Raw genomic sequence first — 57,671 nt, forward strand, 5'->3', positions numbered from 1 at the left:
TTTCTCTTATTTGATTGATGAAGTCCCATTTGATTTCGCTGGCTTTATAGCCGCCAACTTTGGTTCTTGCATGCACGGTGAGTTCGTCAGCTTTGGCTTGTTCGATGGCATCGACGATTTCAAAGCACTCTTCCGGATGCTCCCAACCTAATCGAATCTTTGCGGACACAGGAATGTGTGCCGGTACCGCTTCTCGACAGGCGTTCACCACTTGATAGATGAGCTCTGGCTCTTTTAGCAATGAAGCGCCACCATTACTTTTGTTGACCGCTTTTGCTGGGCAACCAAAATTAAGATCGATCCCTTTCGCGCCTAAGCTAGCAGCTTGAAAAGCATTCTCGGCCATCCAATTTGGGTGTTGCCCTAGAAGTTGGAGATGGATTGGCACACCAGCCATGGTCTGAGAGCCTTGATGTAGCTCAGGGCAAATACGGTGGAACACATGCGGGGGAAGAAGTTGATCTACGACGCGCACAAACTCTGTCACACAGAGATCGTAATCATTAATCTCTGTGAGAATTTCACGCATTAGGTGGTCTAGAACGCCCTCCATAGGGCCAAGTATTACGCGCATGTTGCTTTACCAAAACTGAATGAACCGAAAAATTCGAGGCGTGATTGTACGGTGTGCTTACAGAATTGTCACTATGAGTGTGGTGCATGTCTTAATGATGGTTTCGTCTCTTAATAGCGACATCTTTGGGAGGATGGCGTTATAATATCGAAAATGCCCAATATCCAGAGCTTTCATGACATATCAATTATTAAGCCTACCAGAATCAATCACTGACATTACTCCGCAGTTTATGGAAGGTGCAATCCTTGCCTCTAACTTAGCGACCAAACCACTCGATCCAGAAGAGTGGCTGGTTATCGTTGCGCCTGAAGCGGGTAAAGAGCTGGTAAAAACGGTGACAGAACAGATTAATCGCCAGCACAACCTGATTCAGCGTAATGAATACCTATTAACAGACGTACTGGCTGAAGGTGACTTTAACGAACAGTTCGCTGATTTTTCTGAAGGCTTCATGATGGTTTGGCCAACAGTGGAAGAGCAGTGGCAGAACGTGACAGTCGCGGATGGTACTCTGCGCATGTTGCAAGCGCTCTTAACCACCTTGATGCTTGCGATTGATGAAGAGCAAACTCAACAACAAATGATCGCTGCAGGGCTTACTAACCCACCATCGCTTGCCGATTTAGTGGGTCAAGTCGATCTGATGATCTCAGAAGTGGCAATGGCAGCGGATGAAGCTATGTTGGGCAATAAGTCCCAGAGCGTGAACCCGTTTAAAGACATTGGTCGAAACGACCTTTGCCCTTGTGAAAGCGGCAAGAAGTTTAAACAATGCTGCGGTAAAAGCAGCTAATCACGGCTTGTTGAGCAACTTAGTTTGTGTGAATAACAGACTCTCTTAATATGTTCAAAAGCTTAAGTAATAAAAAAGTCGACCTCGTGGTCGACTTTTTTGTTGTCCAAGTGTCAACGGCTTACTGCAAGTCCTTTTTCGACTTCACAAATTGAGAAATAACCACAATACCGAAAGCAACCAAGTTACCTGCAAAGATAATTACTAGCCACTGAGGCATAGAAAGATCGAAGAACTGCCACACAACCTTGCTGCAATCGCCGTAAGCCTCAAACATCCACGGAGCCCATTGGTTTAAAGGCGCCCAGCTAGGGAAGGTTACGAATAAGTCGCAGGTTGCGAAAGGGGACGGATTGAACTGGTAATCGACGTGCTCTAAAGCAAGCATCAAACCTTTGTATGCGCCAAATCCCCAGCTAGCAAGGCCTAACCAGCGTGATATTGGGTTATTCGGGGCAATCGCACCAATCATGGCGGCAACACCGATAGCGAGCATAGCAACGCGCTCATAGATACACATCACGCAAGGACCAAGCATCATCACGTGTTGGAAGAAGAGAGCGCACGCTTCAAAAAAGACAATAAAAGCCAGCAGTAAAAGCCAAGATAAACGTCCCTTAGAGAAGTCTTTGATCATTGCTAAAAAGTTCACGAATTGAATCCTGTCTATAAAATAAAAAAGCCCTGATTACTCAGAGCTTTTTATCTTGGATAAGTTTCCTAATCAACTAATATTTTTGATTAGTTAGTTATAGTTATTGTGGTTTGCGACACAGTGTTTAGCTTAGTGACCACCAGAGATAACTGGAGCGACGACTTCACCAGTGCGTTGAATGATCCAACCAGCATCGTAGAACCATGCTGTCATTGGCTCTACGATGAACACAATGCCTGCTAGGCCAACCAGTGCCAATACGATGGTGTATGGCAACGCCATGATAACCATGCGACCGTAAGACAATCTAATTAACGGAGCAAGTGCTGATGTTAATAGGAATAGGAATGCAGCCTGGCCGTTTGGCGTTGCAACAGAAGGTAGGTTAGTACCAGTGTTGATAGCAACAGCAAGTAGGTCGAACTGATCACGAGTGATGATGCCTTCAACCAGTGCAGTTTTCACTTCGTTAATGTAAACCGTACCGACGAACACGTTATCTGAAACCATCGATAAAATACCGTTGGCAATATAGAAGAGTGCGAGCTGTGCGCCTTTATCTTCAACGTGAAGTACTGCATCGATGACTGGCTTAAATAGAGCTTGGTCGATGATCACAGCAACAACAGCGAAGAAAACGGCAAGAAGTGCAGTAAATGGCAGCGCTTCTTCAAAGGCTTTACCCATAGAGTGTTCTTCAATAACACCCGTAAATGCTGTAGCTAAGATGATCACAGACAGGCCAATCAAACCTACTTCAGCAACGTGAAGTGCAAGGCCGACGATAAGCCAAACTGCGATTGCACTTTGAACCCATAGTTTTGCTACGTCTTGCTTTGTGCGGTTTGCACGTTCTTTGTTGTCAAACTCAACTAAGATTTGGCGAACATTCATTGGTAGTTGAGCACCGTAACCAAACACTTTGAATTTTTCGACAAGTGCACAAGTTAAAATACCGCAGAAGAAAACAGGTAGTGTTACTGGCAGCATACGGATGATAAATTCACCGAACTCCCAACCTGCTTGCTTAGCAATTACCAAGTTTTGTGGTTCACCTACCATGGTCATTACACCACCCAGTGCTGTACCCACACCAGCGTGCATTAGCAGTGAACGTAGGAAAGCACGGTAGTTTTCTAGGTCATCACGAGTTAGCTCTGAGATCTCTTCATCATGAGTATGATCGTGCGAAGACGTTGTGCCCTTGCCTGATGCAACCTTGTGGTAGATAGAGTAGAAGCCGACCGCAACGCTAATAACTACGGCGATTACTGTTAGTGCATCTAGGAATGCTGATAAGAAAGCGGCAGCAACACAGAAGGCAACGGAGAGTAAAATTTTAGATTGGATGCCAAGCAAGATCTTCGTGAAAATGAACAAAAGCAGTTCTTTCATGAAGTAAATGCCAGCAACCATGAATACGAGCAAGAGTAATACAGGAAGGTTTGCTTGCAGCTCGTGATAAACCATTTCTGGTTTGGTCATGCCAATGGCGACTGCTTGAATAGCTAATAGACCACCCGGTTGAAGTGGGTAGCATTTGAGAGCCATAGCTAGAGTGAAAATAAACTCAACCACCAATAGCCAGCCCGCAACAAATGGGTCAACTAGGAAGAAAACAAACGGGTTGATGATTAAAAAGGAAATGATGGCAAGTTTATACCAATCAGGAGCTTTACCAAGGAAGTTCTTGATAAAAGCGTTTCCGAGAGACATCGGCATGTTAATACTCTTTTATGTTGATTATGAATAGACAAGCAATACAACATTTTGAGAATCGAGCTATAGAAATTGTTAAAAACTATGACTAACAGTGACTTAGAAAAACTACATTCCATGTAATGTTCTGTGGTCTTGCCAAGTCACTCCCTTAGAAACTCAAGCACTGCTTATTTTTGAGCGCAACTTTACTCTTAGATAACATTTAGTCAACAGGAAAAGCCCTGTAGCCCTAAAAATACCTCTTTTTTGTTGAGAAACGCGATCAAAGTAGCGCAAGCATACCACTTAAAATGTGATAAAAACCGACTAGAATCAATATTTCAGCGAAATGATTGAAAATTACAGAATAACGACGGCTTATATATGATTATTACAACTTAATATTGCAAATTAATAGCTTTAAAAATATGACCAATCCCATTGATTTTAAAGAAAAATTGTTGTGTTAACGGTTTGTTTAAATGGTGGTTTAGAGTCGCTTGCTTTACAAACTTGAGGTGCAAACGTGTGCTGAACTTTAGAGTTATAACTCTAACGGTGTTTAGGGTGAGTAAAATTTTTGAGGGTGTTTCCGCTAGGTGTGAACTAGTGGTATGATGAGTAAATTAGAACAGAATAATTAAATTGGATTGAAGTGTAGATGGTCATTAAGGCGAAGAGCCCGGCAGGATTTGCAGAGAAGTATATCATTGAAAGTATTTGGAATGGCCGTTTCCCTCCAGGTTCTATCTTGCCCGCAGAGCGTGAGCTTTCTGAGCTGATTGGTGTTACACGTACTACGCTTCGTGAAGTACTACAACGTCTTGCTCGTGATGGTTGGTTGACAATCCAACATGGCAAACCAACTAAAGTTAACCAGTTTATGGAAACCTCAGGTCTTCATATCCTTGATACGCTAATGACGTTGGACGTTGATAACGCAAGCAAAATGGTAGAAGATCTGCTTGCTGCTCGTACTAATATCAGCCCGATCTTTATGCGTTATGCATTCAAAGCAAACAAAGAAGCTTCAGAGCGTACTATCAGTAACGTGATTGAATCTTGTGAAGCGCTACTTGCGGCACCAACTTGGGATGAGTTCCTAGAATCGTCGCCATACGCTGACAAGATCAAACAAGCGGTAAAAGAAGATTCAGAAAAAGATGAAGCGAAACGTCAGACGATCTTAATCGCGAAGACTTTCAACTTCTATGATTACATGCTTTTCCAACGTTTGGCATTCCACTCAGGCAACCAGATTTACGGCCTGATCTTTAACGGTGTGCGTAAACTTTATGACCGTATCGGTAGCTACTACTTCTCTAACCCAGAAGCACGACGTTTAGCGATGGACTTTTATAAAGAGTTGTTCATTATCTGTGAAAGTGGCGAGCGCGAAACTTTGCCATTAGTGATTCGTAACTACGGTATCGCAAGTGCACAAGTTTGGAATGAAATGAAAACGACATTGCCGACGAACTTCACTGAAGACGACAGCTAAGGCATAGGTTTACTATTGTTGTTCCTGTTTAGTCAGTGACGTAAAGAAAACGAAAAAGCGGCGAGATAATTCAATTATCTCGCCGCTTTTTATTTATCTGTCGTTACTAGAAAATTATCAGTGGGTCAGTTACTTACCTATGACGAGTAATTTATCTATGTGTAGCAACTTAAAATTTATCTAGGAGTAGTAACTTAACCCGCAAACTCTTCTGAGTCTGGACGGTTGGTAAATTGCACACCGTTTAGAAAATCGCAAAGTAGTTGGTCTTCACACACTTTGTAGTTTTTGTTTTCTGGCTTGCGGAAGTAAGCGCCGATTTCGTACTTGCTCAAGCTAATGCCAACCACTTCTAGTACGTCCAAAACATCTTCTGCTTTCATGTTCAATGCGATACGAAGCTTCATGAAGATCATGTTGTTCGTCAGTGCAACTTCAGGTTTAGGTTGCTCGCCTTCTTTTTTGCCACGCTTAAGGTTGATGAAACCATTTAGGAATACCGCTAACTCTTTATCTTTCATCTTAGAGCATGACTTGTCGTTGTCATCTTTTAGCCAGTTAATCACTTGGTCATGAGCAACAGTCACATCAGCTTGTTCGATAGCTTTGATGATTTGTGCATTTTTAAGGTTTAGTGCGTGTTGAATACGACGCAAGATTTCGTTGTTAGTCACTGGGGATTCCTAAAAAGGGTTTTAGAGTAAAGAGGTGTTGGTTTAGCCTATTTTTGTCGACGAACCAATTTCTACTCTACATAGCATAGTTGACGGCGACTCTAACAGAGAACGCTAATTTTCGGTAGATATAAAAAATCCCCAATGCTGATTAACTCTTTCAAGTCAAAAATGCATTAGGGATTTAGTGATGGGTGCTTGTTATCTGACTGGAGTCAGAATTACATTACACGCATACCAGGTTGAGCACCTTCGTGTGGCTCAAGGATCCATAGGTCGCTGCCGCCAGGGCCCGCTGCTAGGATCATGCCTTCAGACATACCAAACTTCATCTTACGAGGTTTTAGGTTTGCTACCATTACAGTTAGCTTGCCTTCTAGCTCTTCAGGTTTGTATGCTGATTTGATACCAGAGAATACTTGGCGAGTCTCACCACCGATGTCTAGTTGGAACTTCAGTAGTTTGTTCGCTTTTGGTACTTCTTCACAAGAGATGATACGAGCGATACGCATGTCTACTGCTGCAAAGGCATCGAACTCAATCTCGTCTGCGATTGGCTCTTTGTCTAGCTCAGTTTGGCTTGCTTGCTCTTTTTCAGCTTCTGCTTTTTCTTTCGCTGCTGCTTCAGCGGCTGCATCTTCTTTAGAAGACTCAACCATTGCTTCCACTTTCTTAGGGTCAATGCGGTTGAATAGCGCTTTGAACTTAGTGATCTCGTGATCAGTTAGCGGAGTAGCAATCGCTTCCCACGTTAGCTCTTCGTTTAGGAAAGTTTCAGTGCGAGCTGCAAGCTCTGGCATCACTGGTTTCAGGTAAGCCATCAGTACGCGGAATAGGTTAATACCTACAGAAGAAACTTGTTGAAGCTCAGCTTCTTTGCCTTCTTCTTTAGCAAGAACCCAAGGTGCTTTTTCGTCGATGTACTGGTTAGCTTTATCCGCTAGTGCAGTGATTTCACGGATAGCACGGCTGAATTCACGAGTTTCGTATAGCTCACCGATACGCTCAGCTGCAGCAACGAATTCGTTGTATAGCTCAGGCTCTGCAAATTCAGCAGCTAGCTTGCCTTCAAAACGCTTAGTAATGAAGCCAGCGTTACGAGAAGCTAGGTTAACAATCTTGTTTACTACGTCAGCGTTTACACGTTGAGTGAAGTCTTCAAGGTTAAGATCTAAGTCATCGATGCGGCTGTTTAGTTTAGCAGCGTAGTAGTAACGTAGACACTCAGGGTCTAGGTGGTTTAGGTACGTGCTTGCTTTGATGAATGTGCCTTTCGACTTAGACATCTTCGCACCGTTCACTGTTACGTAGCCGTGTACGAATACGTTGTTTGGCTTACGGAAACCTGCGCCGTCTAGCATTGCTGGCCAGAATAGGCTGTGGAAGTAAACAATGTCTTTACCGATGAAGTGGTAAAGCTCAGTTGTGCTGTCTTTCTTCCAGTATTCATCGAAGTTTAGATCGTCACGTTTGTCACATAGGTTCTTGAAAGAAGCCATGTAGCCAACAGGTGCGTCTAGCCATACGTAGAAGAACTTGTCTTTTTCGCCTGGGATTTCAAAGCCGAAGTAAGGTGCATCACGTGAGATATCCCACTGTTGCAGACCAGACTCAAACCATTCCTGCATTTTGTTTGCAGTTTCATTCTGTAGAGAGCCAGAACGAGTCCACTCTTTAAGCATGCTTTCGAACTGAGGTAGGTCGAAGAAGAAGTGCTCAGAGTCTTTCATTACTGGAGTTGCGCCAGAAACCGCTGATTTAGGGTTAATTAGCTCAGTTGGGCTGTATGTCTCACCACAGTTATCACAGTTATCACCATACTGGTCTTCTGACTTACACTTAGGGCAAGTACCTTTTACGAAGCGGTCTGGTAGGAACATCTCTTTCTCAGGATCGAAAAGCTGAGAAATAGTGCGGCTAGAAATGAAGCCGTTCTTTTTAAGTTCTAAGTAGATGTGAGAAGCCAGTTCACGGTTCTCTTCGCTGTGTGTGCTGTGGTAGTTATCAAAGCTGATATCAAAGCCAGCGAAGTCTTTTTGGTGCTCTTCACTAACAGCAGCGATCATCTCTTCTGGCGTGATACCCATCTGTTGAGCTTTAAGCATAATTGGCGTGCCGTGAGCATCGTCAGCACAGATGAAGTTTACAGTGTTGCCACGTAGACGCTGGTATCGAACCCAGATATCAGCTTGGATATGCTCAAGCATATGGCCAAGGTGAATAGAGCCGTTAGCGTACGGAAGCGCACAAGTTACCAAAAGTTGTCTTGGATCAGTTGCCATACTTAATAATTCGCTTTTTTGATAGGTATAAATTTGAGAGGTAATACTACTTTATAACGTGTGATACGCCAAGGTATCAGACTAAGGATTCCCCTAGTTTTTTAGGGGTTCAGTCTTCATCTCGTGGGTGATAGCATAAATAAAAAAAGGAGTCCCAATGCGTAACTTTACTTCTAAGCAAGATTTCTGTTCATGGTTGAATGAGTTCGAGTCACCAATCCTCATCCCAGAGTGGGCGCTACACCAAAATATTGTATCGGTTGATCCGCGTGGATCATTTGTTATCACCTTACCTTTTGCCGCTAATCAGCTTGCGGTTGAATTGGAACAGTGGATTCACTCTCAGATTGAACAACAGCTTGTTAGCGCTTTTCAGTTTGAAGTGAAGGTGAAGCCGTCTGCGTTAGAAACCACGGTTGCGACACCATTGAAGGGGGTGAAGAACATCATCGCCGTGACATCTGCAAAGGGTGGGGTGGGTAAATCGACCACTTCAGTCAACCTTGCTTTGGCTTTATCTAAGTCTGGTTCAAAAGTGGGTTTGTTGGATGCGGATATCTATGGTCCTTCTGTACCTATGATGCTTGGCCAATTAGATGCGAAACCAGAAGTCCAGAATAACAAGTGGATGATGCCAATCGAAGCGCACGGTATTTTCACTCACTCTATCGGTTATCTTGTGTCGAAAGATGACGCTGCGATTTGGCGCGGTCCAATGGCGGCCAAGGCTTTAGGTCAGCTTGTTAACGAAACCGTATGGCCAGAGTTGGATTATCTAGTTATTGATATGCCACCGGGCACGGGCGATATTCAGCTGACGTTATCGCAACAGATCCCAGTGACCGGGGCTGTAGTGGTGACCACTCCTCAAGATTTGGCGCTAGCGGATGCACGTAAAGGCGTAGCGATGTTTGATAAGGTGAGTGTGCCAGTCGCAGGCTTAGTTGAAAACATGAGCTATCATATTTGTAGTCACTGTGGTGAGAAAGAGCATATCTTTGGTGTTGGTGGTGCCGAAGCTATGTCAGAAGAGTTTTACCTCGATATTTTGGCACAGATCCCTCTTCATATTGATGTGCGAGAAGATATCGATGCAGGTTGCCCGACGGTGATTCGTCGTCCAGATAGTGAACATACACGTCACTACTTAGAGCTTGCAGAGAATGTGGCTGCGAAGATGTTCTGGACCGGCAAGGCGAGACCAGAAGCGATTAACTTCTCTATGGTTGAATAACGAATCTATGGTTGAATAGCGCAAGTTAATCACAAAGTCGTTTAAATATAGTTTGGATTAGATAAACAGCGGTGGATTTAAGTCAATATCCATTGGGCTTGTGCAAATAGTTGTAGGCAAGTTATTTGAAAGCAAACGATTGCATTCATTAAATGCATTGATATCATCAATTTGACTGCAATTAGCTAAAATGGCGACTAGAATCTATGTGCTTTAGCCCCTATAATCAGGCGGTTTATCTCTTCCCACCACCAAACCATATCGGGTGCAAAATTAATGTCTGATAATAATCAATGTGTCATCGTAGGTATCGCTGGCGCTTCAGCTTCAGGAAAAAGTCTGATTGCTAGTACAATTTATAATGAATTGCGCGAAAAAGTAGGCGACCATCAAATTGGTGTTATCACGGAAGATTGCTATTACAGCGACCAAAGCCACTTGAGTATGGAAGAGCGTGTTAAAACTAACTACGATCACCCAAATGCACTAGATCATGATCTTTTATGTGAACATCTACAGCAGCTAATGAGTGGCAACGCCGTAGAAGTTCCTGAATACAGCTACACAGAGCACACACGTACTTCTGAAACGACTACACTTACTCCAAAGAAAGTGATCATTTTAGAGGGTATTCTGCTTCTAACAGACCCGCGTCTTCGTAAACTAATGCACGCAAGTGTGTTTATGGATACACCATTAGACATCTGTCTATTACGCCGTGTTAAGCGTGATGTAGAAGAGCGTGGTCGTACAATGGACACGGTACTTAAGCAATACCAAGAAACAGTACGTCCAATGTTCATGCAGTTTATCGAGCCTTCAAAACAACATGCAGACATCATCGTTCCTCGTGGTGGTAAAAACCGTATTGCGATTGATGTGCTAAAAGCGCACATTGCGAAGTTGTTGAAGTCTTAATCGAATAAAATTTTGCCTAAGTGACTCACTTAGCTTTATTTTTTACCGAATCAGTGGCACTTTTATAGTGCCACTTTCTTTTGGAATCTAAGCAAGGAATATGCGGATGAAGAAACTACTCATTTTCATAGCTGTACCAGTGTTTGTTGTCGTTGCAGCAATTCTGGCACTAGTGCTGTTAGTGAATCCCAACCAATTTAAGCCATTAATTGTCGAACAAGCCCAAAAACACACAGGCCTAGAGCTAGTGATCGAGGGTGATATCAGCTGGCAATTCTTCCCATCCATTGGCTTTGAACTTGGTCAAACTGAATTACGCAACCCTGAAGGTTTTACGCAACCTAACCTATTTAAGGTTGATACCGTTGGCGTTGACGTTTCGGTTACTCCGCTATTTAGCAACCAACTAGAGATCGGCAACATTACTCTAGATGGTGCAGAATTCTATTTAGAAACGCTTAAAGATGGTCGCAAGAACATTGATGCACTAACGCAAGCGTCAGCGCCTCAAGAATCTGAGCCTGCAGCAGGCACAAGTCCTGAATCAGCGCCTGCCCCTCAAGAGCAAACTACCACAGACGCATCGGGTTGGACGATCAACCTTGCAGGCGTAACTGTATCAAACGCATTGTTTGAAATGGACGACAAGCAAGCGGGTTCATTCACTAAGCTATACGATGTGTCTTTGAATCTTTCTGAGTTTGCCGTTGATACATGGACAACCGCGACATTTGCGGCTTCTGGTGAGAACAATCAACAGAATTTCTCTGCACAAGGCAGTGCAGAATTCAAATTAGCTGAAGGCTTTGCAAGTTACGCACTTCGTAATATCGACTTAAACGCTAAGTTCAATGATTCAGCGACGTCGATTGAGTCAGCAAAAATTGGCTTGAATACGTTTGAGTTCGATAAGGTAAACCAACTGACTTACGCTGTAATCGGTAATGCAGCTGGCCTTGACCTTGATCTTAAAGGTGGCGGTGAACTTACTGTTGATAGCGCGATTTCAAAAGTAACGCTGAACAAGTTAACGTTAGACTCAACATTCAAAGGCGACACGCTTCCTCAGTCTCCAATGAAAGTCGACATGCTGTCTGACTTAAGCTTCGATCTTAACAAGAGCCACCTGAGCTTTGTGTTAGAGAAGCTACAAGCTAACGCTATTGCATTAGACGGTAAAGCAGACGTAATCCTATCTGAAATACCAAAGGTTCGTTTCTCTCTTCATAGCCCGAATATTGATTTAGATGAATTCTTAGGCTTAGGCAATACAACAGAAACAGCGAGCACAGCGCCTTCTGGTTCTGCTGGTGGTTCAACGTCAAGTTCTGGTAGTTCAGATCCAGCTAAAGAAGTGGAACCTGATCTGTCGGCTCTGAAAACGTTAGACGTGAAAGGTGACATCACGATTGATAAGTTCAAGGCGAACAACGCGAAGATGCAGAATGTTAAAACCGCATTTTCGGTTAACCGTGGTATCGCAGAGCTAACCTCATTCACCTCGAATCTTTACCAAGGTTCTATTTCTGCTACTGCAAAGTTAGACGCTCGTAAAACACCAGCGACTTACACGGCTAAGAAGAAAATCAAAGGCGTGAAAGTACAACCGTTACTGGTTGATGTTGCAGATAACGATATGCTGGAAGGTACCGGTAATATTGATGTCAACGTGAAAGGTAAGAGTCTAACTCCGACGGGTATCAAGAAAAACCTAGTCGGTACTATCGCGATTAACTTTGAAGATGGTGCAGTTAACGGCATCAACGTAGCTCAACTGATTCGAGAAAACTACGCTAAGATCAAGGGCGAGAAAGTTGAAAGCACAAATGAAGCTCAAAAAACGGACTTCAGTGCAATGAAAGCGACGCTGAAAGTGGATAAAGGTTGGGTTTCAACTAACGACTTATCAGCACAGTCGCCACTGTTACGTGTGACAGGTCAAGGTAAAGCAAACTTCATCAATGAAACGGTCGACTTCCTTGTGCGTACATCAATTGTGGGTTCACTTGAAGGTCAGGGCGGTAAGAGCATCGACGACCTGAAAGATGTGACTATCCCAATTAAGGTAACAGGTCAGTGGGCAGCCCCGAAATTTGCACTTGTTTTTGATGATGTATTGAAACAGAAAGCACAGAAAGAAATTGATCGTGGTTTAGAAAAGTTAGACGAAAAGTACGGTGACAAGATCAAAGATGAGAAAACAAGAGACGCAGTAAACGGTCTACTAAAAGGTTTGTTTAACTAGTCTTCATCTCATTTAAAAATGAACAAAGCGCCACTCCTGTTGTAGGAATGGCGCTTTTTATTTTTGGCTCGATAATACTCAAGAGAGATTCCCTATGACACTCGTCCCTCGCTCTAGGGAATGACGATAGGCCGTCGTCCTTTGTTCAAGAGCGTAACGGCCTAGTGGTCGTCATCCTCGAGAGGGAAGAATGACCGAGTCGGGGATCTCTGGTTGAAGGTGATTACCAGTCAACGCCTTGTAGCGCTTTAACACCAGATTCAAAAGCGTGTTTCACATTGCGAACTTCAGATACTGTATCTGCTATCTCAGTAAGAGTACGGTGCGCGCCACGACCTGTAATGATGACAGACTGCATCTTCGGGCGGTTATTCAACGCCTCAACCACTTCATCGAGTTCGATGTAACCGTAGCTAACCATGTAAGTCAGTTCATCAAACAGAATCACATCGATCGACTCATCAGCCAGCATGCGTTGGCACTCTTTCCATACACGCTGCGCAGCTTCAATATCTTGCGCTTTGTTCTGAGTTTCCCAAGTAAAGCCTGTGCCCATGACTTGGAACTCGACATCAAGCTTTTGCAGAACGTTTTTTTCGCCGTTATCCCAGGTACCTTTAACAAACTGAGCAACGGCGCATTTCTTACCATGACCAACTGCACGTGTAATCGTACCAAAACCGGATGTTGATTTACCTTTACCGTTACCCGTGATGACCAGCAATAGGCCTTTTACTTCTTGTGCTGCAGCGACACGTGCATCGACTTGTTCTTTTACTTTCTGTTGTCTTGCTTTGTGGCGTTGTTCTTTGTTGTCTTCAGTCGACATAACAAATCCTTTTAAGTTGTGATTGCGTCTATCATAGCCTAACTTAACGATAGCAAAAACCATCGGAAGAACAGGTGATTAGGGATGAAAAAGATACTCGTAGTTTGTATGGGGAATATTTGCCGCTCGCCAACAGGTGAAGCGGTGCTAAGGAAGAAAGCGCAACAGCTGGATATTGATGTTGTGGTCGACTCTGCGGGGACGATTGGTTTTCATCAAGGCAACCCGCCAGACTCGCGATCCAAATCTGCAGGAGAGAAGCGAGGCTACAGCTTTAAGGGGATTACTTCTCGTAAAGTGGTAGATAATGACTTCGAAGAATTTGACCTGATACTCGCGGCCGATAGGGCGAATTTAGACGACTTAATGAGCCAATGCCCAGTTCACCTCCAATACAAGCTCGCATTATTTTTGAGCTTTGGAGAGTCACAATATCAAGAGATCCCCGATCCGTATTATGGTGAGGGAAATGGTTTTGAATTGGTGTTGGATTTAATCGAAGAGTCTAGCGAAGCGATACTGCGTTCGATGTAGTGTAGGAACAATGTACGTCGTTTTGTTATCAGCGTAAGGGCTGACCGATAGGTATAAAAAAGGCCGACATTGAATGTCGGCCTCTCTAAATCTAACTTAAAGCTACAGCTAAGATTACTTAGACATTACTTTGTAGATTGGGTCTTCTGCAACGTTCGCTTCAACTAAGCTACCTGCTTTGTGCAGCATAGCAACACAGTCTTGGCTTAGGTGGCGAAGGTGAAGTGTTTTACCTAGCGCCGCGTAACGGTCAGCAATCGTGTCGATCGCTTCAATTGCAGAGTGGTCAGTCACGCGTGAGTTTGCGAAATCAACGATTACATCTTGTGGATCGTTGTATGCGTCAAACAACTCTAGGAAGTTAGCCGTTGAACCAAAGAAGATTGGGCCGTTAACTTTGTACTCTTTTGAGCCTTCAGCGTTTACTGATGTATCTGCGTAGATGTGTTTAGCATGTTGCCAAGCAAACATTAGCGCAGAAGCGACAACACCAACACCTACTGCCACAGCAAGATCAGTCAGTACTGTTACTACGGTAACAAGAACGATAACGAAGAAGTCTTGTTTAGGAACGCGACGCGCAAGCTTGAAGGTTGCCCATTCAAATGTGCCGATAACAACCATGAACATTACGCCCACAAGTGCTGCTAGAGGAATCATTTCAATCAGTGCAGAACCGAACAGGATGAACATCAGTAGTGCAACTGCGGCGACGATACCTGAAAGACGACCACGACCACCTGAGTTTACGTTGATCATCGATTGACCGATCATCGCACAACCACCCATCGCACCGAATACAGAACACGTTACGTTAGCCATACCTTGACCAACACATTCACGGTTAGATTGACCACGAGTGTTTGTCATTTCGTCTAGTACTGTCAGTGTCAGCAGAGATTCAATCAGGCCGATAGCCGCAAGGATAATTGCGTAAGGCAGGATGATCTGTAGTGTATCTAAAGAAAACGGAACAGCAGGAATTGAGAATGTTGGAAGAGAGCCCGCTAGCGTAGCAGCTTCGTCACCAGACATTGTACGTAGGAAGTCGACAACAGTGCGAGTTTCAAGGTCAAGACCCACAACCAAAGCCGTTACTGTAACAATAGCAACTAATGAAGATGGTACTGCTGTTGTTAGCTTAGGTAGGAAGTGGATGATAGCCATTGTAAGGGCTACTAGACCTAGCATTAGTGTCATTTGACCGCTTGGTAACCAAGTCAACGCACCTGTTACGTCTGGCGCTTTAAATTGACCAAGTTGAGCTAGGAAGATAACAATGGCCAAACCGTTCACGAAACCAATCATTACTGGGTGTGGAACGATACGGATAAATTTACCTAGTTTAAATACACCTGCTGCAATTTGCAGAAGGCCAGCCAGCATAACGGCTGCGAATAGGTATTGAACACCATGGGTTGCCACTAGGCTCACCATTACAACGGCCATTGCGCCGGTTGCGCCAGAAATCATACCTGGACGGCCGCCAAAGACAGAAGTGATTAAACCTACGATGAATGCTGCATAAAGACCAACCATTGGGTCAACGCCAGCAACAAAGGCGAATGCTACAGCTTCAGGTACCAGAGCCAGGGCTACTGTAAGACCTGAAAGCACGTCATTCTTTACAGAGTGCTTTGAAAATTGTGGGAATTCGAACATGTTTGCTCAGCTATGCTTAAGATGGATTTACCGACACGGGTGTATTGCGTAGCCAAACAGTGATGGAAAAGAGCGGCAATAGCGAAGTGTCGAAAAGATAAGTGCGCGAATGCTACCCAAAAATGTGATTAAGTTCAAGGTTGAACCTAACTTTGAGTAATATATCTGTTAATTTTTATTCGATTAGTAGATATGAAAAAGGCTGCTTTAATAAGCAGCCTTTGATTCTATTTACTTGCGATTACCTATCAGTAATCACTAGTAGTTTGGCTTAGTCATCGCCGCGCCAGCTTTGTTCGACGCTGCCTGACTGCCTGCACCTTTCGATACAAAACGTTCAGTGCGGAACGGAGCTGCAATCACTTCAATCTCTTTGATCTCTTGAGGACCAGGAGCTTTAGTCATTGGTGAACCGGCTTGCTTCTTAGCAACAGCTGCCTTTGGTGCCGCTTTAGGAGCTTCTGCTTTAACAACAGGTGCTTCTTCAACTTTTGCACTTTCAGCTTTAGGCGCTTCAGCTTCAACAACTGGTGTTGCTTCTGCTTGCACAGCTTCTGCTACAACAGGCGCTTCAACTTTCGTCGCTTCTGCAATCACTGGAGCTTCAACTTTCGCGGTTTCAACAACCACTGGTGCTTCTTCAACGACTGCAGGAGCTTCAACTGCAGCAGGAGTCTCAGCTACTTGAGCTTCAACAGCAGCATCTTCACGACGGATGATAACTTTACCCATTGCAAGCTCTGGACATGCGAAGCCGCCAGTCATTGCTACGTTGCTTTGTGGTGCCGTCTCTAGAGCAACATTCTGCTCTTGAACAGATGTTTGAGCTTCAGCTGCTACTTGAACTTCAGCCACTTCAGGCTTTGCCAGCTTGTGGTGAGGTTTTGGAATGAAGCGAGGCATCACTTTACCCATAGCCATCTCTGGAGAAGCTACACCACCTTTACGTAGGCGGAATGGGTTAGGGCGACGATCACGACCGCGACGACGACGTTGACCACTTGCACGTAGGTGACGTGGAGAACGACGGTTACGACGTTGTTTCGGCTCTTCCTGTTCAGTTTGCTCTGCATTCGCTTGAGTTGCTTCTACTTGTTCCGCAACTTTTTGCTCTTGAGCTACTGACTGTTCTTTTGAAACAGATAGTTCTTTAGCAGCAACCTGCTCTTTTGAAGCGTTATCTTCAGCTTGAGCTTGTTGGTCTTTAACACGAACTTGCTTGTTCAGTTTACGACGCTGACGACGCTCTTTAATCTTAGCTGCTTTCGCTTCAGGTTTAGCCTTAGGCGCTTCCGGTTTACCAGCTTGTGCTTCTGCTGCTAGCTGTAGACCTTCTTCTGCTAATTTAGATGGTGCTTGCTCTTCGCGTTGCTTCTGCTCATCACGTGGCTTGTTGCGACGGTCTTGCTTAGGCTTGCGAGGCTGACGAGTTTGCTGTGGAGCTGCTTCTTTTTGCTCTTCAGGCTTCTCATCACGAGCTGGCTTACGGCGGCGTTTGTTGTCACGGTTTTCGTTACGATTGTCACCACGTTCACCACGGTCGTTACGCTGTTCGCCACGCTCACCACGTTGGTTACGACGACGGTTATCGTTACGATCACGGCGTTGACGGTTGCCGTTGTTACGATTGTTTTTAGGTTTTTCTTCTTCTTTCTTCTCTTCTTCTTTTTTCTCTTCTTGAGTTGAAGAGCCAAATAAGAAGCTACCGATAGCTTTGAAGAAACGACCAATTAGGCCTGGTTCTTGAGTCGCTGCTGGTTCAGCTTTCTTCTCTTCTACAGCTTTAGGTGCTGGAGCAGGAGTTGGTGCTGATTGAGCAGGAGCTGCGAAGCCTTTCAGAGCAGGTTCTTCGATCTTCTTAGGACGAATAGTCTGTTCAGCAGGCTCTTTGCTTTCCGCTTCTTTTAGAGCTTCTAGCTTGTTAGGCAGCAAGTAAGATAGTAGATCGAACTCTTCACCTTCACGAACACGGATAACCTCAAAATGCGGCGTTTCCATGTCTGAGTTAGGAACAACAGTGATCTTAACTTCTTGGTTCTTCTCGATGTGGTTTACTGAGCGACGTTTTTCGTTCAGAAGGTAAGAAGCGATTGGAACAGGCACAACAGCAAGTACTTGTGCTGTGTTGTCTTTTAGAGCTTCTTCTTCAATCAAACGTAGAACAGAAAGTGCTAGAGATTCGTTATCACGAACAACACCAGTACCTGTACAACGAGGACAAATGTGGTGGCTTGCTTCTGCTAGTGATGGGCTCAAACGTTGACGAGACATCTCTAGAAGACCAAAGCGAGAAATACGACCAATCTGAACACGTGCGCGATCTAAACGAACGGCATCACGTAGACGGCTTTCTACTTCGCGTTGGTGGCGAACCGGGGTCATATCGATAAAGTCGATTACAACAAGACCACCTAGGTCACGTAGACGTAATTGACGTGCAATTTCATCGGCAGCTTCTAGGTTAGTGTTAAGTGCTGTTTCTTCAATATCGCCGCCCTTTGTTGCACGAGCAGAGTTGATATCGATAGAAGTCAGTGCTTCTGTTGGGTCGATTACGATAGAACCACCAGATGGAAGACGAACTTCACGTTGGAAAGCAGATTCGATCTGGCTTTCAATCTGGTAATGGCTGAATAGTGGCACTTCACCATCGTATTTCTTAACGCGATTCATGAAATCTGGGCGTATTAATTGAATGTGCGCTTGTGCACGTTCAAAAATAGTATTGCTGTCGATTAGAATCTCGCCAATATCACGACGTAGGTAGTCACGAATTGCGCGAACAATAACGTTACTCTCTTGGTGAATTAGGAAAGGAGCTGCATTTGAATCAGAAGCTTGCTTGATAGCGCCCCAATGGTTCAATAGAACATTCAGGTCCCACTCTAGCTCTTCTGCGCTTTTGCCAACACCCGCTGTACGCACGATTAAGCCCATACCTTGAGGAAGCTCAAGAGTGCTTAATGCTGCTTTCAGTTGAGTGCGTTCTTCACCTTCGATACGACGAGAAATACCGCCAGCACGAGGGTTATTAGGCATAAGAACTAAGTAACTACCAGCCAAAGAGATGAAAGTTGTCAGTGCAGCACCTTTGCTACCACGTTCTTCTTTCTCTACTTGTACGATTACTTCTTGGCCTTCTTTTAGCACTTCTTTAATGCTAGGACGGCCTTGGTATGTATAACCTTCAGGGAAGTATTCGCGGGCAATTTCTTTAAGAGGGAGGAAACCGTGACGTTCTGCGCCGTAATCAACGAATGCCGCTTCTAGGCTTGGTTCAATACGGGTAATACGTCCTTTGTAGATATTCGCTTTCTTTGACTCGTGACCTGGACTTTCGATATCTAGATCGAACAGTCGTTGGCCATCAACCAAAGCGACACGCAACTCTTCTTTTTGAGTTGCGTTAATTAACATTCTTTTCATTTAGAAGTTCTCATTGTCTTTTCTTATTTTCATCATTGTTCTTATCGCTTTATTTCGTTTCTCATGGTGCCAGATCCCATGGCTTTATCGGTGCAGCCTCCCGGCTGGAGAGGGATGCTCTGGGGCACGTCAGTCATCATAGGGAGTTAGCCTATGATCCGCGATGTGGCGGTGAATACTCAACATGAGTGTACGTGAGTAGAGCGATAAGGAACTCAGTTGACCGTGTCTTACGCCGATTGCAGCACTGTCTAATCTGAGTTATCTACTCATTTACTTGCTTATGAATGGTTAGCTGTTTAAATAATAGTCAAACCACTGATAGCAGCTGTGAACTATAGCAGCGGTCGGTAAACACAGCAATCTGCTTTGTCGGAATGCTGTAAAAAAAACAGTTTTTGTTTGGGTTTTGATAGCTCTAACTCACTGTCTATAAATAATTTATCAATTGATATTTTAATTTGCAGGAATCTTGGTGCTTTTTTGTTCGAAGAATCAAAGAAATATAGAACTTCGGCGACCATTTTGGGATAGATCGGTAAGGATTAGGGATAAATAAGTTCGGAATAGGGCTAAGAAAATCTCAATTATCAAAAGTGACAGTGATACAATAGCGCAATGAGCGAAATTAGAACCCAAGTCCAATTCGTCGACATTGACGAAGATATGGCTGGTCAGCGTATTGATAACTTCTTACGCAACCAATTAAAAAACATCCCGAAAAGCATGATTTACCGAATCGTGCGTAAAGGCGAAGTCCGCGTAAATAAAAAACGCATTAAGGCTGAGTACAAACTAAAAGCTGGCGATTTAGTTCGTATCCCTCCGGTTACTATTGAAGAGAAAACAGAAGAGAACGTGCCGAGCACGAAACTCAACAAGGTTTCAGAATTAGAACAGTGCATCATTTATGAAGATGATCACATGCTAATTATTAACAAACCGTCTGGCACTGCTGTTCATGGTGGTAGCGGATTAAAATTTGGCGCGATTGAAGCATTACGTGCTCTTCGCCCTGATGCTCGTTTTCTTGAATTAGTGCACCGTATCGATAGAGATACGTCTGGCATTTTGCTTGTTGCTAAGAAGCGCTCGGCGCTAAGACACCTTCAAGCACAGTTCCGTGAAAAAACGGTTCAAAAATACTACTTCGCTTTAGTTATGGGCGAATGGAAGAACAGCTGCAAAGTCGTCAACGCACCTTTGTTGAAAAATGAAGTGAACAGCATTGTTCGAGTTAACCCGAATGGTAAAGCTTCTGAAACCCGTTTTAAGGTTTTAGAAAAATTCCAAGAGGCGACGTTGATTCAAGCAAGCCCAATTACAGGCCGAACACACCAAATTCGTGTGCACGCTCAGTATACTGGTCACCCAATTGCTTGGGATGATCGCTACGGTGATCGTCGTTTTGACGCTTACACGGGTAAGGTTGGTCTTGATCGTCTGTTCCTACATGCAGCAAACATCAAGTTCACACACCCAGGTAGTGAAGAGAAGATGGATATCTCGGCGCCAATGGAAAGAAGGCTAGAGAAAGCCCTAACTGGTTTACGTAAGCTTTAAGAAGATACGAGATACGAGATACGAGATACGAAGGTATAGAGTGCCTCTAAATTTGTTCTTCAGTATCCATAAATGAGAAAGGTTGACGAATATCGTCAACCTTTTTTGTTTTCATCTGTTGTAGAAGATCCCCAAGTCGCTCGTTCCTCGCTCTTGAGGATGACGACTTTTTAAAATCACGCTCTATATCATTAGTTGGTTAGATAAAATTGCGTGTTCCGCCATTCCCTAGACTGACGAAGGAAGGAGTAGGGAATCTCTAACAAAGAGAGCGTATCCGTTATAGTACCCCCATTCCTTGCGCTTCTAACATATCGACTAGATCGATCAGCGGTAAGCCGATCAAAGTATTTGGGTCTTTCCCTTCCATCTGTTTAAACAACGCGATGCCTAACCCTTCACACATAAAGCTACCTGCGCAGTAATAAGGCTGCTCTTTTTCAACATAACTAATGATCTGTTGCTTAGTTAAATCGCGGAAATGCACTACAAAGGTGTCGAGACGTGTGTCAGCTTCATTGGTTTCGTTGTTCCAAACCGAAAGCCCAGTATAAAAAGTAATGCTCTTGCCGCTTTGACGAGATAACTGCTCGATCGCTTTTTCTCGAGTGTGAGGCTTACCAATGATCTCTCCATCAATTACGCAAACCTGATCAGAACCAATGACTAAGCTAGGTTGCTCCACAACACAAGACTTAGCTTTGGTCTCAGCAAGGCGCATCACCAGCTGTTGAGGCGTCTCTTCAGGAAGCGGCGTTTCATCGCAGTCTGGCTTGGCTGTAATGAAGCTTAACTGTAGTTTTTTGAGGATCTCTTGCCTAAATGGTGATGTAGAGGCTAAAACTAGTTGGTAATTTCTCATTTTAATTTACAATTCAAGGAAGCATTTATCTCAGGATAACGTAACTTGTCCTGCTATTCATAATGCTCTGAATAGGAAAGGCAGGAAAGTACATTTTTTTTGCCATTTCCTTTGACTAAACACGATTTGGAAGATAAGATTCGCGCCCTATGCAAAAGGAAAAAATACCGCGTACAGTTGATCCGGCAAGAACGGCTCAAAAACGACTCGATATGGATGGTATCATCCAGGTCAGTCTTTTGAAGCGTTTAACTGAAGCAACTGAAGGCGTAAAACGTGACGCGCAAGTCTCAATGTCATTTGGGCTTGATGAACAACGATTAGTCGTTATCTCTGGTAAAGCTAACGTCGAAGTCGATTTAGAGTGTCAACGTTGTAATGAGGTTTTCGCACATGAGTGCGATGTCCAATTTACTTATACTCCTGTTTACAGTGAGAAAAGTGAAGAGGAAGCACCGGAAGAGTACGATTTGGTAGATCTGAACGAGTACGGTGAGTTAGACCTGATTCAATTAGTTGAAGACGAGTTCATCCTTGGATTGCCACAAATAGCAATGCACGACGATGCGAAATGTAGCGTTAACTCAAATAACTTGGTGTTTGGTGAACTTCCTGAAGAAATTGAGGAAGACAAAAAGCCGAATCCATTTGATGTTTTAAAAAGCTTAAAGAAGTAATTGCTTCTTTAAGAATTTACATAGGAGTAGGGTCAATGGCCGTACAAAAGAGCAAGAAATCACGTTCAATGCGTGGCATGCGTCGTTCACACGATGCGCTAACTACAGCTGCACTTTCTGTAGACGCAACTTCAGGTGAAACTCACCTACGTCACAACGTGACTGCCGAAGGTTTCTACCGCGGCAAAAAGGTTATCAACAAGTAAGGTTGACCTTTGCAAAATCTAACCGTTGCGCTTGATGCAATGGGCGGGGACTTCGGTCCTCGTGTAACAGTGCCTGCCGCCGTGCAGGCACTGTCGTATTTCCCAGAGCTAAAAGTCATTCTAATAGGTGATCGAAACGCGATCACATCTCAATTATCTTCATTAGGTCGAATGCCTGATTCTCGTTTGAGTATCCAGCATTGTGATCGAGTCATTTCCAATTCTGAAAAACCTTCACTAGCCTTACGTAATAGTCAGGGTAGCTCTATGCGTGCCGCTATCGATCTGGTTGCCGAATCACAGGCTGATGCTTGTGTGAGTGGTGGTAACACTGGCGCACTGATGGCTTTATCCCGTTTCAGACTCAAGCTTCTTCCCGGTATTGATAGGCCTGCATTGGTTTCAGCTTTGCCTACTGCATCCGGAAATCGCACATGGATGCTTGATTTAGGGGCGAACGTTTCTAGTGACGCAGATTCACTCTTTCAGTTTGCTGTCATGGGCAGTGCATTAGCAGAACAACATTTAGGTCGCGCACCACGTGTCGCTATCTTGAATATCGGTGCAGAAGAAATTAAAGGCAATGACCTTGTAAAACGATGCGCTGAAATGTTGTCTAATACCCAGTCTGTGAACTTCATAGGCTATATTGAAGGTAATCAATTACTTCAAGATGCTGCTGATGTCGTCGTATGTGATGGTTTTGTGGGCAATGTCTGCTTAAAAACGTGCGAAGGTACGGCTCAGCTCTTTATTGATAAGCTAAAAACGCGCATGATGGCTTCAACAATAAAGGGTTGGATAGCCAGAATGCTGTTTTCTGAGCTATTTACTGAATTAAAAACCTTGAACCCCGACCAGTATAACGGCGCAAGTTTGTTAGGATTGCGCGGCATTGTCATTAAAAGTCATGGAAGTGCTGATGTGTCTGCAGTCGTCAACGCGATTGGTGAAGCAGTACACGAGGTCAAACGACAAGTCCCCAGCCGCATTAGCGATCGTTTGGAAGCGGTTTTACTCGAGAGGCATTATTAGTCTTCATGTATAGCAAAATTTTAGGTACTGGCAGCTACTTGCCATCTCAGGTGCGTACTAACGCAGACTTAGAGAAAATGGTAGAGACTAGCGATGAGTGGATCGTTGCTAGAACGGGTATTAAAGAGCGTCGTATTTCAGCGGAAAACGAAACCGTTGCTGATATGGCGTTTTACGCTGCTGAAAATGCCATTGAAATGGCAGGTATCGACAAAGAAGAGATTGATTTAATCATCGTTGCGACAACCAGCAGTAGCCACACATTCCCGTCTTCGGCATGTCAGGTACAAGGCAAGCTTGGTATCAAAGGCTGCCCTGCGTTTGATTTGGCTGCAGCGTGTTCTGGTTTTGTCTACGCACTGTCTGTTGCTGATCAACACATCAAGACTGGCATGTGTAAGAACGTTTTGGTAATTGGTGCTGATGCACTGTCAAAAACCTGTGATCCGACTGACCGCTCTACTATCATCCTATTTGGTGATGCAGCAGGCGCGGTGGTTGTAGGCGCAAGCGAAGAGCCAGGTATTTTGTCTACTCATATTTACTCTGATGGTAAATACGGTGAGCTTCTAAGCCTAGAAGTACCAGAGCGCGGCGGTGATGCAGACAAATGGCTGCACATGGCGGGCAACGAAGTATTTAAAGTGGCGGTAACTCAGCTTTCTAAGCTAGTTAAAGACACCTTAGCGGCGAACAATATGGATAAGTCAGAGCTTGATTGGTTAGTTCCACACCAAGCGAACTACCGTATTATCTCGGCAACCGCTAAAAAGCTGACGATGTCGCTTGATCAAGTAGTGATTACTCTTGATAAGCACGGCAACACGTCAGCAGCTACCGTACCAACGGCCCTAGATGAGGCTGTTCGCGACGGGCGAATTAAACGTGGTCAAACGCTTCTACTTGAAGCATTTGGCGGCGGCTTCACTTGGGGTTCTGCGTTAGTTAAATTCTAACCCTAAGCGATAATCAACAAACAAGGCACATAACTTATGTGCCTTATTCAATTTTTTGCTTTGCTTAAAGGAAAATTACAATGAGCAAATTTGCTATCGTATTCCCAGGCCAAGGCTCTCAAGCTATCGGTATGCTTGCTGACCTAGGCGAACAGTATGATGTTGTTAAAAAGACATTTGCTGAAGCTTCAGAAGCACTTGGTTACGATCTATGGGCATTGGTTCAAGATGGTCCTGTAGAAAATCTAAATGAAACTTTTCGCACTCAACCGGCTCTATTAACAGCGTCTGTTGCAATTTGGCGTGTATGGCAAGAGCTTGGCCTAGAGCAACCTGTAAATCTAGCAGGTCACAGCCTAGGTGAATATTCTGCACTTGTATGTGCCGGCGTTATCGACTTTAAAGAAGCGATCAAGCTGGTTGAACTACGTGGTCAACTGATGCAAGAAGCGGTTCCTGCAGGTGTTGGTGCAATGTACGCAATCATCGGTCTAGACGATGAAGCGATTGCTAAAGCGTGTGAAGAAGCTGCGCAAGACGAAGTTGTGTCTCCAGTTAACTTTAACTCTCCTGGCCAAGTTGTTATCGCGGGTAACAAAGCGGCAGTAGAGCGTGCTGGTGCACTTTGTAAAGAAGCGGGCGCTAAGCGTGCACTTCCGCTACCTGTTTCTGTGCCGTCTCACTGTGCACTGATGAAGCCAGCAGCAGACAAGCTAGCGGTGGCTCTAGAAGCTCTAGAGTTCAACACGCCAGCATTGCCTGTTATCAATAACGTTGATGTTATCGCTGAAACAGATCCTGCAAAAATTAAAGACGCACTTGTTCGTCAGCTGTACAGCCCAGTTCGTTGGACTGAAGGCGTACAAGCGATGAATGAGCAAGGCGTTGAGAAGCTACTTGAATTAGGCCCTGGTAAAGTTCTTACTGGTCTAACAAAACGAATCGTAAAAACTATGACAGCTGCTGCAGTTAATGACACTGCATCACTAGAAGCTGCTAAGTAAATAACCACTTAATAGAGAAGTTATGATGAATTTAGAAGGCAAAGTTGCACTAGTTACAGGCGCAAGCCGTGGCATCGGTCGTGCAATCGCTGAACTTTTAGTTGAGCGTGGTGCTAAAGTTATCGGTACTGCGACATCTGAAGGCGGCGCAGCTGCAATCAGCGAGTACCTTGGTGAGAACGGTAAAGGTCTTGCTCTTAATGTAACGGATACTGACTCAATTGCTGCTACACTGAAAACCATCAACGATGAATTCGGTGCGATTGACATTCTAGTTAACAACGCTGGTATCACTCGTGATAACCTACTTATGCGTATGAAAGACGATGAGTGGAACGACATCATTGATACTAACCTAACGCCTATTTTCCGCATGTCTAAAGCTGTATTGCGTGGCATGATGAAGAAGCGTCAAGGCCGTATTGTTAACGTTGGTTCTGTAGTTGGTACTATGGGTAACGCTGGTCAAGCTAACTACGCAGCTGCAAAAGCTGGTGTAATTGGCTTTACTAAATCAATGGCTCGTGAAGTTGCGTCTCGTGGCATTACAGTAAACACTGTAGCGCCTGGTTTTATCGAAACAGACATGACTAAAGCGCTAAATGATGACCAACGTGCAGCAACTTTGGCGAATGTACCAGCAGGTCGACTAGGTGACCCTCGCGAAATCGCTGAAGCTGTGGTATTTTTGGCGTCACCTGCGGCAGCTTATATCACAGGTGAAACACTTCACGTCAATGGCGGTATGTACATGGTGTAAATTATGTGCAACATTTGTGCATGATTTAAGTCAAGATCATACGTAATTTCGGTTAAAATCGTGAAAATTGTGGTTTGACCAGAAAAGTTGACCTTGCAACTTTCAATAGATTGAATAAACTACGGAAAACATCGCATAAAGCGAACTCTGTAAAGGAAAAGAAAAAATGAGCAACCTCGAAGAACGCGTAAAGAAAATCATTGTTGAACAGCTAGGTGTAGACGAAGCTGAAGTTAAAAACGAAGCTTCTTTCGTTGATGACCTAGGTGCAGATTCTCTAGACACAGTAGAGCTAGTAATGGCTCTAGAAGAAGAATTTGACACTGAAATCCCAGATGAAGAAGCTGAGAAAATTACTACTGTTCAAGCAGCTATCGATTACGTAACTAGCGCTCAGTAATAATCTCTCCCAGGCGGTCACCTCGACCGCCTGTGTTTTATCTAACTCATCTATCCTCATCTTAAATCACCTCAATCCCCGGAGTGTAAAATCGTGTCCAAGCGTCGTGTAGTTGTCACTGGCATGGGTATGTTGTCACCGGTAGGCAACACTGTAGAATCTTCTTGGAAAGCCCTGCTAGCTGGTCAAAGTGGTATCGTTAATATCGATCATTTTGATGCAACCAATTTCTCAACTCGTTTTGCAGGTCTAGTTAAAGACTTTAACTGCGAAGAGTATATGACTAAAAAAGATGCTCGTAAGATGGACTTGTTCATCCAGTACGGCGTCGCAGCAGGTATTCAAGCTTTAGATGATTCAGCCCTAACTATTACTGAAGAAAACGCTCCACGTGTGGGTGTTGCTATCGGTTCTGGTATTGGTGGTCTTGGTTTGATCGAAGCCGGTCACCAAGCTCTAACTGAAAAAGGCCCTCGTAAGATCAGCCCGTTCTTCGTACCGTCGACGATCGTGAATATGATTGCTGGTCACATGTCTATCATGCGTGGCCTACGCGGTCCAAACATCGCGATTTCTACTGCATGTACGACTGGCCTACATAACATTGGTCACGCGGCTCGTATGATTGCATACGGCGATGCAGACGCAATGCTAGCGGGTGGTGCTGAAAAAGCATCAACTCCACTAGGTATGGGCGGTTTTGGTGCGGCTAAAGCACTTTCTACTCGTAACGATGAGCCTCAAAAAGCTTCTCGTCCATGGGACAAAGGCCGTGATGGCTTCGTTCTTGGCGACGGTGCAGGCATGATGGTTCTTGAAGAGTACGAATATGCGAAAGCTCGTGGCGCTAAGATTTACTGTGAGCTAGTTGGCTTCGGTATGTCGGGTGACGCTTACCACATGACATCTCCAAGTGAAGATGGCTCAGGTGGCGCACTAGCAATGGAAGCGGCTATGCGTGATGCTGGCATTACTGGTGAACAAATCGGTTATGTAAACGCACACGGTACTTCGACTCCTGCTGGTGACGTAGCGGAAGTTAAGGGCATCAAGCGTGCTCTTGGCGAAGCAGGCAGCAAGCAAGTATTGGTTTCTTCTACGAAATCAATGACAGGCCACCTTCTAGGTGCTGCTGGTTCTGCTGAAGCTATCATCACGGCTATGTCTCTGGTTGACCAAATTGTTCCACCAACAATCAACCTAGATGATCCTGAAGAAGGCTTAGATATTGACTTAGTACCTCACACTGCGCGTGAAGTTAGCAACATGGAATATGCTGCATGTAACTCATTCGGTTTCGGTGGTACAAACGGCTGTTTGATCTTCAAAAAGATTTAATCATCTTATTAAAGACGTAAACACTCGTAGATAGTCACAATTAGACTTGTTTTTAAACGGCTTGATGCTTTAGCATTGAGCCGTTTCTTTTTATGGGGAAAAACATGTTTTGGGTTGATGGAGAAAGCCAGCAAACTATCGATATTTTGGATCGCTCGTTTCAGTACGGAGACGGCTGTTTTACGACAATGCTCGTGAGTGATGGTGAGATACAACATCTTCACGATCATCAGCACCGTGTCGACGAGTGCCTTAAAGCGCTACGCATTTCTGCTCTTGATTGGGATGTTGTTAGTCTTTGGCTCGATACTGCGCTTCAACACATCCAACATAACGCTCTTCATGGCACAAAGAGCCTTGATGGTTCAAAGAAGCTCCATAACGCCAACAAGCCTCATAATCAAAAAGCAGGGATCAAGCTGCACGTTAGTCGTGGAGCGGGTGGGCGTGGCTACAGTACCAAGAATATCGCCAAGCCGACAATCACCATCAGTACCTTTGATTACCCAAGCCATTATTCAGCGTGGCAAGACTCCGGTGTTGAACTCGGTATCTGCCATCAAGCGCTAGGTTTGAGCCCACTACTGGCTGGCCATAAGCACAATAATCGCCTTGAGCAGATTTTGATGAAAGATGAAATGGATCAAGCTAATGAAGTGGATGGCGTGGTTCTTGATATATCGGGCAATGTGATTGAAACCACCATGGCCAATCTGTTCTGGCGCAAAGGTCAGTCGATATACACACCTCAACTCACTCAAAGTGGTGTCGCGGGGGTTATGCGTAAGCAAGTGTTAACCGCGCTGAATCAGGCTGAACTTTCCGTTACAATTAGTGACTACTGCTTATCTCAACTCATGCAAGCTGATGAGGTTTTCATGACAAACTCCATTTTAGGGGTTGCCCCAGTTACCCGTATTAGTGATACCCAATTTAACATTGGAACCATTACTCGTAGCCTTCAAGGACAACTAAACTCGTGATCAAAAAGTTATTTATTTTTATTATCTTGTGCTTAATTGCAGCCGGTGCTGCTGGTTTTTATGTTTACAACCAAGCGCAAGATAACCTGAAACAAGTTATTCAATTAGAAAAACCACAAGTCGTGACTGTTGCTTCAGGTAGCAGCTTTAACCGCGTTCTAGCCCAGTTGATTAACGAGGGGCTGTTTGAGGCTTCTCCTTACGAGAAATTAATCCGTAAGTTACATCCTGAGCTTGTAGACGTAAAAGCGGGTACTTTCCTGCTTGAACCGGGTTTAACCTTAGAGCAAGCGCTACAGGTGCTTGTAGAAGGGAAAGAACACCAGTTTACTATTACCTTTGTTGAAGGCAGTCGTTTTGACGAATGGCTTGTTCAGCTAAAAGACAACGAATTCATTCAACAGACATTGGATGGCGTTTCTGAAAAAGAGATCGCTGAAAAGTTGGGTATTGAAAACGAAAAGCTAGAAGGTCTCTTCTTAGCAGAAACGTATCACTACACCTACGGCACCACTGATTTAGATTTGTTGAAGCGCGCGCATCGAGACCTAATGAGCGTGGTGAATGAAGAGTGGGAAAATCGAGCGGATAAGCTGCCTCTTAAATCGCCATACGAAGCGTTAATTCTTGCATCTATCATTGAGAAAGAGACCGCTGTTGCGTCAGAACGTGAGCGTGTTTCTTCTGTGTTTGTTAACCGTCTAAACAAGCGTATGCGTTTGCAAACTGACCCAACGGTTATCTATGGCATGGGTGACAGCTACGATGGCAACATCCGTAAGAAAGACTTACGCACGCCAACGCCTTACAACACCTATACAATGAGTGGCTTGCCACCGACACCTATCGCTATGGCAGGCAAAGCGTCTATCAACGCGGCGTTGAATCCAGAGAAGAGCAACTACTTGTATTTCGTTGCGAGTGGAACAGGTGGGCACGTATTTTCAAAGAGTTTGACTGAGCATAACCGTGCAGTGCGAGCTTACTTAAAGCAATTAAGAAAAAACAGATAAAGAAATAATTATGAATCAGTCGAAATTTATCGTGGTTGAAGGCCTTGAAGGCGCTGGCAAAAGCACAGCAATCAATGCCATCGTTGAGACATTAAAAGCATCGGGTGTTGAAGATATTGTTAATACTCGCGAGCCGGGTGGTACTGTCTTAGCTGAAAAGATGCGTTCATTGGTTAAAGAAGAGCACGAAGGCGAGAAGCTTCAAGACATGACTGAATTGCTGTTGATGTATGCAGCACGTGTTCAATTAGTCGAGAACGTCATCAAGCCGGCACTCGCCAATGGTCAATGGGTATTGGGTGATCGTCATGATATGTCTTCACAGGCATACCAAGGTGGTGGTCGCCAGATCGCGCGCACGACTATGGAATCACTGAAAGCAACCACGCTAGGCGGCTTTAAACCCGATCTAACGCTATATTTGGACCTAGACCCTAGAGTAGGGCTAGAGCGTGCTAGAGGCCGTGGTGAGCTTGATAGAATTGAAAAGATGGACATCTCATTTTTTGACCGAACGCGTGAGCGCTATCTAGAAATTGCAGAACAAGATGATTCTGTACTTGTGATTAACGCGCAGCAAGAAATTGAGCAAGTAGCCGCTGATATTAAAGTCGCGCTAACTGCTTGGCTCGACAAACAGTAGGTAGTCATGGCTGAAGTGTATTCTTGGCTCACACCGGTATGGAGTGAGTGGAAAAAAAGTCTCGATGCGGAGCGTTTTCCTAACTCTGTGATTGTTAATGCACCGGAAGGGCTCGGCGTTGATGCTTTGATTAGCCAACTTACCGACGCATTGATGTGCACGAACTATGAAAGCGAGTCGTGCGGGTTTTGCCACAGCTGTGAGTTAATGAAGTCGGGCAGTCATCCTGATTTTCATGTGATCTCACCCGAGAAAGAAGGTAAGTCGATCACGGTTGATCAAGTGCGTGCCAGTAACCGCTGGGCTCAAGAGTCTTCTCAGTTAGGTGGTTTGCGCGTTATTTTGCTTAACCCTGCTGAAGCAATGAACGAATCGGCTTCCAACGCACTATTGAAAACTCTGGAAGAGCCATCAAGCAAGTGCATCTTCATTCTGTCTACTCGTAACAGTAATCGCTTAATGCCGACTATTATTAGCCGTTGTCAGCAATTCAATGTGGTTAGTCCGGAGTTAGAGACAGCATCAGCGTGGTTAGATGGTGAAGTGGGCAAAGCGGTACCGCAGTATATTTTAGCACTCAATGACAACGCGCCTTTAAAAGCAAAAGCGATGTTTGAGCAAGGTGGCGTTGAAGCTTCAACAAAAGCGCTCGATGGCTTTGTGAATGTGATAAAAGGCACTCAACCTGACATGCTAAAGTTCTCTACAGAGCTTAGCAAAGACCCTTTGATTCAACTTGGCTGGCTTTGGCATCTATTGTCAGATGTACAGAAGCTGCATTTTGGTTTGGCGAATCAGGCTTTCACTCCGAGTGCGAAAGCACTGTGTGAGGCGATGTCTTATCAAAGTGCTTATGCAGCATCGAATAAACTGCTGACATTGATTGAGCAGTTAAAGCAACACCCTGGGCTCAATACGGAGCTACTCATAATGAATTGGCTGATAGCCACTTGCGAGGAAACATGTTCGTAGATTCCCACTGTCATTTAGACAAACTGGATTACCAAGATTTACACACCAGCGTAGAAGATGTGGTTAACAAGGCGAAGGCTGCTAATGTAGACCAATTGCTTTCTGTCGGTGTGACACTCGATTCGTTTGAAAATATGCTCGAGATGATCTCGCCGTTTGATAACGTTAAAGCCTCTTGTGGCGTTCACCCTCTCGATGTTGAAAGTGATTTCAGCCTAGAGACAATGCGTGAATACGCGAGCAACCCTAAGGTTGTGGCGATTGGAGAGACAGGTTTAGATTATCACTACCAACCAGAGACGGCGGAGCTGCAACAGCTACGATTTAAGCAGCATGTTGAGTTAGCCGTTGAGCTGAATAAACCTTTGATCATTCACACTCGTAACGCACGTGAAGACACATTAGCTATTTTACGTGATGGTGGAGCTGAGAAGTGTGGCGGTGTGATTCACTGCTTTACCGAAGATCAAGCATTCGCAGAAGCAGCAATGGAACTAGGTTTCTATATCTCAATTTCAGGCATTGTGACCTTTAAGCAGGCTACAGAACTTAAAGAAGTTGTTAAAAACCTACCGCTAAACAGGTTGCTGATCGAGACGGATTCTCCATACTTGGCGCCCATTCCATATCGTGGAAAGCAGAATCAGCCTGCATATGTCGTCGAAGTGGCGGCCTACATTGCGCAATTAAAAGGTGTGTCGATGAAAGAGGTTGCCGAACAAACGACCAAAAATTACCAAAAACTTTTTTTGCGATAAAAATCTAAGTAAACAAATAAAAGGGAGCAAAAGCTCCCTTTTTGTGTTTTTGATCACCAAAAATACGTTTTTTTTTAATGTTTACGAATTATGTTGAACTTGAGAGCGCTAATTATAACATTTGTAATTTTGTTACTAAAAATAACATTCGCTCCTATTTTATTTACCCAGTAAAATAATAGGGCTCTTGAAAAATACTTATATATTTCAATGCATTAAACACTTGTAAAGCATTGCATTTCTAGATTTGACATGTGATCCAAGACGTGTTTTGAAACTAAATTTCGTAAGTGACTAGAAAGTTAGTTCCCCATCAATATATATTTAGCGGCAGAAAATATAATGCAATACATGGTTACATTTTCGCAGGGTGCTAACATATAGGCTACGGGGGTGTGCCGTTAGAACCCAATATAATTATTTTATCTTTATCAGGAGCATAAACATGTTTAAGAACCTTTTTGCTAGCCTGCAGAAAGTTGGTAAGTCTCTGATGCTTCCAGTATCAGTTTTACCAGTTGCGGGTATTTTGCTAGGTGTCGGTGCAGCAGATCTTCCTTTCATTCCAGAAATCGTTTCAAACTTAATGGAACAAGCTGGTGGTTCAGTATTCGGTCAAATGGCACTACTGTTCGCAGTAGGTGTTGCACTTGGCTTTACTAACAACGATGGTGTAGCGGGTCTAGCTGCTATCGTTGGTTATGGCATCATGACTGCTACACTTGGCGTAATGGCTGGTGTAATGGGCGTTGATAAAATCGATACTGGTGTACTAGGTGGTATCCTAGTCGGTGGTGTTGCTGCTTGGGCATTCAACCGTTTCTTCCGTATTCAACTACCAGAGTACCTTGGCTTCTTCGCTGGTAAGCGTGCTGTGCCAATCATCACAGGTTTCTCTGCGATTGGTCTAGCAATCCTACTATCTGTAGTATGGCCACCAGTTGGCGGCGCTATCTCTGCGTTCTCTGATTGGGCTGCTCACCAAAACCCACAAGTGGCGTTTGGTATCTACGGTATCGTTGAGCGTTCTCTAATTCCATTTGGTCTTCACCACGTTTGGAACGTACCTTTCTTCTTTGAAGCTGGTACTTGTGTAAACGCTGCTGGCGAAACTCAAAACGGTGTTCTTACTTGTTACTTAGTTGCTGATGACGCATCTCGTGCAGCGGGCAATGGCTTCGGTCAGCTAGCTGGTGGTTACATGTTCAAGATGTTCGGTCTACCTGCTGCTGCAATCGCGATTGCACACTCAGCTAAGCCTGAAAACCGCGCTAAAGTAATGGGCATCATGGCTTCTGCTGCGTTGACTTCATTCCTAACGGGTATCACTGAACCAATCGAATTCTCTTTCCTATTCGTTGCTCCAGTACTGTACGCAATCCACGCTCTACTAGCTGGTTCTGCATACGTTCTTGCGAACACTCTAGGTTTTGTACACGGTACATCTTTCTCACACGGTCTAATCGACTTCCTAGTTCTATCTGGCCACGCGTCTAAGATGGGCCTAATGGTTGTATGTGGTATTGCTTACGCTGCAATTTACTACATCGTATTCCGCACTGTGATTAAAGCTCTAGACCTTAAAACTCCAGGCCGTGAAGACGAGACTGAAGAAGAGTCAGTTGCGACTGGTTCTGAACTTGCTGGTGAGCTAGTTGCTGCATTCGGTGGCAAAGCGAACATCACTGGTCTTGACGCTTGTATTACTCGTCTACGTGTTGCAGTAGCTGATACAGCTCTTGTTGACCAAGACAAGCTGAAGAAACTAGGCGCTGCAGGTGTTGTAGTAGTAGCGGGTGGCGTACAAGCTATCTTCGGTACTAAGTCTGACAACCTTAAGACAGACATGGATGAGTGGATCCGTAACAACGGTTAATTCTCTGATTCAATAAATTGAAAGGAGGCCGAAAGGCCTCCTTTTTTGTTTTCTGCTCTATGAAAGATCTATTGTGCTTAATCTCCATTAACTCAGGTACTTATCATTCAACTCGATCATTTGATGGTCGTTCCCAAATTTTTCGTGTCTTTTATCTTTTACCCAGCGATGACACCTTTTGCTGAGATTCCAGTAGACTTCCGTTTTTTAAGTACAGTCTGAGAATATTATGAAACATCGTTACTTGATCGGCCTTATGTGCTGCAGCGGAGCCTCGTTTGCTCAAGCTTCTGAAGCTCCAGCTTTGGAAGTTGGACTCGCCATTGACCAAGACCTGAGTGTCGTTGTGGAATTTGATCAGAAATACCGTGCTACGATTGGCAATGACGGCGCTGCCTTTGATTACATTTTGAAGCGTGGTCAGTTCGAGACTGAAGCTCCGTTGAGCTGGTACGTCGGTGCTGGTGCTTGGGCTGAATGGAATGACGACTTTGGCTTACGCTTGCCGTTAGGCGTGAAAGTGAATTTCTACGAAGGTTGGAATGCTTACGCTCAAGTTCACCCTGAACTCGATATGTATAAAGGTGTTGAGTTGCAAGTGGGCGGCGCTTTAGGTGTTACCTATAAGTTCTAACCTGAACTAAAACCGTTTTAATAATGAAAAAACCAGCATTTAGCTGGTTTTTTAGTTTGGGCCGATCTTATATTTTTGCTTCATTGAGCCGCTTAGAAAGTAAAACTCAGTCCGACATTGGCTTGGAATTGGTTCATCCAGTCGGTATCAAAGCGAATGATGCACTCTTGCCCGTTATTTGGGATATTACAAACACCGGAGGTATCGTTGTCGACAACCGTGCCTAACCAACGTACTTGTGTGTTCAACGCTAGTCGGTCACTAAATTTGTACTCTAAGCCACCAAAGATAGAAGTTGAGAATCCATACTTATCTTTTGCCCAGTCTACATCGACGTAAGAAGCACCCAGGCCTAGCCCTAGATAACCCGACAACACAGGCGAAGCAGGGTAGTAGATGCTGCTTTGAAGGTGCAGGTATTGGATGGAGGAGCTTAGGTTAAGCGTTTCTAATTCCGAGCTCTGATTGGAGTAGAAGAAGCCGATGCGTCCTTTTTCAAGTGGCGTTTCAATGGCAAAGGTGTAATTTTCAGAGCCTTTCATGTCATAGGTTTTACCGTCCTGGTCTTCGACACTGCCACCGCCGGTATAACCTACCATAGGTGTAATGATGATCTCCGGCGAAGCATACGCGCTTGAAACGGAGAGAAGCGTAATCAGTGCCATCATATTTGCTTTGTTATTCATGAGTATATCCTTATCCATACACTTACTAACTGTGATGGTTACATCAATATTGTGCGACTAATTTCGACGATTCTTGAAGATACTTCACACACCTGATAGTACTTAAATAGAGACTCGACAAATTAATAATAAGCCAGAGGTGTCTATGGACCATAATCTGAAAAATGCCCTACAAATTACCGTGTTTATCTACATGATCATTCTTTCATTTGGCTTTATTGCGATTGGTAGTTAATACCATCTATTGCGAGGCTGAGTTTTGATACTCAGGGAATAATGAATAATGAATAATGAATAGTGGGATTATAACCAATATTGATACAGCAATAGACTTGGATTATTACGCTAAGTTTATTGCTGGAAAAACAGCACTGGTCGCTCAAGGTGGCGGACAGAGAAGTATTTTTACTTCTGGAGTGCTGGATGCCTTTCTTCTCTCAAATTTTGACCCCTTCGACGAATTTTTTGGTACCTCAGCAGGTGCTCTCAACTTATGTGCTTATCTGTGCCGTGATAAAGGCCTTGGACGTTCTTTTGTTCTCGACCTCACAACCTCACCAGAGTTCTTCAATCTCTTTTCCTATATACGACACAGAAAGAACCTAGGATTAGAATGGGCGCTAGAACAAATCATGGCTTACCCATATAAGCTCGATCTGGATTTAGGACGACAAACGCTAGGCGATCGCCACTTCTATGCGGCTGTAACGGATTCCAAAGACTTACGAGACCACTACTTCCCATTATTGGGCGAAGATTGGTACAAGGTGATGATTGCGACCTGTGCTATTCCTCGCTTGTACAATGACGAAGTCTTTATTGGTGACAGTGCTTATGTGGACGGTGGTGTATCGGCGTGTATCCCAGTTCAGGAAGCGTGGCGAAGACAAGCTCGTTCTATTGTGGTGATTCGTACTGAGCCAGTGGTGGAGGAAGGTAATACCCATTTGGTTGAAGCACCAGTTAAGGGATCTTCAGTCAAAGCGCCTAAACCTATATCTGCAGAAGAACTGGAGTGGTTCCGCGAATCTTTCGACAGTGTTCAAGGCCATTGGCAACAGAAAGTGGAACAGTGGAAAACCGACTGGACCTCTTTCTTCCAACAACAAATTATGCGCTCAAAAGAGCAGAAGCGTGACCGTGGGCATTTAGACCTGCTGAACGGTGGTCGCTGGCTATTTGGTGCAGATGATATTTATCGCTTAAGTCATTTAATCGGAGATAAGTTTGATTCAGGGTTGGCTGACATGCTGATGGTGCATTATCAGACCTACTCATTGACTCAGGATTTTTTGAATTCGCCACCAGACGACGCGTTTGTGGTTCAGATAGCACCTAGTCAAACGCTTAAATCGAGCTCATTAATGAGTCATAAAGATGATTTACTGCATGATTACGAATTGGGTTTAGAAGCCGGTTACCGATTTGTGGAGACCTATACCTCAACGGAAAACGCTCGCAACTCGCATATGCCACAGTTAGCCACCATTGCTGCGGGTAACTAATTCCCGAAGTTGATGAGCTAGCATGCTGTGATCTCGTTATGCTGTTTAAGCAGATTTTAGTGAGTCGTGTTCTGAAATGAAAAAGGGTTATTGAACTTGGTTCGATAACCCTTTTAAGTTTTTGAGATTAGGCGAATCGTTTCGCCTTAAGGTCAAATATTAGGTGACAGGCAAGATTCTCATACAGTTGGTTGACCCTGCTACATCCATAATGTCGCCTTGAGTGACGATCACTAGGTCACCAAACTTAAGGTGTCCTTTCTCTTTCAAGCAAGTGAGTGTAGATAGTGCAATGTCAAAGCTGTCTTCGGCTTCTGTCTCGAAGTAGATTGGTGTCACACCTCGGTATAAGGTACAGCGATTAAGCGTTCCTTCGTTACGAGACAGCGCGTAGATCGGCATGTCGGCACTCAGGCGAGACATCATCAGTGCGGTGCGGCCTGACTCGGTGAGAGTGACAACGCCTTTAATGCCTTCCATATGGTTTGCAGAGTAGATGGTCGCCATCGAAACGGTTTCTTCGGCAGTAACAAAGGTGCGGTCAATACGGTAATTGGATTGGTTATTAATGCCTGCCATTTTTTCCGCACCAATACAGACTTCAGCCATCGATTTTACGGTCTCGACTGGGTAGTCACCAGCTGCAGTTTCACCAGACAGCATCACAGCATCGGTGCCATCGAGTACGGCGTTGGCAACATCCATAACTTCGGCACGGGTTGGCATTGGCGCAGAAATCATTGATTCCATCATCTGAGTTGCGGTGATGACAGTTCGGTTAAGCGCTCTGGCACGGCGTATAAGCTGTTTTTGTACTCCGACTAACTCAGGGTCGCCAATTTCCACTCCGAGGTCACCACGAGCCACCATGACCACATCTGAGGCCATTATGATGTCATCCATGTTCTCAACTGTAGCTACTGTCTCTGCTCGCTCCACTTTTGCGACGAGGTGAGCTTCTAAGCCGGCTTCTCGTGCAAGCTGACGAGCATAGTGCATGTCTTCACCATTACGAGGGAAAGACACCGCTAGGTAATCCACTTTGATTTGTGCGGCGGTGACGATGTCGCGCTTGTCTTTTTCTGTTAGCGCTTCTGCGGAAAGGCCACCCCCTTTTTTGTTGATGCCTTTGTTATTTGAGAGTGGGCCGCCAATGATGACTTCGGTATGAACGCGACAGCCTTCCACTTTGGTTACTTTGAGTTGAACACGACCATCGTCAAGCAACAGTATATCGCCGGCGGATACGTCGTTAGGCAGTTCTTTGTAATCAAGGCCAACGGCTTCTTGATTGCCTTCACCTAAACCTAGGCTGCTATCGAGAGTGAACAGGTCGCCTACGGCAAGTTGGATTTTGCCATCTTTGAATGTCGACACACGAATCTTGGGACCTTGTAAGTCTCCGAGAATGGCGATTTGAGTACCGTGTCTTTTTGCTATTGCTCTGACTTTTTCTGCGCGTTGTATATGGTCGTCGCTGGTGCCGTGAGAGAAGTTCATACGAACAATATTGGCACCGGCTTTGATGATCTCTTCAAGCACGTTACCTTTATCAGTAGAAGGGCCTAGCGTTGTGACGATTTTCGTTTTTCTTAATTCGGCTGTCATGAATACTCCTAGAGTGAGGCCAAGTAATCTTTTAAAAGACTGAATTAAGTATATGCATTAATTGATAATTTATTGGGAGCTAGGAGGATATTTCTTGATTTGCCTTTAATTATTGAATTCAGGGCTCAAACGCGATGTTTTATTCTGAAAATTAAGTCGCAAATTATCGATGTGGGTGTTAATTTTCCTCGAACTATTTGACTCTATACACAAAGATTTATGTATATACGTGATACTGGTCACGGCGATATACCAAGTGACTTCACAATTACTTCGCAAAGTAAAAAAATTACCTCGTTGATGATTTCTGGAGCGTAAAATGTACATGGCTCAACCGGGCCATATTGATCATATCAAACAGGTCAATGCTGGTCGTGTATATAAACTAATTGACCTTAAAGGTCCTATTTCTCGTATCGATCTGTCCAAGCAAAGTGAGTTGGCTCCGGCGAGTATTACTAAAATTACCCGTGAACTCATTGAAGCTCACCTTATTCACGAAACGACGGTTCAAGAAGCCACGACTCGTGGGCGTCCTGCTGTCGGTCTGCAAACCAATAACGAAGGTTGGCAATTTTTGTCGATGCGTCTTGGTCGCGGATACTTGACGATCGCGCTCCATGAATTGGGCGGCGACGTGCTTATCGATACCAAGATTGATATCCATGAACGTGATCAAGACGATGTGCTTGCGCGTCTTCTCCATGAAATCGATGAGTTCTTCCAAACCTATGCCGAGCAACTCGACAGGGTGACGAGTATCGCTATCACACTGCCAGGTCTGGTGAATTCAGAGCAAGGTATTGTGTTGCAGATGCCGCACTATAACGTTGAAAACTTAGCGTTGGGGCCGGAGATCTACAAAGAAACCGGTTTGCCAGTTTTTATTGCCAATGATACCCGAGCGTGGGCATTAGCAGAAAAGCTGTTTGGTAACTCACAAGACAACGACAACTCTGTTCTTATCTCGATTCACCACGGTTTAGGTGCCGGGATCATTCTTGATGGTCGCGTTCTGCAAGGACGTCACGGTAACATCGGTGAGTTGGGGCATATCCAGATCGACAAGGAAGGCAAGCTTTGCCACTGTGGTAATCGAGGCTGTTTAGAAACGGTGGCGAGTTCTCAGGCAATCCGTGAGCAAGTCAAAGAGCGATTGGTAAATGGTGAAGAATCAACGCTAACGGTGTTTGAAGACGTCACTATTGAACAGATCTGTGCTGCCGCTGCTAATGGGGATCCGCTGGCTGTCGAAGTGATTGAACAGTTAGGCCGTTATCTAGGTTCTGCGATTGCGATTGTGATTAACCTGTTCAACCCAGAGAAAATCTTGGTGGGTGGTGTTATCAATCAGGCGAAGAGCGTGTTATACCCGGCGATTCAAAAGTGTATCGAAGAGCAGAGTCTATCGGTTTACCATAAAGACTTAGAGCTGGTGGAATCTCGTTTTTATAAGCAGGCAACCATGCCAGGTGCTGCGCTCATCAAGCAGGCCTTATACGATGGCCAACTGTTAATGAAAGTTATTGAAGGTTAACCCCTTTTTCTCGTCTTGTAGCCTTACCTTGAACCTTTCCATGTACTTAAGCTTTGTATAACATCATTTGTTGTACTTAGTTTAAGCATTCTGTGCATTGGCGCTTTGCTTTAACCTATTGAAGTAGGCTATTGTAGCCACAGTTATTATTTGTCACTAAGGTGTTGTATGTCTGGCGTTTTAAATTCGGTTGATCAGAGAACCAAACTGGTCGGTGAAAACCGTCTGGAACTCTTGTTATTCAGCTTAAATAGTCGTCAACTATTTGCGATTAACGTATTTAAAGTGAAAGAAGTCCTCAAAGTGCCAGTACTCACTCGCTTACCGGGCTCTCATCATCATATTACGGGTGTTGCGTCTTTACGTGGTGAATCGGTGCCTGTTATCGATTTACGCAGTGCCATTGGCTTTCCGCCATCTCGTGCGGAGTCTCAAGAGAGCAACCTGATTATTACGGAATACAACCGAACCGTACAAGGTTTCTTGGTTGGGCAAGTTCGTAATATCGTGAACACGACATGGACAGAAATCCAACCGCCGCCAAAGACAACAGGCCGTGCAAACTACCTAACCGCTATTACGCATATTCAAGAAGAAGAGCAGCACAAGATCGTCGAGATCATCGATGTTGAGAAAGTGTTGGCTGAGATCATTGATTACGATGTCTCGATCTCTGAAGGCGTTTTAGATGAACAATTAGCTCAGGAGATGATAGGACGCAATGTGCTTATCGTTGATGACTCTTCAACAGCGCGTAACCAGATCAAAGGCACCTTGTCGCAGTTGGGTTTGAACATTATTGAGTGTTGTGATGGCTTAGAAGCACTGACCTTACTTAAGGGCTGGTGTGATGAAGGCAAAGACATCAATCAAGAAATATTGTTGATGATCACCGATGCTGAAATGCCTGAAATGGACGGCTACAAGCTGACACACGAAGTACGTACTGACCCAAGAATGCATGACCTATTCATCACGCTAAATACTTCATTAAGTGGAAGTTTTAATGAAGCTATGGTTGAGAAAGTAGGGTGTAACCGCTTTATTTCTAAGTTCCAGCCAGACCTCTTGGTTGAAGTGACTCAAGAGCGAATGCGTCAGATTTTATAATTAATGCTGCTGTACGGTTTGTTTTGAGTGACCTTATAGAAAACGCTTGCTAATATTCACGCAGCATATTTTTCTTAACGAAATATGCTCAACTACTAGCGTAATTTTTCACACACAATCTAAGGTAGTTCCTCTTAATGATATGGTTAACGTCTAAAGTCGTCATGACTTTGAGCTTATTACTGTATAGGGAATTTAAGAAAAGACGTACGGAAGCTGAAGTTGAGTCATAACTCAACAACTGGAATTGAAGGGAAGCGGATGCTTCCCTTTTTCGTTTTTCTTTCTCTCTTTTCTTTAGCCAATGATCGATTGAGAACAGTTGGTACTTCGCTAATGAAAATCCCGAGATTTGGTTTTCAAGCCAACAATTTCATCGGTAATATCGATAAGTTTTCCCGCGATAACATGCACGACTTCACCTTCTTTTTCTAATATCCCTTGTACTTTTAACGCCTTGGCTGTGAGATAAGCTTGCTGTTGAGCGCGTGCGGTTGCTCCCCATACCACGACATTAATATTGCCAGTGCTATCTTCCAGCGTAACAAAGGTGACACCTGCCGCGGTGCCGGGAGATTGTTTACCTGTGACTAATCCGACAACGGTGACCATAGATTTGTGTCTTTGCTGTATTAAATCTTTCATGTGTGTGAATCGACCTAATCGTCCTGCTTCTTCGAGCAAAGTGATGGGGTGCTTGTTCAATGAAATTCCGACACTGGTGAAGTCTTCGAGTAGATCTTGCATCTCATTGGGCTTGTGCAGTACATGTTCGTCATGTCCTGCCTCAGCATCGTCATAGGCTTGGCTAAACAGAGGTAAATCCGACGCCGAGTCCATGATCGCCCAGCGAGTCTGGAAGCGGTCTCCAGAAACGTTATGTAGCGCATTGGCCGATGCCAGTAGCTCGATATCTTTCTTATTCATCGATAACTGTTTCACCTGACTAGGGTGGCGATAACCGGATGGTGGACGATTGGCGAGCACGCTTTGAATTCCATGCTCGCTGAATCCTTTGATTTGTCGCAGCCCTAAGCGAATCGCTAGACCATTCTGATGAGGGGCAACCGTGTGGTCGTTTTGAGAAGCGTTCACACATACCGGAAGTATCACCACATTGTGTCGTTGTGCGTCTTGTACCAATTGTGAGGGGCTATAAAAGCCCATGGGTTGGCTATTCAACAGAGAAGCGTAGAAACATTCAGGGTAGTAGCACTTCAACCAAGCTGAGCAATACGCTAACACCGCAAACGAAGCCGAGTGGCTTTCAGGAAAACCGTACTCGCCAAAGCCGCATATCTGTTTAAAGATCTGCTCAGCAAACTCTGTCTCATAGCCGCGCTTTTGCATTCCTTCGATGAGTTTGTTTTTAAACTTAAAGACGTTGCCATTTTTCTTCCAAGCGGCCATTGCCCGTCTGAGTTGATCTGCTTCTCCGCCTGTGAACCCTGCAGCCACCATAGCGAGTTTGATCACTTGCTCTTGGAATATCGGTACACCTAAGGTGCGCGACAGTACTGATTCCACGTCTTTAGATGGATAACTGATTGGCTCAATGCCATCTCGACGCTTGAGAAACGGATGCACCATATCACCCTGAATAGGGCCTGGGCGTACGATAGCGATTTGAATCACCAAGTCGTAATAAGTCTTCGGTTTAAGCCTTGGCAGCATGCTCATTTGTGCGCGTGACTCAATTTGGAATATCCCGACTGTGTCTGCTCGCTGAATCATGCCGTAAACCTGAGGATCGTCCTTAAGGCGAGTGATCTCAGCAATGGTCAGTGATCGCCCGTGAATACGTTTGATCAGGTCGAAACATTTACGAATCGCAGAGAGCATACCCAACGCGAGCACATCAACTTTCAGCAAGCCTAAGGTTTCTAGATCATCCTTATCCCATTGGATAATGGTTCGATCGTGCATCGCTGCATTTTCGACGGGAGCCAGCTCATACAAAGGCCCTGAGGATATGACAAAGCCACCGACATGTTGAGATAAGTGACGTGGGAAGCCGATAATCTCATTAACCAAGTGGATAAACTGCTGCCCCTTCAAAGAATCAGGTTGTAGCCCTAATTGAGTGAGCTGAGCCTGCCAACCTAAGCTTTTGTCCCTGCGATTGGTGTTCTTGATGAAGTAGTCGAGCTGAGTTTCTTGTAGCCCTAATGCTTTCCCCACATCTCTCACCGCACTTTTGAAGCGATAAGAGATGACTGTTGCAGCAAGTGCAGCCCGTTCTCTACCGTATTTTTTATAGATGTATTGGATGACTTCTTCACGACGTTCGTGTTCAAAATCGACATCAATATCAGGCGGCTCATCGCGCTCTTTACTGATGAAACGCTCAAACAGCACCGAGATCTGTCTTGGGTCGACAGAGGTGATTTCTAAGCAGTAACAGACCACGGAATTGGCCGCTGAACCTCGCCCTTGGTAAAGAATGCCTTGGCTTTTGGCAAACATCACGATGTCATGAATGGTGAGAAAAAAGAAAGGGTAGTCAAGCTCGTCAATTAATCCCAATTCTTTATCTATGATTTGTTGGATGTCGTTAGGTACACCTTGTGGGAAGCGAGTCTGTTTTCCTTTTTCGACCAACATGCGCAGATAACTCATGGGTGTCTCCCCTTGAGGAATCAGCTCACTGGGATATTCGTATCGCAAGCTATTTAAATCAAATTCACACAGCTCAGCGATACGGTTGCTCTCTTCTAGCCACTCCGCTTTGAAGATATGAGAGAGCTTATTGATACTCCGTAAACAGCGCTCGGCATTAGCGAGTAAGTGACTGCCCACTTCGGTAATGGGCTTTTGGTACTTTATCGCAGTGAGTGAGTGCTGCAAGGGTAAGCGATTCGCATTGTGCATCAACACACCACCACAAGCTGTAATCGGCAGTTGGTGATGTTGTGACAGCTCAACGCAGTAATCTGTGTACTGCGGGTCGGTTTGCTTTAGGTGTCTTTGTAAGCCAATCCACAACCGACCTGAATGATGCTGGGAGAGCCATTGCCCCCAGTGTGCGTCTTCATTTTTCTGTTGAGGAAGCCAAAGAATAAAGCAGTGCTTAGCTGACATGATGTCCCACTCAGAGAGCTGATAATGTCCCTTGCTGCTACGACGTCTCGCGTTGGTAATAATACGGCACAGCTCGGCGTAGGCTTGTCTGTTTGGGCATATCAAGACCACTTGGCACTCTTCATTTAGCCAAAACATGCTCCCGACAATTTGCTTGAGCGACAGTTTATGTTGCTTGATCGCAGAGTGAACCTTAACGATGCCCGCGACTGAGCACTCATCAGTAACCGCGAGTGCTTTGTAACGCAAGAAATCGGCCTGTAAAACAAGCTCCTCTGCGTGTGAGGCTCCCTTAAGGAAGGAGTAATTGCTTTGGCAAAATAGCTCTGAGTATTGCTGAGACATAACGTAATCTCACTTAACCATTGCGAGTGAACATGATTGAAAAGGGACGCTGAAATTGAATCAGTAGAACAGACTAGCTAAATAAGCCGTGCAAAAACCACTGCTTATCTGGCGTTTTAAAGACCCATAACCACCGACCGTTTTCACTGTGAGCAATAAAGTAGTCACGAATGATCTTCTCTCCGTCCCACCAGCCAGACACAATACGTTCAGGGCCTTGAGACAAGGTGACGCTTTCGGTTAAGGCTTCGGGCTCTGGCAGTAAAATACTGGGCCGGAGTCGTTGTTGATCGACGCTAAGAGCTATGGTTTGTTGCTCGCTCTCTGGGGGCGTTTGCCTTTTTGCCACAGATTTACTCAGTGTTGGGAGCGAATACTGATTGGCCTTTTCTGGCCTTGGGTCGTGCTGTATTTTCGGTGTTTTAATACAGGCCTGCCCAAGCTTTGCTTGCAGTAATGAGAGCAAATCTAACGCGGCAAGTGTTCCGGTATTACCATCAAAAAGATCATGGTAGGCCATTTGGGGTTCTCCATGACGAACCAAGCTGAGGGTCAGCCCTTGAACCGGTGCTGTGAGCTTGAGTGACTCTAAGGTGAGATGAGTAAGGTTCGCCCATTTTTCTGCAAGGTAATCACCTTGTGCCGAATAAAAAGAGACCGGGTGATCGTCTTTATCTCTAAGGTGCAGAGTCAGTGTTAGCTCAAACGCGACTCTGTCACGTAGCTTCAAAAAACACTCGAGTTGATTCAGTAATTTCAGCAACGGCTTTTCGATAAATAGGATGTTTTCAATATCAAACAACAGCTCCAAATATTGCTGGAAATTCTCTGGTGGGTGATAGAAATCAATTGGGTGCTTGAACTGGCCGTTTAGGCGACCGACATAATTGACCAAGTCGATATCAAAGCGGCGTGCGACCTCTTGCAAAGGCAGCTTTAATAGATCTTCAACGATGTTGATACCGACACGGTTCAGGCGTTCAACTTGCTTGGTCGGTAGCTCACTGGAATTCAATGCTTGTTGATTGACCCAAGTTTTCATCTGCTCAATATTGTTTGTTGCTTGGTTGATCGCTTGCTTACCCAAAAGGATCGCAGAAAGCGGCGAATAACCCGTAGCGAAGCTGAACTGGATATTGAGCGTTTCTAAGTGGCTTTTGAGCTCATGCCAGTAGTTATCTAGCCCGTCGTAAAGTGACAGCATGTTAGAGGCTTTAATCAACAAACCATTAGGTGGCAATAACGCCATGTCGGAAGTGACCAGATACGCCCATTGAGCGATCTCTTTAAGCTTACTTTTCTCCAGTTCAATACTGTAAGGGTGGACGTGTAAGTTGTGGCACAAAGCTGCTGCAGACCCTAAGCCCATACCAAGCGAAATTCCCGATTGCAGCGCAGCTGGGTTTGCTTGCAGTACATGGTGATCTTTTTCATCCACGATGATAATAGGTTGTTCGCGTGAGTCTTCGCTCGAACCCAATTCATTAGAGTTAAACAAGGTATCCAACTGCAGAGATGGAAAGTGCAGATAAAGCCACAACATACGTTAGCCTTGCTTCGCAATAGGAAAAGCCAGCACAGTGTTACCAGACAAAGCGCGGTCTGAATTGTTTTCATAAACGACTTTCTCTGTGAGTAACGGCCAGTAGTGTGTCATGTCTAGAATAAAGCTGCCATACGACCAGCTGCCTTTTCTCTTAGTCACTTCAACCTTTAATCCCTGCGCGTGAGAAGAGAGTTTCATGCTTAAGGAAACGGGCAGGGATAATTGATTATGGCTGGTGGCTTTAAAGTGAAACTGCAGGCACTTACCGGTTTCACTGGCTGCTTGTAGGCGCTTTGTTTGGTGTATTTCTAGATCGGCTCCCCATAGCAATACAGAGTGACAAGCGCCGCTTTTGAGGCACTGCTCAGCTGCCCACAACGCATCGAGATCGCGTTGAGGCTGGATAACGAGAATGTTTTCTAATTCAATGCCTTGGCTGTTAAAAAACTCAGCACAGATCTTCCCTGGCGGGTTAATGAATATGGCCAGTTTTTGCGAGTTTTGTTGAGATAAATAGGGCGTCAGTAGGCGAAGCTCGCCGATCCCTTGTTGTGATTCAACTTCAATAACGCCGTGCGTCGGGAAGCCGCCATCAAGCTGTTTATCCAGTTGAGGATAGCCTGTTGAAGTGGTGCTTCCTTGCGTTGTTGATTGTAACCCTTTCCAGATTAGCTGGCGGTCTTGTAAGTTTTTTATTAGTTCATGCATAATTAAATACCTGTGTATTTATACAGTATATTTAACAATGGAAAAGATGAAAAGCAAAATGACGAAAATTAGGGGAATAATACCAATCACAGTAAGTAAGTGATCATAAATAGCGCAGGAAAAATGCTTGAGAACAAGGCAGAAATTTTCGATAAGTAGTTATTCTACAATCAAAATTTCTAACGCCGTTATCGAGTGTTTTAACAAGCTAGGATGACCAGTTATTTACTACGATTGGTATCAGTGTTAGTTGATTGATTTAGATACAAAAAAAGCCGCTATGGAAGCGAATTTTTACTATTGGTCAATGATATCAGTTACTTAGGTTGAGCATCGATACATTGGCCATTAATGTCTGTCACACTTGGGTTCATTAAGTGTAGGTACAGTGGGATGATGTCGAGTGGCGTTTTCAGCTTGTTCGCATCTTCACCTGGGTACGCTTTTGCACGCATACGTGTTTGAGTACCACCTGGGTTGATCGCATTAACACGGATGTTTGTGTCTTCAAGCTCATCCGCTAAGATCTGCATCATCCCTTCGGTAGCAAACTTAGAGATCGCGTAAGTGCCCCAGAATGCACGGCCAGAGTGACCAACGGTAGAAGAGGTGAATACGATACGACCTGCTTCTGCTTTTTTAAGTGCAGGTAGCAGAGCTTGAGTCATCAAGAACTCAGACTTCACATTGATCTGCATAACATCATCAAAGGTTTCTTCATCAATCTGCTCAAACGGGCTCAGAGTGCCAAGAACGCCAGCATTATGAAGTAGGCCGTCTAAACGACCGAACTGTGATTGAATGGTTTCAGCCATATCAACGTAGTTCTGCTTTGTCGCACCTTTTAAATCCAATGGGATAATTGCAGGCTGCGGGTAACCAGCGCTTTCGATTTCATCGTAAATGAATTCTAGGTTTTTAACATTGCGGCCTAACAGAATGACAGTTGCGCCATGTTGAGCGAAGCTTAGTGCAGCTTGGCGACCAATGCCAGCACCGGCACCTGTAACCAAAATTACTTTATCTTTGAGGGCATCTGTAGAGATTGGGTAATCCACTGTGCTTATCCTTCTTTCTTTTATTATGTTCGTCATTCCATTGATGTTTAATCACACAGATAACCGCAGGAATGATGAGAAATTCTTGGTAATCGTGACAAGATGGTTACAATACACTAATTCATACAATAGGGGATATGACATTGGAATTTTTGTTGGACTACGGCTTGTTTTTAGCCAAGATTGCGACCGTTGTAATCGCCATCATTGCAATTTTAGTCATTGCTAAATCTGTGGGTGGAAAATCAAGCGCGATTAAAGGTGAGCTGGAAATCACGAACCTATCTGAACACCATAAACAGACGATTGAACAATTAGAGCACCATCTACACGATGATGCTTTCATCAAAGCCCGTGATAAAGCAGAAAAGAAAGCGGAAAAAGAGAAAGTAAAATCACGCGGTAAAGAAGTGAAGAAAGCAGCGAAAGAGGGTGAGCTTGATAGCAAGCGTGAACCACATCTATTCGTTCTTGATTTTAACGGCAGCATTGATGCGAAAGAAGTGGCTTCATTGCGTGAAGAGGTAACGGCGGTTCTGGCTGTGGCTCGTGAAGGCGATGAAGTCTTACTTAAGCTTGAATCTGGCGGTGGCATGGTTCATGGCTATGGTCTGGCGTCTTCTCAACTTGATCGTATCAAAGCGGCTGGCCTGCCTTTGATTATCTCGGTAGACAAAGTAGCAGCAAGCGGTGGTTACATGATGGCATGTATCGCAGACAAAATCGTATCAGCACCTTTTGCTATCGTTGGTTCTATTGGCGTGATTGCTCAACTACCAAACTTCAATAAACTGCTTAAAAAGCACGACATTGAGTTTGAACAGCTAACTGCGGGTGAGTACAAGCGCACACTGACTATGTTTGGTGAGAACAGCGATAAAGCACGTGAGAAGTTCAAAGAAGAGCTAGAAGAGACACACGGCTTATTCAAAGACTTCATTCGTGACCATCGTCCAGCGCTAGACCTTGATAAGGTTGCAACGGGTGAGCACTGGTTTGGTACACAAGCACATGAACTTGGGCTGGTGGATGAGATCCGTACTTCTGATGACTTAGTTGTTGAAGCATGCAAAGACAAGACGGTTCTAGCGATTCACTATGTACAGAAGAAAAAGCTGTCAGACAAGCTAGCTGGCGTGGCAGGTAAATCTGCAGACAGCGTGCTGATGAAGCTGATTGAACGCGGTCAAAAGCCGATTGTTTAAGCTTATTTAGTTCGAGCCTTAAAAAGAAAGCGCATAAGTCATCAGACTTATGCGCTTTTTTATTGCTCCACTTCCGAGCGGGTGACCACTATGTTGTAGGGGGAGCGGAGTTTTATACCCATAATCTACTTACTATGATGGGTATTAAATCTTGGCTCCATAGTCATTGCGTTTCGGACAAGTCGTCAGGATTTCTCGATGACCCGTGTCTTTGAGCTCTTCCAAAATCACATCAAAGCCCCACAAGCGATAGAGATGCTTCATCACTTCGTCGTAGCCTTTATCAAGCGGGATGCGGTCGTGAGGCACATATTGCAGTGTCATTGAGCGGTCACCACGAACATCGACATTAAACACCTGAATGTTTGGTTCAAGGTTACTTAGGTTGTATTGCGCCGCAAGCTTCTCACGAATCAGGCGATAGCCCGGATCATCATGAATAGCACTCACCTCAATGGTATTTTTACGGTCGTCGTCGAGTACAGAGAACAGCTTAAAGTCTCGAATGATTTTTGGAGAAAGGTATTGGCTGATGAAACTTTCATCTTTGAAGTTGTGCATCGCAAAGTGCACCGCTTCTAACCAATCACTTCCGGCTAACTCAGGGAACCACTCTCTATCTTCATCGGTTGGCTCTTCACAGATGCGTCGGATGTCTCTAAACATCGCAAAGCCAAGCGCATAAGGGTTTATCCCGCTGAAATAAGGACTGTTGTAGGCAGGTTGTGCGACGACACTGGTATGGCTGTGTAGGAATTCTAAGATGAACTTATCACTCACCAAGCCTTCGTCGTAAAGGTGGTTAAGAATGGTGTAATGCCAGAAGGTTGCCCAGCCTTCGTTCATCACTTGAGTTTGTTTTTGAGGGTAGAAGTATTGGCTCACTTTGCGAACGATGCGAACACACTCTCGTTGCCAAGGTTCAAGCAGTGGTGCGTTCTTCTCGATAAAGTAGAGAATGTTTTCTTGAGGCTCGCTAGGAAAGCGGATCTTGGTCTCTTCTTCCTTACTTTTATTTTGAGGAACGGTTCGCCATAGCTCATTCACTTGAGATTGCAGATAAGCTTCGCGTTCTTCTTGTCTTGCTGTCTCTTCTGCAATGGAAATCTTCTCAGGGCGTTTGTATCGGTCTACGCCGTAATTCATCAGTGCGTGACAAGAATCAAGGAGCTGCTCGACTTCAGCAACACCATATTTCTCTTCACAACCACTGATGTACTTCTTAGCAAACAACAAGTAATCGATGATGGAACTGGCATCGGTCCATGTTTGGAACAGGTAGTTGCCTTTAAAGAAAGAGTTGTGGCCATAACAAGCGTGAGCCATTACCAGCGCCTGCATTGTGACCGTGTTCTCTTCCATCAGGTAAGCGATACAAGGATCGGAGTTGATTACGATTTCGTATGCCAAGCCCATTTGGCCATGCTTGTAGTTTTGCTCGGTTTGAATGAATTTCTTACCAAAAGACCAGTGGTTGTAATTGATAGGCATACCAATGCTCGAGTAGGCATCCATCATCTGTTCTGAAGTAATCACTTCAATCTGGTTTGGGTAAGTATCTAAACGGTAATGCTGCGCAACACGTTTGATTTCTACGTGGTATTTCTCCAAGAGGTTGAACGTCCAATCTGGACCATCAGGCAGCATCTTGTCGTTTTTCTTTTTTGCAGCTTTGTTTTTCTCTGCAACGTTTGATTTCGCTGTCATGGCAAACTCCCTTACGCTGTCTCTTTCTGGAACAGTTCTCTAAACACAGGAAAAATATCATCCACCGTTTTAATGTTTTTCATGGCGAAGTTGTCAAAGCTACTCTCGAGTTTTTCGTATTCGTGCCAAAGTGTTTGATGAGAGCGGCGTGTTATTTCGATGTAAGAGTAATATTGGCAAGTTGGCAGAAGCGTATTGACCAGTAACTCTTTACAGCGAGGAGAGTCATCAGCCCAGTTATCGCCATCAGAGGCTTGTGCTGCATAGATGTTCCACTCATTAGCAGGGTAGCGGTCTGCGACAATTTCCTTCATCAGTTTCAGTGCGCTTGAAACAATGGTGCCACCCGTTTCTTGTGAGTAGAAAAACTCATGTTCGTCGACCTCTTTAGCCTGAGTATGGTGACGAATAAACACAACATCGACGTTTTCGTAGGTGCGATTTAGGAACAGATACAGAAGGACATAAAAGCGCTTCGCAATGTCTTTCGTGGCTTGATCCATTGAGCCAGATACATCCATTAGGCAGAACATAACGGCTTGGCTAGATGGAATAGGGCGCTTCTCGTAGTTTTTAAAACGCAGGTCGAAGGTGTCAATAAATGGCACGCTTTCAATTTTTTTACGTAACTCGGCAATCTCTTCTTTTAAACGACTTTCTTCAAAGGGTTGTGCGGGTTCCGTCATTTTAACTTGGTCAAGCTGCTCCATCAGTAGGTTAAGCTCGCGCTTTTTACCTGCTGTCATCGCGGTTCGACGAGCCAGAGATTGCTGCAGTGAACGAACAATAGCGATGTTGGATGGAATCCCCGCACTCTGATAACCAGAGCGGTGGGTTTTCCATTCGGTGATTTTGTTGACCTGATTCTTCTCTAAATTAGGTAGAGCTAAATCTTCAAAGAGAATATCAAGATACTCATCTTTTGAAATTTGGAAGGTAAATTCATCTTGGCCTTCGCCATCAGGACTTGCGTCGCCTTGGCCTGATCCACCACCTTGACCACCACCTTTAGGGCGTTCGATTTTATCGCCAGTGATGAACTGATCATTACCTGGGTGAACGCGCTCTCTTACGCCGCCTTGACCTTGGTGAAAGTTCGGCTCTTTGATGTCTTTATGGGGAATAGTGACGTCTTCACCTGTTTCTGTATTGGTGATTGAGCGTCGGTTAACTGCATCGGCCACAGATTCTTTGATTTGCTCTTTATGGCGTCGTAAGAAACGCTGTCTATTCACAGCACTCTTATTTTTGCCATTGAGCCTCCGATCGATAAATTGTGCCATAAGAACTCCCTCTCAGCTGATGTCGCGATCCTACTTTTTATTCGGGTATAAGAGTTATTGATTTACTAAGGTATAAAAGTTATTGGTTTATACGAGCTGCTCAGTTGAGCAGCTCAATACCGTTTAGTTATGAGGATTTACGAACTCTTAGGTACCACTCAGATAGCAGTCTCACTTGCTTCTCGGTGTAGCCTTTTTCCATCATACGAGCAACGAAGTCGTCATGTTTTTTCTGATCATCCGTTGAGGTCTTAGCATTGAACGAAATAACAGGAAGTAGCTCTTCTGTGTTAGAGAACATTTTCTTCTCAATCACAGTGCGCAGTTTCTCGTAGCTCGTCCACACTGGGTTTTGACCGTTATTGTTGGCTTTGGCACGAAGCACAAAGTTCACAATCTCATTTCGGAAGTCTTTAGGGTTACTGATACCGGCTGTCTTCTCGATTTTCTCTAGTTCACCATTCAGAGAAGCACGGTCAAATAGTTGGCCTGTTTCTGGGTCGCGGTACTCTTGGTCTTGAATCCAGAAATCTGCGTAGGTGACATAGCGGTCGAAGATATTCTGACCGTACTCAGAGTAAGACTCTAGATAAGCGGTTTGAATTTCTTTACCGATGAACTCTACGTAGCGTGGCACTAGGTATCCTTTCAAGAACTCTAGGTACTTCTCGGCGGTCTCTTGAGGGAACTGCTCCCGTTCGATTTGCTGCTCAATAACGTAGAACAGGTGCACTGGGTTCGCGGCCACTTCGGCTTGGTCGAAGTTAAACACACGAGACAGGATCTTAAAGGCGAAACGCGTTGATAGCCCAGACATGCCTTCGTCAACGCCAGCATAATCTCGGTACTCTTGGTAGCTCTTCGCTTTTGGATCGGTGTCTTTTAGAGTCTCACCATCGTAAACACGCATCTTAGAGAATAGAGATGAGTTTTCAGGCTCTTTTAGTCTCGAAAGAATGCTGAATTGCGATAGCAGATCGAGTGTGCTTGGTGAGCAAGGCGCTTGGGATAGCTCACTGTGCTCAAGCAGTTTCTTGTAGATCTTAACTTCTTCAGACACACGCAGACAGTAAGGGACTTTTACAATGTACACACGGTCGAGGAATGCTTCGTTGTTTTTGTTGTTACGGAAGGTCTGCCACTCAGATTCGTTCGAGTGAGCGAGAATCATACCGTCAAATGGCAGTGCAGAAAGCCCTTCGGTACCGTTGAAGTTACCTTCTTGTGTTGCCGTAAGTAGAGGGTGTAATACTTTGATTGGCGCTTTGAACATCTCCACGAATTCCATCACACCTTGGTTGGCTTTACAAAGCGCACCAGAGTAGCTGTAGGCATCAGGATCATCTTGAGAGAAGTGTTCAAGTTTACGAATATCAACTTTACCAACCAGAGACGAGATATCTTGGTTGTTTTCATCACCTGGCTCCGTTTTCGCGATCGCAACTTGATCGAGAATAGAAGGGCGCAGTTTGATGACTTTGAATTTGGAAATATCACCGCCAAAATCGTGTAGACGTTTCGCTGCCCACGGAGACATAATTGAGCGAAGATAGCGTTTCTCAATGCCATATTCGTTCTTCAATAAGTCGCCGTCTTCGTTAACGTCGAATAGACAGAATGGGTGATCGTTTACTGGGCTTCGTTCACCGTCAGCAGACAATACATAGATTGGTAGTTTCTGCATCAGGGCTTTGAGTTTTTCAGCGAGAGAAGATTTACCACCGCCCACAGGGCCAAGTAGGTAAAGGATTTGTTTACGTTCTTCTAAACCTTGCGCAGCATGTTTTAAGTAAGAAACAATCTGTTCAATCGCATCTTCCATACCGTAGAAATCTTTAAATTCGCTGTAGCGTGAGATGACACGGTTCGAGAAAATACGACTCAGTTGAGGGTCTTGAGCAGTGTCAATAACCTCTGGTTCGCCAATGGCTAGTAATAAGCGCTCGGCAGCATTAGCGTAAGCACTTTTATCGTCTTTACACAGCCCTAAGAACTCCTGCAATGTCAGCTCTTCTTCCTTGGCTGCTTCATAACGTGATTGATAGTGGTCAAAGATACTCATAGTCACATTCCCCTTGTTAACCAGTCAAAACTGACGAGCGATTGAAAAATAGGCTCTCCCTACATTTTAAGGTTAGACCCGCTTCCACAATTTTGCTTAACAATTATGTATTTATTTACAATTTTGCGTGTGAAAAACGTGGCGAGCGCAATAGGCAACTTGAGGCGCGTAGAATCAAATTATTTTACATTCGAGGGGATCTGGCCGTTTGTTTTGAGATTTTAGGTCGCTTAACAATACTCACAATGGATTTATGTGCATTAGATGTATAACTGGGCTCTATTGATTTTTGGAATGGAGTACCATATAATGCGCTAAGTTATCAAAAATTGCTCAATAAATAGGTAGATGTAGTGAAGAATAATGGGTTCAAAATAGTGGCTATCTGCATGTTACGCCAAATGTTCGAGTAACTGGTGGCGCTCGTTATACCAACCTTGAAGGTGATATAGAGAATAGCCCAATACTTGAAAGTGGTATCAACATGGCCGCGAACGTTGGTGTTGCTTACGTTTTCTAGTTGCTTTGGTTTTTCTCTTTGTGTGCGAACATTAAAAAAAGGGTTACTCATGATGAGTAACCCTTTTTCTTGAAACTTTTTAAAAGTTATCGCTGATCTATTAACGAATTAAGCGCTAAAGATTTGAGATAGCTCTGTCGCACATAGGTGGTACTGACGAGGGCAGTTGCGCCATGTTGTTAGCATGCGACGGTACTTCTCTAGCATTGGCATCTGGCTATTGAAGTGGTGATCGGCTTTGTCGAATTGAGGGTAAAGACCTTCAGAATCAACAAGGAAACGCACGTAGTGTACGATCTGCGCTTCAGAAGCGATATCAAAACCTAAGAACTGCAGGCGACGTTGGTCTACTTCAGCACGCTCTTGTTCTGCAAGCATTTTGTTCGACTCTTGCATTGCATGGTACATCTCCATGATGTCGATAATTTCGCGACATTCTGCTTCAGTCAAACAACCAAACTCTTTGTTAAGTTCACGCATTTGGAGTTCGTAACCACGTTCTACAATCGTTTGTAGACGCTGGTATTTCGCCGAGTTCTCAGGGTTCATTTGAGACATTAGGTAGTATTGATTTGATAGAATTAGACGCTGAGCATTGGTCATTTCCATGGGATGAGCCTCACTAAAAAACTAAATGTTATATTCTTTTGTTGCAGTAAGAGTAACAGCATTCCTACGCGTGGAAACATGATCTCAACACGGATTTAATATGATTTTTTTAATTGATAAACAAAAGTTGTAAAGAAAAGTGAAAGGATAGTTAGCGCTAGAAAAGAAAACGCCCCAATCGAAATTGAGGCGTTTAAAATAGAGGTTGAGCATCGTCTGCAGTATTAGTATTTTACGTTTGAATGATACTGGCTAAGAACAGCAACAATCTCATCCATTTTCTCTTTGCTTGGCGGATTTGTACCTTCAAGAGGGTAGTCAAAACCAAGTGCTTCCCACTTATGTGCACCCAGCTTATGGTATGGAAGCAGCTCTACTTTCTCGATGTTATCCATGTCTTTGATGAATTCACCTAGCAGATGAGCATCTTCAGGCGTGTCCGTGTAGCCAGGGACAATCACATAACGAATCCACGTCTTCTTACCGATTTTGTGTAGGTAGCGCGCAAAATCCAGAGTACGTCTGTTTGATACACCAATGAAATCGTGGTGAATCTCATCTCGCATGTGCTTAAGATCGAGCATCACTAGATCAGAGGCTTCTAGTACTTCGTCAACCACTTCAGTGTGCTTACGAATGTAGCCATTAGTATCAAGACAAGTGTGGATGCCTTCAGCTTGAGCTGCGCGGAAAAAGTCACGAACAAACTCAGGTTGTAGCATCGCTTCACCACCAGAACAGGTGATACCACCGCCCGATGCTTTCATGAAATGACGGTATGATTTTGCTTCGTTGATGATCTCTTCGACCGTTACTTCCTTTCCGTCATGAAGATCCCATGTATCACGGTTATGACAGTACATACAACGCATTAAGCAGCCTTGAAGAAACACAATAAAGCGGATACCAGGGCCATCGACAGTACCACAAGATTCGAATGAGTGAATGCGACCAGTTGTAGACATGAGCTATTCTCGTAGAGGAATTTATACCGTTTATTTTATTACAAAAACGGTACATAAAATAGGGTCAAATGGTAACGAGACCTTTAAAAATAAAGGCAACCACCTGTGAAGATGATTGCCTTTATTAAACTTGAAAAGTAAAGGACGAAAGCCCTTACTGGTGGCTAGAAGAAAGCAAACATTGTGATACCGCCAGTGGTGTACACTGACTCTTTCGCTTCTTCGTAATCCGGTGTTTTTGCGGTTAGCGCGAAAGAGGCACCAACGTATCGGTTATACCAAGCGACACCCAATACAGCAGTTGCTTGAATGTTCTCTAAAGTCACATCGTAGATCGCTGGATCTTCGTTGTTTTTATTAGCGTACTCATCAACACCTGAGCGATCGCCTTCGATAGTCAGGTCGTTGAATCGGTAGCGACCTTCGAGGCCTGCATAGGTAAACCAACCAGCGTTTGATGCGCCGATCATGCCCGGTTTGAATGGGTTTTCTGTGGTGATGTTAGCTGCACCAAAGTTACCGCCTAAGTCTGTACCCCAACGAAACATGAAGCCCGTTGAAATGTCACTTCTAAAGTTACCGACGTTGATTTCAGAAACGTTAGAGATTTCGTAGTCAGTATTCGCAAGAGCTTGATTACGCATTAGGTTGAAATGGCTTAGGTAACCAACGCTTCCCGCCCATTCATCATCGACTTGGTATTCCCAACCCATCGGCTCATCCGACTTAGTGATTGAGTGAACCAGCTTTTGAGCATCTTCAGACAGTGCACGTTCGCCCGTAGTACCAAACGTGATATTAAAACGCTGGGCTTGCTGTGGGTTTAAGCTGATGTAATTGAATTCAGTGTGAAGGTAACCTGCGTATGGGCGATCATTAGGCGATGGCGTTTCTAACTCAATGTCAGAAGGCGTATACATCTTGTGGCCAATGGTGATTTCCCACTTGTCTAGAGAGCTTGCGCCCCAGTAGGAAAGACTCAATGGTTTTACCCAGTTATATGGCGTAATACTTGATGATGTGTAACCCAGAAATAAGCCGTTGGTATAGTCTTGGTCGACACCAAAAATACCATCATTATCTAAAGCAAAAGTTAACGTAGAACGCTCAGAGGCTAAAGATGAGAAAGAGAGAAGAATCAGGGGTAAACAACGCAGGTATTTCATGGAGCAGTTACTCTTAAATTATGAACCGCGATATTACCGTAATTTGACAGAATTTGTGGAAAAAAAGTGAATGGCAGGGTGCTTTTTTGCTCAACCTAACATTTCGCGGGATAGGTGAGTGTAGTGCGATTTATTTCAGATATAAAAAAGCCCCGCACATTGGCGAGGCTAATATTATTTACTGTCTATTGAGCGTGAGCTTATAGAGATTCAGTAAATGTACGTGCGATTACGTCAGCTTGTTGCTCTGCAGTTAGAG

The 57,671-nt window shown here is 44.5% G+C and carries 49 protein-coding genes and 1 pseudogene (2 of these 50 cut by a window edge); 28 read left to right on the top strand and 22 right to left on the bottom strand.

What is annotated here, in order from left to right:
- Positions 1–574: the 5' portion of a tRNA dihydrouridine(16) synthase DusC gene (gene dusC, locus AB6E51_RS08370; protein WP_017069187.1), read on the bottom strand. The gene continues 383 nt to the left of window position 1, outside the view; only the first 574 of its 957 coding nucleotides appear in the window; the start codon lies at positions 572–574; the stop codon falls past the left edge of the window.
- A gap of 175 nt (positions 575–749) precedes the next feature.
- Between dusC and AB6E51_RS08375 the strand changes: the two genes are divergently transcribed.
- Positions 750–1,370 carry a YecA family protein gene (locus AB6E51_RS08375; protein WP_102394331.1) on the top strand — a complete coding sequence of 207 codons (621 nt, stop codon included), beginning with the start codon at positions 750–752 and terminating at the stop codon, positions 1,368–1,370.
- A 121-nt stretch (positions 1,371–1,491) separates the two neighbouring features.
- Here AB6E51_RS08375 and dsbB read toward each other — a convergent pair whose 3' ends face one another.
- On the bottom strand, positions 1,492–2,007 hold the full coding sequence (gene dsbB, locus AB6E51_RS08380; RefSeq protein WP_029235613.1) for a disulfide bond formation protein DsbB: 516 nt from the start codon (positions 2,005–2,007) through the stop codon (positions 1,492–1,494).
- A gap of 147 nt (positions 2,008–2,154) precedes the next feature.
- Complete coding sequence (gene nhaB / locus AB6E51_RS08385) at positions 2,155–3,747, bottom strand: Na(+)/H(+) antiporter NhaB (protein ID WP_017062162.1); 1,593 nt, start codon at positions 3,745–3,747, stop codon at positions 2,155–2,157.
- A gap of 640 nt (positions 3,748–4,387) precedes the next feature.
- Between nhaB and fadR the strand changes: the two genes are divergently transcribed.
- Positions 4,388–5,227, top strand: a complete 840-nt coding sequence (fadR, locus tag AB6E51_RS08390) for a fatty acid metabolism transcriptional regulator FadR (RefSeq protein WP_017062161.1) — start codon at positions 4,388–4,390, stop codon at positions 5,225–5,227.
- Positions 5,228–5,421: 194 nt separating this feature from the next.
- Here the strand turns inward: fadR and AB6E51_RS08395 are convergent, their stop codons facing one another.
- Together AB6E51_RS08395 and metG are read right to left on the bottom strand one after the other, a co-directional pair.
- A complete protein-coding gene (locus tag AB6E51_RS08395; RefSeq protein WP_010437231.1) occupies positions 5,422–5,901 on the bottom strand; it encodes a DUF1456 family protein in 480 nt (159 codons plus the stop codon).
- A 221-nt stretch (positions 5,902–6,122) separates the two neighbouring features.
- Positions 6,123–8,183 (bottom strand): methionine--tRNA ligase, encoded by a 2,061-nt coding sequence (gene metG / locus AB6E51_RS08400; RefSeq protein WP_372058192.1) that lies wholly within the window; start codon positions 8,181–8,183, stop codon positions 6,123–6,125.
- 157 nt (positions 8,184–8,340) lie between these two features.
- Between metG and apbC the strand changes: the two genes are divergently transcribed.
- The 3 genes from apbC (at position 8,341) to AB6E51_RS08415 (ending at position 12,580) form a co-directional block, all read left to right on the top strand.
- On the top strand, positions 8,341–9,417 hold the full coding sequence (gene apbC / locus AB6E51_RS08405) for an iron-sulfur cluster carrier protein ApbC (protein ID WP_017063474.1): 1,077 nt from the start codon (positions 8,341–8,343) through the stop codon (positions 9,415–9,417).
- Between the two features lie 276 nt (positions 9,418–9,693).
- Complete coding sequence (gene udk, locus AB6E51_RS08410; protein ID WP_004734002.1) at positions 9,694–10,335, top strand: uridine kinase; 642 nt, start codon at positions 9,694–9,696, stop codon at positions 10,333–10,335.
- 106 nt (positions 10,336–10,441) lie between these two features.
- Entirely contained in the window at positions 10,442–12,580 is a 2,139-nt protein-coding gene (locus AB6E51_RS08415; RefSeq protein ID WP_017067201.1) for an AsmA family protein, read from the top strand.
- A gap of 223 nt (positions 12,581–12,803) precedes the next feature.
- On the opposite strand, the gene cobO is transcribed toward AB6E51_RS08415, so the two are convergent.
- Positions 12,804–13,409, bottom strand: a complete 606-nt coding sequence (gene cobO, locus AB6E51_RS08420) for a cob(I)yrinic acid a,c-diamide adenosyltransferase (protein ID WP_017062158.1) — start codon at positions 13,407–13,409, stop codon at positions 12,804–12,806.
- An 84-nt stretch (positions 13,410–13,493) separates the two neighbouring features.
- On the opposite strand from cobO, the gene AB6E51_RS08425 reads away from it, so the two are divergent.
- The gene (locus AB6E51_RS08425; RefSeq protein WP_017067202.1) at positions 13,494–13,943 is read left to right on the top strand and encodes a low molecular weight protein-tyrosine-phosphatase; all 450 of its coding nucleotides are present in this window, start codon (positions 13,494–13,496) and stop codon (positions 13,941–13,943) included.
- Between the two features lie 114 nt (positions 13,944–14,057).
- On the opposite strand, the gene AB6E51_RS08430 is transcribed toward AB6E51_RS08425, so the two are convergent.
- Both AB6E51_RS08430 and rne read right to left on the bottom strand, forming a co-directional pair.
- Positions 14,058–15,605 (bottom strand): SulP family inorganic anion transporter, encoded by a 1,548-nt coding sequence (locus AB6E51_RS08430; protein WP_017062156.1) that lies wholly within the window; start codon positions 15,603–15,605, stop codon positions 14,058–14,060.
- A 258-nt stretch (positions 15,606–15,863) separates the two neighbouring features.
- On the bottom strand, positions 15,864–19,031 hold the full coding sequence (gene rne / locus AB6E51_RS08435; protein WP_372058191.1) for a ribonuclease E: 3,168 nt from the start codon (positions 19,029–19,031) through the stop codon (positions 15,864–15,866).
- Between the two features lie 618 nt (positions 19,032–19,649).
- Here rne and rluC point away from each other — a divergent pair.
- The gene (gene rluC, locus AB6E51_RS08440; RefSeq protein WP_372058190.1) at positions 19,650–20,594 is read left to right on the top strand and encodes a 23S rRNA pseudouridine(955/2504/2580) synthase RluC; all 945 of its coding nucleotides are present in this window, start codon (positions 19,650–19,652) and stop codon (positions 20,592–20,594) included.
- 280 nt (positions 20,595–20,874) lie between these two features.
- On the opposite strand, the gene AB6E51_RS08445 is transcribed toward rluC, so the two are convergent.
- Positions 20,875–21,456: a nucleoside triphosphate pyrophosphatase gene (locus AB6E51_RS08445; RefSeq protein WP_017067204.1), complete on the bottom strand. Its 582-nt coding sequence runs from the start codon at positions 21,454–21,456 to the stop codon at positions 20,875–20,877.
- A gap of 149 nt (positions 21,457–21,605) precedes the next feature.
- Here AB6E51_RS08445 and yceD point away from each other — a divergent pair, with 149 nt between their 5' ends.
- The 15 genes from yceD (at position 21,606) to AB6E51_RS08520 (ending at position 34,711) form a co-directional block, all read left to right on the top strand.
- The gene (yceD, locus tag AB6E51_RS08450; RefSeq protein ID WP_017062153.1) at positions 21,606–22,133 is read left to right on the top strand and encodes a 23S rRNA accumulation protein YceD; all 528 of its coding nucleotides are present in this window, start codon (positions 21,606–21,608) and stop codon (positions 22,131–22,133) included.
- Between the two features lie 35 nt (positions 22,134–22,168).
- Positions 22,169–22,339: a 50S ribosomal protein L32 gene (rpmF, locus tag AB6E51_RS08455; protein WP_004737376.1), complete on the top strand. Its 171-nt coding sequence runs from the start codon at positions 22,169–22,171 to the stop codon at positions 22,337–22,339.
- 9 nt (positions 22,340–22,348) lie between these two features.
- A complete protein-coding gene (gene plsX, locus AB6E51_RS08460; RefSeq protein WP_017062152.1) occupies positions 22,349–23,374 on the top strand; it encodes a phosphate acyltransferase PlsX in 1,026 nt (341 codons plus the stop codon).
- A 5-nt stretch (positions 23,375–23,379) separates the two neighbouring features.
- Complete coding sequence (locus tag AB6E51_RS08465; RefSeq protein ID WP_017054985.1) at positions 23,380–24,330, top strand: beta-ketoacyl-ACP synthase III; 951 nt, start codon at positions 23,380–23,382, stop codon at positions 24,328–24,330.
- Between the two features lie 80 nt (positions 24,331–24,410).
- Positions 24,411–25,334 (top strand): ACP S-malonyltransferase, encoded by a 924-nt coding sequence (fabD, locus tag AB6E51_RS08470; RefSeq protein WP_017063479.1) that lies wholly within the window; start codon positions 24,411–24,413, stop codon positions 25,332–25,334.
- A 25-nt stretch (positions 25,335–25,359) separates the two neighbouring features.
- Positions 25,360–26,094 carry a 3-oxoacyl-ACP reductase FabG gene (fabG, locus tag AB6E51_RS08475; protein ID WP_170962450.1) on the top strand — a complete coding sequence of 245 codons (735 nt, stop codon included), beginning with the start codon at positions 25,360–25,362 and terminating at the stop codon, positions 26,092–26,094.
- A 166-nt stretch (positions 26,095–26,260) separates the two neighbouring features.
- Positions 26,261–26,494, top strand: a complete 234-nt coding sequence (gene acpP / locus AB6E51_RS08480) for an acyl carrier protein (RefSeq protein WP_004737381.1) — start codon at positions 26,261–26,263, stop codon at positions 26,492–26,494.
- 93 nt (positions 26,495–26,587) lie between these two features.
- The gene (gene fabF / locus AB6E51_RS08485; RefSeq protein WP_372058189.1) at positions 26,588–27,832 is read left to right on the top strand and encodes a beta-ketoacyl-ACP synthase II; all 1,245 of its coding nucleotides are present in this window, start codon (positions 26,588–26,590) and stop codon (positions 27,830–27,832) included.
- A 104-nt stretch (positions 27,833–27,936) separates the two neighbouring features.
- Positions 27,937–28,815 carry an aminodeoxychorismate lyase gene (gene pabC, locus AB6E51_RS08490; RefSeq protein ID WP_017062150.1) on the top strand — a complete coding sequence of 293 codons (879 nt, stop codon included), beginning with the start codon at positions 27,937–27,939 and terminating at the stop codon, positions 28,813–28,815.
- Positions 28,812–29,828: an endolytic transglycosylase MltG gene (mltG, locus tag AB6E51_RS08495; protein WP_017062149.1), complete on the top strand. Its 1,017-nt coding sequence runs from the start codon at positions 28,812–28,814 to the stop codon at positions 29,826–29,828. The genes pabC and mltG overlap by 4 nt, the downstream gene beginning before the upstream one ends.
- A gap of 10 nt (positions 29,829–29,838) precedes the next feature.
- Positions 29,839–30,471 carry a dTMP kinase gene (tmk, locus tag AB6E51_RS08500; protein WP_017062148.1) on the top strand — a complete coding sequence of 211 codons (633 nt, stop codon included), beginning with the start codon at positions 29,839–29,841 and terminating at the stop codon, positions 30,469–30,471.
- A gap of 6 nt (positions 30,472–30,477) precedes the next feature.
- Positions 30,478–31,443, top strand: coding sequence for a DNA polymerase III subunit delta' (locus tag AB6E51_RS08505; RefSeq protein ID WP_372058188.1), 966 nt, complete (start codon positions 30,478–30,480; stop codon positions 31,441–31,443).
- The gene (locus tag AB6E51_RS08510; protein WP_017063483.1) at positions 31,434–32,201 is read left to right on the top strand and encodes a TatD family hydrolase; all 768 of its coding nucleotides are present in this window, start codon (positions 31,434–31,436) and stop codon (positions 32,199–32,201) included. Before AB6E51_RS08505 ends, AB6E51_RS08510 begins: the two co-directional genes overlap by 10 nt.
- 445 nt (positions 32,202–32,646) lie before the next feature.
- Complete coding sequence (gene ptsG / locus AB6E51_RS08515) at positions 32,647–34,077, top strand: PTS glucose transporter subunit IIBC (protein ID WP_102332502.1); 1,431 nt, start codon at positions 32,647–32,649, stop codon at positions 34,075–34,077.
- 229 nt (positions 34,078–34,306) lie between these two features.
- Complete coding sequence (locus tag AB6E51_RS08520) at positions 34,307–34,711, top strand: hypothetical protein (RefSeq protein ID WP_017062144.1); 405 nt, start codon at positions 34,307–34,309, stop codon at positions 34,709–34,711.
- Positions 34,712–34,803: 92 nt separating this feature from the next.
- Here AB6E51_RS08520 and AB6E51_RS08525 read toward each other — a convergent pair whose 3' ends face one another.
- A complete protein-coding gene (locus tag AB6E51_RS08525) occupies positions 34,804–35,397 on the bottom strand; it encodes an outer membrane beta-barrel protein (RefSeq protein ID WP_017067207.1) in 594 nt (197 codons plus the stop codon).
- A gap of 145 nt (positions 35,398–35,542) precedes the next feature.
- On the opposite strand from AB6E51_RS08525, the gene AB6E51_RS08530 reads away from it, so the two are divergent.
- Both AB6E51_RS08530 and AB6E51_RS08535 read left to right on the top strand, forming a co-directional pair.
- Positions 35,543–35,632, top strand: a complete 90-nt coding sequence (locus AB6E51_RS08530) for a YnhF family membrane protein (protein ID WP_100214626.1) — start codon at positions 35,543–35,545, stop codon at positions 35,630–35,632.
- 55 nt (positions 35,633–35,687) lie between these two features.
- Complete coding sequence (locus AB6E51_RS08535) at positions 35,688–36,902, top strand: patatin family protein (protein WP_017063485.1); 1,215 nt, start codon at positions 35,688–35,690, stop codon at positions 36,900–36,902.
- Between the two features lie 159 nt (positions 36,903–37,061).
- Here AB6E51_RS08535 and pyk read toward each other — a convergent pair whose 3' ends face one another.
- Positions 37,062–38,510: a pyruvate kinase gene (pyk, locus tag AB6E51_RS08540; protein WP_017062141.1), complete on the bottom strand. Its 1,449-nt coding sequence runs from the start codon at positions 38,508–38,510 to the stop codon at positions 37,062–37,064.
- A gap of 319 nt (positions 38,511–38,829) precedes the next feature.
- Here pyk and AB6E51_RS08545 point away from each other — a divergent pair, with 319 nt between their 5' ends.
- Positions 38,830–40,047 (top strand): ROK family protein, encoded by a 1,218-nt coding sequence (locus AB6E51_RS08545; RefSeq protein WP_017062140.1) that lies wholly within the window; start codon positions 38,830–38,832, stop codon positions 40,045–40,047.
- 168 nt (positions 40,048–40,215) lie between these two features.
- Positions 40,216–41,157 carry a chemotaxis protein CheV gene (locus tag AB6E51_RS08550; protein ID WP_017062139.1) on the top strand — a complete coding sequence of 314 codons (942 nt, stop codon included), beginning with the start codon at positions 40,216–40,218 and terminating at the stop codon, positions 41,155–41,157.
- A 333-nt stretch (positions 41,158–41,490) separates the two neighbouring features.
- Here the strand turns inward: AB6E51_RS08550 and AB6E51_RS08555 are convergent, their stop codons facing one another.
- The 4 genes from AB6E51_RS08555 to AB6E51_RS08570 form a co-directional block, all read right to left on the bottom strand.
- On the bottom strand, positions 41,491–44,583 hold the full coding sequence (locus tag AB6E51_RS08555) for an error-prone DNA polymerase (RefSeq protein ID WP_372058187.1): 3,093 nt from the start codon (positions 44,581–44,583) through the stop codon (positions 41,491–41,493).
- Between the two features lie 73 nt (positions 44,584–44,656).
- On the bottom strand, positions 44,657–46,126 hold the full coding sequence (locus AB6E51_RS08560; protein ID WP_372058186.1) for a DNA polymerase Y family protein: 1,470 nt from the start codon (positions 46,124–46,126) through the stop codon (positions 44,657–44,659).
- Between the two features lie 3 nt (positions 46,127–46,129).
- Positions 46,130–46,837, bottom strand: coding sequence for a translesion DNA synthesis-associated protein ImuA (imuA, locus tag AB6E51_RS08565; RefSeq protein WP_372058185.1), 708 nt, complete (start codon positions 46,835–46,837; stop codon positions 46,130–46,132).
- A gap of 317 nt (positions 46,838–47,154) precedes the next feature.
- On the bottom strand, positions 47,155–47,895 hold the full coding sequence (locus tag AB6E51_RS08570) for a YciK family oxidoreductase (protein WP_017062135.1): 741 nt from the start codon (positions 47,893–47,895) through the stop codon (positions 47,155–47,157).
- A 137-nt stretch (positions 47,896–48,032) separates the two neighbouring features.
- Here AB6E51_RS08570 and sohB point away from each other — a divergent pair, with 137 nt between their 5' ends.
- A complete protein-coding gene (gene sohB, locus AB6E51_RS08575; RefSeq protein ID WP_065583981.1) occupies positions 48,033–49,100 on the top strand; it encodes a protease SohB in 1,068 nt (355 codons plus the stop codon).
- 144 nt (positions 49,101–49,244) lie between these two features.
- Here the strand turns inward: sohB and AB6E51_RS08580 are convergent, their stop codons facing one another.
- The 3 genes from AB6E51_RS08580 to AB6E51_RS08590 form a co-directional block, all read right to left on the bottom strand.
- Entirely contained in the window at positions 49,245–50,807 is a 1,563-nt protein-coding gene (locus tag AB6E51_RS08580) for a SpoVR family protein (RefSeq protein WP_017062134.1), read from the bottom strand.
- A gap of 11 nt (positions 50,808–50,818) precedes the next feature.
- The gene (locus AB6E51_RS08585; RefSeq protein ID WP_372058184.1) at positions 50,819–52,090 is read right to left on the bottom strand and encodes a YeaH/YhbH family protein; all 1,272 of its coding nucleotides are present in this window, start codon (positions 52,088–52,090) and stop codon (positions 50,819–50,821) included.
- Between the two features lie 127 nt (positions 52,091–52,217).
- Positions 52,218–54,152 carry a PrkA family serine protein kinase gene (locus AB6E51_RS08590; protein ID WP_017062132.1) on the bottom strand — a complete coding sequence of 645 codons (1,935 nt, stop codon included), beginning with the start codon at positions 54,150–54,152 and terminating at the stop codon, positions 52,218–52,220.
- A gap of 379 nt (positions 54,153–54,531) precedes the next feature.
- On the opposite strand from AB6E51_RS08590, the pseudogene AB6E51_RS08595 reads away from it, so the two are divergent.
- A pseudogene (locus tag AB6E51_RS08595) lies at positions 54,532–54,672 on the top strand (MipA/OmpV family protein); the annotation flags it as partial.
- A gap of 108 nt (positions 54,673–54,780) precedes the next feature.
- Here the strand turns inward: AB6E51_RS08595 and AB6E51_RS08600 are convergent.
- The 4 genes from AB6E51_RS08600 to pflB all read right to left on the bottom strand — a co-directional run.
- Positions 54,781–55,281: a YfbU family protein gene (locus AB6E51_RS08600; protein WP_017070032.1), complete on the bottom strand. Its 501-nt coding sequence runs from the start codon at positions 55,279–55,281 to the stop codon at positions 54,781–54,783.
- A 224-nt stretch (positions 55,282–55,505) separates the two neighbouring features.
- Complete coding sequence (gene pflA, locus AB6E51_RS08605) at positions 55,506–56,246, bottom strand: pyruvate formate lyase 1-activating protein (protein ID WP_010437353.1); 741 nt, start codon at positions 56,244–56,246, stop codon at positions 55,506–55,508.
- 164 nt (positions 56,247–56,410) lie between these two features.
- A complete protein-coding gene (locus AB6E51_RS08610) occupies positions 56,411–57,412 on the bottom strand; it encodes a lipid A deacylase LpxR family protein (protein WP_017062129.1) in 1,002 nt (333 codons plus the stop codon).
- 200 nt (positions 57,413–57,612) lie between these two features.
- On the bottom strand, positions 57,613–57,671 hold the end of the coding sequence (gene pflB / locus AB6E51_RS08615; protein WP_017066931.1) for a formate C-acetyltransferase. It continues 2,218 nt past the right edge of the window; 59 of the gene's 2,277 nt are visible here — the last part of the coding sequence; the start codon falls outside the window, past its right edge — the gene reads right to left on this strand; its stop codon occupies positions 57,613–57,615.

It is taken from the genome of Vibrio sp. 10N.247.311.47, from assembly GCF_041467535.1.
In the GTDB taxonomy this organism is placed as follows: domain Bacteria; phylum Pseudomonadota; class Gammaproteobacteria; order Enterobacterales; family Vibrionaceae; genus Vibrio; species Vibrio crassostreae_C.

Bases quoted from the DNA above. Each gene is read 5' to 3' on its own strand.
- pyk (WP_017062141.1), bottom strand. From the start codon at position 38,510: ATGACAGCCGAATTAAGAAAAACGAAAATCGTCACAACGCTAGGCCCT.
- AB6E51_RS08415 (WP_017067201.1), top strand. From the start codon at position 10,442: ATGAAGAAACTACTCATTTTCATAGCTGTACCAGTGTTTGTTGTCGTT.
- AB6E51_RS08465 (WP_017054985.1), top strand. From the start codon at position 23,380: ATGTATAGCAAAATTTTAGGTACTGGCAGCTACTTGCCATCTCAGGTG.
- nhaB (WP_017062162.1), bottom strand. From the start codon at position 3,747: ATGCCGATGTCTCTCGGAAACGCTTTTATCAAGAACTTCCTTGGTAAA.
- AB6E51_RS08375 (WP_102394331.1), top strand. From the start codon at position 750: ATGACATATCAATTATTAAGCCTACCAGAATCAATCACTGACATTACT.
- AB6E51_RS08545 (WP_017062140.1), top strand. From the start codon at position 38,830: ATGTACATGGCTCAACCGGGCCATATTGATCATATCAAACAGGTCAAT.
- pflA (WP_010437353.1), bottom strand. From the start codon at position 56,246: ATGTCTACAACTGGTCGCATTCACTCATTCGAATCTTGTGGTACTGTC.
- AB6E51_RS08610 (WP_017062129.1), bottom strand. From the start codon at position 57,412: ATGAAATACCTGCGTTGTTTACCCCTGATTCTTCTCTCTTTCTCATCT.
- apbC (WP_017063474.1), top strand. From the start codon at position 8,341: ATGCGTAACTTTACTTCTAAGCAAGATTTCTGTTCATGGTTGAATGAG.
- pabC (WP_017062150.1), top strand. From the start codon at position 27,937: ATGTTTTGGGTTGATGGAGAAAGCCAGCAAACTATCGATATTTTGGAT.
- AB6E51_RS08600 (WP_017070032.1), bottom strand. From the start codon at position 55,281: ATGGAAATGACCAATGCTCAGCGTCTAATTCTATCAAATCAATACTAC.
- metG (WP_372058192.1), bottom strand. From the start codon at position 8,183: ATGGCAACTGATCCAAGACAACTTTTGGTAACTTGTGCGCTTCCGTAC.
- yceD (WP_017062153.1), top strand. From the start codon at position 21,606: ATGCAAAAGGAAAAAATACCGCGTACAGTTGATCCGGCAAGAACGGCT.
- AB6E51_RS08580 (WP_017062134.1), bottom strand. From the start codon at position 50,807: ATGACAGCGAAATCAAACGTTGCAGAGAAAAACAAAGCTGCAAAAAAG.
- imuA (WP_372058185.1), bottom strand. From the start codon at position 46,837: ATGCATGAACTAATAAAAAACTTACAAGACCGCCAGCTAATCTGGAAA.
- AB6E51_RS08555 (WP_372058187.1), bottom strand. From the start codon at position 44,583: ATGTCTCAGCAATACTCAGAGCTATTTTGCCAAAGCAATTACTCCTTC.
- udk (WP_004734002.1), top strand. From the start codon at position 9,694: ATGTCTGATAATAATCAATGTGTCATCGTAGGTATCGCTGGCGCTTCA.
- AB6E51_RS08530 (WP_100214626.1), top strand. From the start codon at position 35,543: ATGGACCATAATCTGAAAAATGCCCTACAAATTACCGTGTTTATCTAC.
- AB6E51_RS08445 (WP_017067204.1), bottom strand. From the start codon at position 21,456: ATGAGAAATTACCAACTAGTTTTAGCCTCTACATCACCATTTAGGCAA.
- AB6E51_RS08505 (WP_372058188.1), top strand. From the start codon at position 30,478: ATGGCTGAAGTGTATTCTTGGCTCACACCGGTATGGAGTGAGTGGAAA.
- tmk (WP_017062148.1), top strand. From the start codon at position 29,839: ATGAATCAGTCGAAATTTATCGTGGTTGAAGGCCTTGAAGGCGCTGGC.
- AB6E51_RS08535 (WP_017063485.1), top strand. From the start codon at position 35,688: ATGAATAGTGGGATTATAACCAATATTGATACAGCAATAGACTTGGAT.
- AB6E51_RS08550 (WP_017062139.1), top strand. From the start codon at position 40,216: ATGTCTGGCGTTTTAAATTCGGTTGATCAGAGAACCAAACTGGTCGGT.
- rluC (WP_372058190.1), top strand. From the start codon at position 19,650: ATGAGCGAAATTAGAACCCAAGTCCAATTCGTCGACATTGACGAAGAT.
- AB6E51_RS08425 (WP_017067202.1), top strand. From the start codon at position 13,494: ATGAAAAAGATACTCGTAGTTTGTATGGGGAATATTTGCCGCTCGCCA.
- AB6E51_RS08560 (WP_372058186.1), bottom strand. From the start codon at position 46,126: ATGTTGTGGCTTTATCTGCACTTTCCATCTCTGCAGTTGGATACCTTG.
- sohB (WP_065583981.1), top strand. From the start codon at position 48,033: ATGACATTGGAATTTTTGTTGGACTACGGCTTGTTTTTAGCCAAGATT.
- acpP (WP_004737381.1), top strand. From the start codon at position 26,261: ATGAGCAACCTCGAAGAACGCGTAAAGAAAATCATTGTTGAACAGCTA.
- fadR (WP_017062161.1), top strand. From the start codon at position 4,388: ATGGTCATTAAGGCGAAGAGCCCGGCAGGATTTGCAGAGAAGTATATC.
- rpmF (WP_004737376.1), top strand. From the start codon at position 22,169: ATGGCCGTACAAAAGAGCAAGAAATCACGTTCAATGCGTGGCATGCGT.
- AB6E51_RS08585 (WP_372058184.1), bottom strand. From the start codon at position 52,090: ATGGCACAATTTATCGATCGGAGGCTCAATGGCAAAAATAAGAGTGCT.
- dsbB (WP_029235613.1), bottom strand. From the start codon at position 2,007: ATGATCAAAGACTTCTCTAAGGGACGTTTATCTTGGCTTTTACTGCTG.
- AB6E51_RS08525 (WP_017067207.1), bottom strand. From the start codon at position 35,397: ATGAATAACAAAGCAAATATGATGGCACTGATTACGCTTCTCTCCGTT.
- AB6E51_RS08520 (WP_017062144.1), top strand. From the start codon at position 34,307: ATGAAACATCGTTACTTGATCGGCCTTATGTGCTGCAGCGGAGCCTCG.
- fabD (WP_017063479.1), top strand. From the start codon at position 24,411: ATGAGCAAATTTGCTATCGTATTCCCAGGCCAAGGCTCTCAAGCTATC.
- AB6E51_RS08590 (WP_017062132.1), bottom strand. From the start codon at position 54,152: ATGAGTATCTTTGACCACTATCAATCACGTTATGAAGCAGCCAAGGAA.
- fabG (WP_170962450.1), top strand. From the start codon at position 25,360: ATGAATTTAGAAGGCAAAGTTGCACTAGTTACAGGCGCAAGCCGTGGC.
- cobO (WP_017062158.1), bottom strand. From the start codon at position 13,409: ATGTCGACTGAAGACAACAAAGAACAACGCCACAAAGCAAGACAACAG.
- AB6E51_RS08510 (WP_017063483.1), top strand. From the start codon at position 31,434: ATGTTCGTAGATTCCCACTGTCATTTAGACAAACTGGATTACCAAGAT.
- AB6E51_RS08430 (WP_017062156.1), bottom strand. From the start codon at position 15,605: ATGTTCGAATTCCCACAATTTTCAAAGCACTCTGTAAAGAATGACGTG.
- rne (WP_372058191.1), bottom strand. From the start codon at position 19,031: ATGAAAAGAATGTTAATTAACGCAACTCAAAAAGAAGAGTTGCGTGTC.
- ptsG (WP_102332502.1), top strand. From the start codon at position 32,647: ATGTTTAAGAACCTTTTTGCTAGCCTGCAGAAAGTTGGTAAGTCTCTG.